The following is a 57,671-nucleotide window of genomic DNA, read 5'->3' on the forward strand; positions in this document are numbered from 1 at the left end:
CTGTTGGACCAATTTGTCAATGGTATCTCTTCTTAGTGGAAATATAGATGAATATCCATTTTTTACTGCCATAAATAGATGATAACCGGCGTTTTTGCATGTTGATCCATTGATGTGTTGATTTTTGGTTTAACCAATTTGAGGTTGATGCGTTGCTTTTGGCTTTACAAATTGTGACGACAATGCCATATTCCCAACATCTAAATATAATTCCCAATATGTGGTATTTAGTAAGGTGAACAAAACAGTTCTAGGGATAGCGTCGAGAAATGAGGGGATCACTCAATATTTAAGTGAATAAGCATCTGAAGAGTTTGAAAGGGCGGGGAAGTTGCACAGCCTTTTACACACTTTGAAAGCTTGCTCTCACTCATCTCGGTCAAAGCAAATAAGAACTAAAGGCAATTTAAGTTGCTGAATAAGTTTAAAAAAATGGAGGAGGACACTTATGAAAAATCAAAGCAAATCGGTGAGTCATTATAGGCGAATACTTCGCAACTCATTGTTTGGAAGCAGTGCTATTTTAGCAGCGAGCATGTGTTTAGGAAGTGTGGCAGTTGCTCAAGATGTTCAAGAAGAAGAAGCTGAAGGTCAGCAAGTTCTTGATGTTATTACGGTAACAGGTTCTCGCCTTGCCGATCGGGGATATGACGCGCCTACACCTGTGACAATTTTGGGTGAAGAAGAATTCGTTCTGTCAGGTACGCAGAATGTTGAGAGCCTCCTTCTAGATACTCCGCAATTTAGTGGAAACCAAACTGAAGGTCCTAAAGCCAACACTGTACAAGCGGGTTCACCGGTTGGTGTATCGACGCTGAACCTTCGCAATTTTGGCGCGACACGTAACCTTGTCCTCGTGAATGGTCGTCGCTTTGCGATTACTGGTCCAGCGATGACGACGGACATCAATACAATTCCCGCTGCGTTGATCAAACAGACTGAAGTGGTGACGGGTGGATCGTCTGCCGTTTATGGTTCTGATGCGATAACAGGGGTTGTAAACTTCCTGCTCAAAGATGATTTTGAAGGTGTTGAAATAAACGCTCAATCTGCCTGGGATTCTCCGACCAGCACACCGACATATAGTGTCGACCTAACGCTTGGTGGTAATTTTGACAATGACCGCGGTAATTTGACTGCATCCATCGGATATTTAAATCGCGGGGGCATGACTTTAGCCGAGCGAGGTGATTGGGCAGCTCAAGGCCTAAGTGATGGATGTGTGACTGCTGCTTCTTATAGTGACAGCGGCGCTGGTACGGCTTTAAGTGTTCCTTCTGGACAAACGTGTGAAGAAGCAGGTGGACGCCTTGGTTTCGTGACGGGTGGTTCTAGTGCAGTACCAAATGGTCGTATTGGTGGATTGCCAACATTTGGGTCTGCTGGCTCTGACGCGACGTTTGACGCCGCTTTGGCTGCGGCCGGTCTTCAGGACATGACATCACTTGGTGCTATTTTTGACCAAACAGGCACAAGCGTTCGTCCATTTTTAGATCCAGATGACCGTTTTGATTTGTCACCGAACTCGTATCTTGTGACACCACAAGAACGTTGGATGGGAAATGTCTTTGGGCATTATGATTTCAACGAAAAAGCAACTGGTTATATGGAGTTGCACTATAGCAGCAACATTTCGGACGTGCAGATTGCACCGACAAATGCGACTGGGAATTTCCTTGTTGAGACAGATAACCCATATTTAAGCACAGAGATGCAAAACATTCTGACTTTGCTTGATGCGCGTGAAACTGGAACGACGACAATCAATCGCGGTACGTTCAGCATGGACACGACTGCAAATGATGGTTTGGCAATTTTAAACTACAACCGTCGTTTCAACGACTTGCCGACACGTTCCGCGAATGCTGATCATTCTGTATTCCGCACAGCGATTGGTTTGCGTGGTGAGCTGGGGGATGTGTCTGATTCTTTCTTGAGAGAACTTAGCTATGATACATATTTTAGCTTTGCCAGAACATCTGAAACGATTGTTCAAAGAGGGTCTGTCTCTTTAAGTCGTATTCAAGGTGCCATGCTTTCAAACGGCGGAAATGCGCCATTGCTGAACCCGTTTGGCCAAAATATTTCTGCCGCTGCAGCTGAAGAAATTGGTGTGACTTCAATCTCCAAGATTGATGCAGAACAGGAAGTCTTTGTGGCGAATCTGACAGGTGTTGCATTTGATATGCCTGCTGGACCAGTGGACTTTGCACTTGGGTTTGAAACACGCGACGCGACATCAGCTTATACACCAGACCGCTTTTTGAGTTCTGGCGATGTGTCAGGTTGGAATGCGGCAGAAGCCACGAGTGGTGGTCAATCTGTAAAAGAGATCTTCGGTGAGGTTCGCGTTCCCATTATTGCAGATCAACCCGGATTTGAGCGGTTGAACCTGAACGGTGCTTTCCGTGTGTCAGATTATGACTCGCCCGGAATTGAAGATGCAGTCTGGACATATTCCACTGGTGTGGAATGGGCCGTTACAACAGACTTGTCTTTCCGTGGTCAGTTCCAGCATGCAATTAGAGCACCTAATGTGGGTGAATTGTATGGCGGACAAGGTACAGATGGCCCAAGTGCTGTTGATCCATGTTCTTCATTGCAACCAGCCGCAGATCAGACCGACGCTGTTCGCGCAGTGTGTGAAGCAACGGGTGTTCCAACAAACCTCGTCTTTGATGCATCTGTTCAACCATCACCATTCCTAACTCAGGTGAGAGGCGGAAATGAAAATCTAAGCCCTGAAGAATCTGATACTGTAACTTTAGGTATGATCTATGAACCAAGCTGGTTTGAAGGTTTTGTACTAAGTGTTGATTACTTCGATATCGAATTGGAAGATGCGATTGCTCCACTTGGTGGTGGCGGAATTCAGAACGTGTTGAACCTCTGTTATAATGTTCTGCAAGATGCCAATAGTGTTTATTGTCAGGCCGTGAACAGAGACACACAAACAGGTGAAATTACCGGTCCAGATAATGTTCTTACAACGAATGCGAACATTGGTGGTATTAAGACGTCTGGTCTGGATGTTCAGGCTAGATATCGCTTCGATACAGATTGGGGTCTGTTTGACGGTGGTAGTTCTTGGGAGATTAACACAGCATGGACTTACACTGATGAGTTCACTGTTACTCCTATTCAGGAATTGCCAGAACTTACCAATGAATGTGTGGCCACATGGGGTGGTACTTGTGGACAACCATTGCCTGAATTCAAAGGGAATGCGCGTCTAACTTGGAGCTCAGGTCCTGCGCTTGTGTCTCTGCGTGGACGTTATATCGGCGAGTTAACACATGATTCCATTGCGGTGCCGCGTGCACGTGGTGAAAGTTTCACTGATCCAAGCACTGTCGTCACTCCAACAATCGACCCGATCCTTTATTGGGATTTAACGGGTGGATATGAATTTGGTGAGAACACCAAATTTACAGCAGGTGTTCGTAACCTGCTGGATGAAGACCCACCTGTTCTTGGTTCGTATGCTCTAGGAGGTGGTAACACAATCCCAGCAACATATGATGTCCAAGGGCGTGTGCTATTCGTCAGCGTTAATCAGCGTTTCTAGAAAAGAAACGAGTTCTATTTTTTCCCACGAACTAGGTGCGATCTATCAAGGTCGCACCTTTTTTCTTATAACTATGTTGAGATGACCTTGGAGAAAGATGAAATGCTAAATTCAATTTCCAGACGATCCTTTATGTATGCCAGCGCATTTTGCGGCGTCAGTGCTTGTCAGACTAATCTCCCACGGGCTTTTGCTGATCCTGTTTGGGAAAAAGCAGAACAAATTCGGCAAAAAATAACACCGCCTTCTATACCTAAAGCGCAGTTTCTTCTGACTGATTTCGATGCGCGAGGCGATGGAATATTTGATAATACTGCTGCATTTAAAGCGGCAATTGACGCCTGTCGGAAGGCAGGAGGTGGACAAATCAGAGTGCCGGACGGTCATTATTTGACTGGCGCTATTCAATTGCATTCTAATATAGAACTTAATGTGAGTGCCGGTGCAAGATTGATCTTTAGCACTGATCCAATGGATTACCCTGTCGTTCTAACACGATATGAAGGGGTAGAAGTTATGAATTATTCCCCCTTGATTTACGCAAGAGATGCTAAAAATGTCGCGATCACGGGTGAAGGGGTTCTCGATGGTCAGGCCAGCAATGAACACTGGTGGCCATGGTGCGGCGCAGAGCGGTTCGGTTGGCGAGAAGGTGTTGGCCATCAAACTCCTGATCGCCAAGCGCTTTTTGAGATGGCAGAGTCTGGTATTCCGGTTGAACAACGTCGTTTTGGCCCAGGACATTATTTACGCCCATCTTTTGTTGAGTTTTACAATTGTGAAAATGTGCTGGTTGAGAACATTCATTTAAAGGATGCACCGTTTTGGAATATTCACCCTGTTTTGAGTCGCAATGTTATTGTGCGAGGGGTGGAAGTGGTTGGGCATGGGCCCAATAATGACGGTTGCAACCCTGAATCTGTAGATCATATGCTGATCGAGAATTGTTACTTTGATACGGGTGATGATTGTATTGCTATAAAATCAGGGCGCAATGCAGATGGCCGGCGTGTGGCTGTTCCGAGTGAGAATATACTTATTCGAAATTGTCAGATGAAAGCAGGACATGGCGGCGTGGTTATTGGCAGTGAAATCTCGGGTGATGTTTTCAATGTGTATGCAGAGGGCTGTGCAATGGATAGCCCCGATTTATGGTATATGTTGCGGATAAAGAATAATGCGATGCGCGGCGGTGTGGTTGAAAATATTCACCTTCGCAATATTGAAGTCGGTCAGGTTGCACGCGCTGTTATGATTTGTGATTTCAATTATGAAGAGGGAATAAATGGTCCATTTACGCCTGTATTACGCAATGTCTCAATGCAGAGTATTGCGGTAAAAAAAGCTGTTCGGGTTCTTGATAGCCAAGGTTTCGCTAAAGCTGAGATAGAAAATATCTCATTGAAAGACTGTATCTTTAACGGTGTTTCTAGCCCAAGCCTAATTGCGCATACAAAGGGTGTGGCATTGAAAAATATCTATGTAAACGATGCGCTTGTGAGTGCACTTTAGGGAAAGGAGGGGACAAATTTAATGTCCCCTCACTAGATATTAAAAAATCTCAGAATCGGCTTTAGCTATCATTGTGTCAGCAATGTCAGTGCTACCAAAACTTCTAAAGTCTGATACATTGTTGAGGTGGAAAGCCGGTGCATTTGAAGGAATTTGCATACGGAAGAAATCTGCCCCTTCGACATCGCGAAGCCAGAAGGCTGCTCTTGGGTCTGCCTTTTCGACAGCGATTTCTATATTGCTCATTTCAACATTACGCGCATCTCTGATGTAGAAGCCAGTCGCTGGCAAATCACCAAACATATTGGGTTCAGGATAACCAAGCTCTTCCAAAGGTGGAACTCTTGAGGCTAGTTCTTCGGGAGCTCCGCCTATCTGGTGGAAATAACAGTCTGCAATTTTGACATCTTCAACAGGGTGTCCAGGTATCCCAGCTATAATTGAAGGCAAAATAGCAGCGCTAGAGCTGGTAATATTCGTAATTGAAATACGACGTAACTTGGCAATGGGCACACCCTCAGGGCCGCGCATCCGGCGTCCTAGTCTTAGGAAAATAGGGGAGGAATAATTGCCGCGCATTGTGCAATTGGAAATGGTGACATCTTCAAGGTCTCCACCATCTACAGTTTCTAATGCAAAACCCTGACTGTCTTCGAAGGTGCAATTATTGATGGTAATGTTTTTATATCCGCCATTGGATTCGGTTCCAAATTTTATGCGGCCATGCACTTGGGGAGCAAATGAAGCGGGCATTTTTTTCCATGTGCCATCCAACACAGATCCGATTTCATAATTACCAGTTACAAAACAATTGGTTATTGAAACATTCTCTGTGGCGCGAGCATAACCCAGCGCATAGCTGCTTTTCAGGCAGATGCCATCATCCCATGGTGAATTGACGGTACAATTGCTGACACGCACACTGCGGCAACAATCAATATCAAAACCATCGCGTGTGGTGTCAACAATGAGGTTGTCGATCGTCAAATTATCAACGCCCGTCGCAAGCAAGGCAAACCAACCACCTTCAAGCATTTTAAAATCACGCAGCAGCACATTGCGGCAATTTTTCAGAGCAATGGCTTTATTGCCGGTGCCGGGGTAATGGGGGTCGTCCATATAGTTATAGCTGCCATCACCTCGGCTGAGGTTTTTGCCCCAGATTAATCCATCACCAATGATGGAGACATTTTCAAGATTTTCACCCCAGATAAGGCTGTTTTGAAAATGGGAGTGGCCAAAATCTTGATAGTCTTTAATAGCTGGATCAATAGGTTCTGGCAGATCGTATCCTGGAGAACCTTCTTCAGGGTTGGGTGCAGCTTTGATGATGGCCCCATTGTCGAGGTAAAGCGTGATATTGCTTTTCAATCGGATCGTGAAACAACTGTAAGTTCCAGCAGGGAAAAAAACCATGCCTCCGCCCATGCTGGCGGCATGATCAATTGCGCGGTTGATCGCATGGGAATCTATTGTTGACCCATCACCTTTGGTTCCAAAATCACGGATATTGACGATGCCTGCGCCTGTCATGGCATTGGGAACAAGGGCTGCGCCATTGCAGGCAGTTAGAATGGAGGTTGCAGCTAGTCCGGCGCTTCCCGCCAATAAAATTTTTCGTCTGTTATACATGGTCTTTATTCCTAACTGAAATTGATATCATGTGGGTTAGCTGATGGAATTTCCGTAACCGATAATCGCTGTGGAACCGACGAGTGTGGCGATACCTAGCCAGACCAACCGTTTGGTTTTTATGCTGGAGGTTTTCCATTCTCCAAGAGAGAAGCCCCACAACGTTGAGAAGATGATGATGCTGGCCATATGGAGCGTCCAAGATGAAAAGCCAAAGCGCCCCATCTGACTTTCACCCATCGTGTAGAAAAAGAATTGAAGGTACCAAAGTGTACCTGCGAGTGCGCAGAGCGCATAATTCAGGACGAGAGAGGACGATGATGCTGTCTTAGCGCCTGCTGATGAGTCTGTAGAGGCGTCTGGTAAAATGTCAGCATTGGTTGCGTGTCCAAACCATTGCTTGGCTGACTTATTCTTGTAAATCAGAATGCTGCACCAGATAAAGTTTGTTGCAAATCCACCTGCGAGAATAACGCATAGTACCGGTAGGCCTTGCCAAAGTACGCCTGTGCCAGCGGCAAGAGACAGGTCGCGAATAGGTTGCCCAGCTGCGAGGCCATAGGCAAAACAACTGGACATAATCCCTGAGAAAATCGCGACCAGTATGCCTTTTTTGAAGTTGAATTCATCGGCGGTTTTCGGCTGGTCTGTTTGTGCTGTTTCTTTCTCTTTGGAATGTCCCGCAAGCGCGACGACTGCAATGCCAATAAGGGTTAGTACGATACCTCCTAGGATGAAAAGGCCTCCTGCATTGGAGAGGAGTGTTTGCGCAAATTCACCCGCAAAAATTGGTGGAACAAGCGTTCCAAAGGCAGTGGTGAGGCCCAATGCGACAGCCATTCCGAGGGAGACCCCTAAATAGCGCATTGTGAGACCAAAAGTCAGTCCACCAAGTCCCCATAGCGTTCCAAAAAAGAAACACCATTGAAGGGCGGATGTCGGTGAATTTGTGAGAACACCTATAACATCCTTTGTGCCCAATAGAGCGAACATCCAAGGTGCAACGATCCAAGAAAATATGCCGCCTGTTAGCCAGAATATCTCCCAAGACCAAACTCTAACTTTTTTATAAGGTACATAAAAGCTGGCAGATGATAGCCCGCCAAGCCAATGAAAAAATACACCTAAGATTGGATTTTCACTCATGGTAGACCCCCTTAAATATTATTATTGTTGTTTACGAGAATAGACTGATTGATTTGTTCAGGACGTGTCACACCGGTGAGAGTCATTGCGACCTTCATTTCTGCAGCGAACAGATCTAGCATTTTGGAAACGCCGTGTTTGCCTTCAGCCGCTAAGGCGTATATCCAGCTACGTCCTAAAAGGACGCCGTTTGCACCAAGGGCCATCATTCTTACGATATCCAGACCATTTCGGACGCCGCCATCAGCCAAAATTGTGACGCGCGACCCAACAGCTTCAGCAATGGCTGGCAAAGCATGGCAAGAGGCGGGTACACCATCGAGTTGTCGGCCACCATGATTTGAGACGATGAGGCCATCTGCTCCAAAATCGGCTGCGCGGATTGCATCATCTTTGTCGAGAATGCCCTTGATAATAAGTGGGCCTTTCCAGATACTTCTAATAAAATCAATATCTTCCCAAGTGACTGATGGATCAAAATTATTCCGCATCCATGCAAAAAAATCTTCAAGCCCTGTCTGATTTCCTAAAACGGGGGCAACATTTCCCAATTGGTGTGGGCGACCGCACACGCCTACATCCCAAGCCCATTGGGGGTGTTGAATGGCCTGAAAAATGCGTCGCATATCTCCTAAAACACCAGCACTGCCTGCTAAACCTGAATGATAATCGCGGTAACGTGCTCCCGGAACGGGCATATCTGTTGTGAAGACAAGGGCGTTGCATTCTGCTTCCATCGCCTGTTGCAATAGATCTTTCATGAATGCACGGTCGCGGATCATGTAAAGTTGAAACCAGAAAGGCCTTTTAGTTTTTGAGGCGACTTCTTTTAATGGACATGCAGATACTGTGGATAGGGTGAAAGGTATGCCAAATTCTTCAGCGGCTTGAGCGGCCTGTACTTCGCCGCGTCGCGCATACATGCCGGCTAATCCAACAGGTGCTAGAATTGCGGGCAGTGCCATTTTCTGACCAAATAATGTGGTAGATAAGTCGATATCAGACACATCACATAAAACGCGCTGGCGTAGCGCAATTTTTTGCAATGCCTCTACATTTTGATGAAGTGTGACCTCATCATACGAGCCGCCATCGACATATTCAAACAGGAAGCGAGGAAGTTTGGCTTTCGCTTTGCGACGAAAATCATGCGTTGATGCAATTTTCATATTGCTATCCAAACCTTATTGCTGATGTCATATTGGCAAACCCAATCGATATAATTTGTTGGCGTTTCTTCCCCACATATTTCGCTTTTCGTCATTGCTGAAACCTTGGATAATTTCAGCATAGGCGCTTAGGCATGTGTCAAAGTCGGCATAAAGTTTGTCAGTTGGAAAATCACTGGCGAACATGACCCTATCTGGAGAGAATAAGTCTATTAATTCAGTGATATATGGTTGTATGGAGTTTTTATTCCAATTGTGGTCAGTAATACCAAAACCGGATATTTTAACAGAACATTGAGGCAAAGAAGCTAGAGCTTTCATGCCTTTTTGCCAGTCTTCATATTCATCATGAAATGGCATGCCTGCGTGATTTATCATGACGGGAATCGCGTCATGTTCTGCAAAGAATTTTGAGAGTGCTGGAAATTGAGACCCGTAGGCTTGTAGATCAAAGCTTAACCCATAATTCGCGAGTTGTGCGAAACCGCTTTTCCAGGCGTCATTGAGCGTTAGGTCTGTAGGTGTATATGTTCGATAAGGGTTAGGGTGATAGTTTACGATTTGCCGAATGCCACGAAATGCTGAGCTTTGAGAATGGGCGTCCAGCACTTCATGAAGGTTGGGGTCCATCAGATTGGCAAAACCGATTATCCCTGAAGGGGCATTATGCTGGGATATTAGCTCATCTAGCCAACGTGTTTCATTGGTTGCATATTCGGGTGCAGCACCTGCATCAATATGTACAAGCCCAGCAATATTCCAATTTCTTGCATCTTTTGCGTATTCTATGGGGCTATAATTGGAAGCAATAGCTTCTACGGACCCCATTAGCCCATCAGAAGCAAAAGGAGGGGTTAGCCACGGATATTCCGTGGCTTTTAGATCCCAAAAATGTACATGTGCATCGACAAAAGGTGTGTTGCGCATTGATTGCTTCCTCCACGGGGGGGCGATCTTTTATTCTGAGCCGCTTTCTCCCCTTAAGTTTAGTAAGTCGTTCGACCTCCAGATGTGTCAAAAGTGGCTGCGGTTGTGAAAGAACATTCTTCGCTCACAGCAAAGCAAACCATGCTCGCACTTTCCTCGGCTATTCCAAGGCGTCCCATCGGGATTTTGGATCGCATGTAATCGACCTGACTTTGAGGAAGTTGATCCAGAATGGGGCTTTCAAATGTTGCTGGTGTTAGGCTGTTGGCAATGATACCTGATTGAGCAAGTTCCTTACCTAGACTTTTGGTAAATCCAATAACGCCTGCTTTGGAAGCTGAATAAGCCGATGCATTCGGGTTGCCTTCTTTACCGGCGACTGATGCGATATTTATGATGCGTCCATAGGCATTTTTAAGCATAAAAGGAATAACTGCGCGGCATGTGAAAAACACACCGTCAAGGTTGATTGACATCACCTTACGCCAGCTTTCAATTGAGAAATCTTGGATTGGTGCAGTTTCACCTGTAATGCCCGCGCTATTGATTAGAATATCAATGCGTCCCATAGCATCAAATGCTTCTTTGACAGCGCTTTCAATTTCGTCAGGATTAGTGATGTTGATCAATCTAGTATGAATAGAGGGGTGCGCTTGTTTTGCCTTTTGTAGCCCAACTTCGTCCATATCCCAGATAGTGACGCGGCCACCTTCTGCAATGATGCGCTGTGCGCATGCTAATCCAAGTCCAGACGCTCCACCCGTAATGATAGCAGTTCTTCCGGCAAATCTATCGTTGTAGGTCATGACTAGCCTCTACTTTTCAGATTTTTTGAATGCCACGCGGTGACGGTTTGAGTTTGGGTGCCTAATTGTTCTATTCCTAGCTCCATGACATCCCCAGCTTTTAGGAATTGAGGATTGGGTTTTTGGCCTTCACCAACACCAGGTGGAGTACCAGTAATGATCAAGTCACCGGGCATCAGCGTTACATATCTGCTAATGTATGAAATGGCTTCTTTAACCGAGAAAATCATCGTCTTGGTATTTCCGGTTTGCTTGCGTTCCTTATTTACATCCAGATACATATTCAAAGACTGGGGATCGCTAATTTCATCTGGTGTGACGAGCCATGGGCCGACAGGACAAAACGTGTCATGTCCTTTTCCCTTGCTCCATTGAGAGCCGCGTTCTTTTTGATTGAAGCGCTCTGACACGTCATTTGCTAGAACATATCCTGCCACATGGGAAAGAGCATCGTCTTCAGAGACATAGGATGCCTGCTGTCCGATTATAACGCCAAGTTCAACTTCCCAATCTGAATGCTCAGAGTTTTGAGGAAGCATGACATCATCATTAGGGCCGTTCAGACTAGAAACAGCTTTCATGAACAAAATTGGCTCTGTTGGAATTGGCAAATTCGACTCTTTAGCGTGGTCAGCATAGTTGAGGCCAACGGCTATAATTTTCGAGATTCCATTTACAGGTACGCCATAGCGAGCATTTTCAGGAACGAGAGGAAGAGACGATGTCGAAATTTCCGACAGGGTTTTCATCATTTCTGGTGTTAGTGTGGATGGCGTGAGGTCTTTTATATACGCTGACAGGTCACGAATGCGGCCATCATCATCAACTATTCCAGGTTTTTCGTTGTCTTGCTGACCGTATCGGCAAAGTCTCATGGAAATTCTCTTTAATCTTTATAGGGGCGATGAAGGTTAAGCGTCCGGTCGAGTTCGACACCGAAGCCGGGTTTATCTAACTCGCTGATAGATAGGCGGCCGTTTTTCGGAACGGGTTCCCCGATCAGTTGCGGGGAGAACATCGGAACAACTTTATCTGAATTTGGAGCCATCATTAGAAATTCAGCGAATGGGCTATTGTGACGTGTTGCGACGAAATGATAACTGTAGACAGATGAACCGTGTGGAATGACGAGCTTTCCATGAGCATCCGCAAGCGAAGATATTTTGAGGAGTTCAGTTAGGCCGCCACACCAACCAACATCAGGCTGAATAATGTCACAACATTCCATTTCTAAAAGCATTCTGAAGCCCCAGCGCGTGGCTTCATGTTCACCCGTTGTAACGAGCATGCCTGAAGGAACAGCCTTTTTGAGGGCTTGATATCCCCAATAATCATCGGGGCTGAGCGCCTCTTCAATCCACTTTAATTTGTGTTCATGAGCGGCGATGGCTAGGCGGGTTGCATAATCAAGATCAAGGGCCATCCAGCAATCGAGCATGAGCCAGAAATCATCGCCTACACGGCTACGCATTTCACCGATATCATCAACGGCTTTTTGCATTCCCGCATTGCCTTCAATAGGGGCGTAGCGAAGAGGCATTTTTCCACCGATAAACCCCATTTCCTTTGCAAGGTCAGGGCGGGAACCTGTTGCATAGAAGCTGAGTTCGTCGCGTACAGCGCCGCCAATCATGGCGTGAACGGGTTCTTGGCGTAGACGCCCAAGTAAATCCCAAAGAGCAAGATCAACGCCTGAAATAGCGTTGATAACTAATCCTTTGCGCCCATAATATTGGGACGCAAAATACATTTGATCCCACATAATTTCTATGTCTGCTGGGTTTTGGCCTTTTATGAAGCGAGAAAGATGTTTCTCAACAATATAAGCAGCTGGTTCGCCGCCAGTTGTGACGGCAAATCCTATCGTTCCGTCAGCGGCTTCGACTTCAACAACAAGTGTGCCTAATGCATTTATACCGAAGCTGCGTCGACTTTCCCTATAATTGGGATATTTTGACATAGGGGTTGCGATATTATCATCAATCCAGTGACCGCTGGACTGATCGTGGTAATCGGCTCCCCCACCTCGAAGAACGTAGGCGCGAACATCAATAATTTTTGGGAATGTCATGCTAAATTAAACCTCCCAGTTTGATTTTGAGTATTTTGATTTGCTATTATGTGGGACTGTGTCTTATAATATAAGAAATTTGGTGTCAACTCAAGATAAACCGAATGAATATCAATGTGGGAGAACTTAAAAATGCTGCTCAAAGGTAAGACTGTTGTGGTAACAGGGGGCTCATCAGGGATAGGTCAAGCTATTGCAATGGGTGCCGCCCGCGAGGGAGCTGATGTGGCATTTTCTTATTGGGGCAGCGACGAAGGTGCATTGAAAACAAAAGAGGCAATACTAGAAACTGGACAAAAAGCTCTAGCTATATCTGGTGATGTTGCGCTGCCTGAGTCTGCAATATCTTTTGTTCAAGAGACTGTAGAAGTGTTGGGCAAAGTGGATGTATTTGTTAGCAATGCTGGAATTTGCCCATTCCATAGTTTTCTTGACATGCCTGCAGAGGTATTTGAACGCACAATGCGGGTGAACCTGCATGGTGCTTATTATATGGTGCAAGCAGCAGCGAACCAAATGGTTGCGCAGAAAACAGGTGGATCTATCATTGCAATCAGTTCTATTTCTGCTTTGGTCGGCGGTGAGTATCAGACTCACTATACGCCGACAAAAGCAGGTCTTTTATCACTAATGCAATCGACAGCCATTGCGCTTGGAAAGCATAATATTCGTTGCAATGCGATTTTGCCGGGCACAATAGAAACTGAGATAAACAGAGATGATCTGGCTGATGCTTCAAAGCGTTCATACATGGAAGCGCGAACACCGCTTGGGCGATTAGGCAAGCCTGAAGATCTTGTCGGTCCAGCTGTGTTTTTGGCTTCTGATATGTCTCAATATGTGACGGGCGCATCTTTGCTGGTAGATGGTGGGATGTTCGTCAACCTACAATAATAGGGGAAGTCTGCATAATATTTGAGGCAAATTCCCACATTGCAGGATGATGTTTTTCTTTGTATTCAGAATCCGAACATTTCTGGAGGTTTCGAATCATGGCGAAAATTGAAAAAAAGACAAAGCAATCGGATGCTGCGCCCCCAGAGAAGACAACCAGCGGTGCACAAACGCTAATGCGTGGTTTGGATGTTCTTGAGGCGGTCCGAGATGGAGAGGTGACGCTTAAAGAGCTATCTGAACGGTTGGGCCTCACTCGAAGTACAGCGCACCGCCTCGCCACTGCGTTGGTGGAGCGACGTTTTCTATCGTTTACGCCTCGTGGGGGATATAGTTTAGGGTCCGTTATTCTGGCTTTGGGTAGTTATGCACGGGATCAAATTGAATTTGCGCATGTTGCACGACCTATTCTAGAAAACCTTGCCAAAGAGACCGAAGACACGGTCCATTTCGGCGTGTTTGATGGAAAAAGCGTGCTGTATCTAGAGAAAGTTCCCGGGCGAAGACGGGTTGTCATCAGCTCTCACGTTGGTGAGCGTCAGCCTATTACAACGACAGGGCTTGGGAAGGCGCTCATTTTGGAAGAAACCGAAGAGGCTTGGGAAGAAATGTACGCGTCAGAAAATGATGAATACAGTAGTACACTTCCTGTGTGGCTGGAGCGGATGCGCAATTATTCTAAAGGGGATTATGCGTTTGACCTTGAAGAAAATGAAGACCGCGTGAGATGTGTTTCTGCGCCTGTTCGAGATGTGGAAAATAAAATTGTCGCGGCTGTGAGTGTATCTAGTGCCGCTCAATATATGGATGATGAGCGAATGCAGTCGCTTATTCCAGTTGTTCAAGAAGCAACACGTCAAATTAGTCGTGAGCTAGGGTGGCGAGATCCTGTTAACTAATTGAACATATACAAATTTCTTTCAGTTGCCGTGCTTAATTTACAGATTGTCTTATGTGCTGTCTTGTATTTTAAAGTATCCTCATCAGCCGCTGCAGCTAAGTGTATAATTATTAAAATCCTACATTGTGAAGTTCTATGTTGAAATATGGAACTTTAAGTGTTAGCGATATCGCAATAATTATTAAAAGATGATCTGGGGAGGTCAGTCTGTGCTTAGTCATTGTGTTGAAGTTTGTCGCAATTTAAAGAATTTGTATCGCGGGATATCGGTGCTTTGTTTGATTGCTGTACTGGGTGCTTGCGATAGCGCGGAAATAAAAACAGAAGCTCCAACAGTTGAAGCAGCATTGGCCCCGATTGAACGTCAGGCACTTGTTTCCAGACACAATTTGGCATTTGATTCTGTAGATCCAAAAGCTCCACTGATGCTAGGAAATGGTTCCTTTGCTATGGCGATTGATATCACGGGATTACAGTCATTTCGTGATCAATATAGTGCGCATTCGCCTTTGATCACGCAGGCGCAATGGGCATGGCACAGCTTCCCAAACCCTGAAGGCTATAAGCTAGAAGATACATATCGTCCAATCACCGTCGGAGATGAAACCTATGAGTATCCATATTTCCTTGATTGGGCTGAAATAGATAAAAACCCTGCGATTAGCTATATGCGTGAAAACCCACACCGTTATTCACTCGGACAGATTTCATTTGTTGCTAAGAATGGTGAGGACTACGCGCCCATAAAGTTTGATGAGGTCAGCGAAACAGCTCAAAATCTTGATTTGTGGAAGGGTATTGCTTCAAGTACATTTGCTTTCAAGGGTAAAGCTGTAGACGTTGAGACAAGTGTGCACCCCGATCGGGATATGGTGATTACGTCTATTAATTCTGAGTTGGTTTCTTCTCAAGACTTAAGTGTTCAGGTTGCTTTTCCGTATGTGAATTCAAAGCTCAATCCAGATCCTGCAGAATGGCAGAAATCAGATCAGCATAAGACTGTGATGGAAGTTCTTGATGATCAGACAACGCTTTTCTATCGTACACTTGATGGTACGACATATGTAACAAAAGCCAAATTATCAGGGCAGGGGCATTTTGAAGAAGTACGGCCTCACACATTTGTTTTGCGTGTAGGCAATAATGCGGAGCAAATTCAATTAACATTGGAATATGCTGTTTCCCAAGAAGAGATTGCTCCAGAAATTGAGTTTGAACAGGCGGCGTTAGCAGTTTCAGAAGGTTGGCAAAATTATTGGCAGACAGGTGGAATTGTCGATTTTACGGGAAGCACTGATCCACGTGCCTCTGAGCTGGAACGCCGAATAATATTATCGCAATATCTAGCGGCGGTGAATACTGGTGGAGCTTTCATTCCACAAGAAGAAGGCTTGTATTCCAATAGCTGGAATGGAAAATTTCATCATGAAATGCATGTTTGGCACGTCGCGCATTTTCTATTGTGGAACAGATCAGAGCAAATTTTAGACAGCCTTGATTGGTACAATAAGACATTGGATACAGCCAAAGCTAGAGCTGCTCATTATAAAAGAGCGGGGGCTTGGTGGCCTAAAATGACGGGCGATAATGCGATTGAAAGTCCAAGTGCCATAAACCCGTTTATTATGTGGCAACAGCCTCACCCTATCTATCTAGCTGAACTTGCTTATCGCAATGAGCCGACTCTTGAGACGATTGAGCGCTATAAAGAAGTGGTTTTAGAAACAGCAGACTTGCTCGCGACTTATCCTAAATGGAATGATGATCTTGGAGAGTATGTCATAGGCGCGCCGATTGTGCCTGTGCAAGAAGTCTACGACATTCACAAGACTGAGAACCCGACTTTTGAAGTAGCCTACTTCGCTTGGGGTTTGGACATGGCTCAAACTTGGCGAGAGCGACTTGGTTTAGAACGCAATGAGCAATGGGATGATGTGCTGTCAAAAATGTCGCCCTTGCCAGCTTCTGAAGGCGTGTATTTGCCGACGTCTGACCTTCCTGATTTTTGGAAGAGTGTTGACCGTCCTAGTTGTGCTGGTGGGCAAGGTATAGAAGGTGGTTTGGAAGCGGCCGGTGAGGCACCTGATATGTCGTGTCTTAATCGCGATCATCCTTCATTTTTGATGGCAACGGGTCTGATTCCTGGTGACAAAGTGGATGATGATATGATGCGCCAAACTTTGAAAAAAGTAGATGCACTATGGGATTTTCGTCAAACTTGGGGATGGGATTTTCCAATGATGGCCATGACTGCAACGCGTCTTGGTTTGCCTGATAAAGCCCTTGATTATCTTATGATGGACGCAGCTAACAATCAATTTGGTATCACAGGTATGACTCCGCGATATCATTTGGGTAGCCATGGCTACTCGAAAAATGCTGACACGTATTTCCCCTCAAATGGTTCTTTGCTTACGGCTGTAGCGCTTATGGTTGCAGGTTGGGATGGCGCTTCGGGTGTTACACCTGGCTTTCCTGATGATGGCAGTTGGAAGATACGTTTTGAGGATATTCAACCCTTGCCGTAAGAGCAAGGAAATTACATAAATTTGGAGGAAGAAGCCTATGAAATATCTATTGGTTTTAGTTGCACTCGCACTGACTTCGTGCAGTGCAGGCCCCGCGCAAAATGTTGAAGGAAAAGATGATGTTTTGTTGTTTTCTTCTTTTAGAAATGACGGTGAGACAGGGCTTCACTTTGCTTATAGCGAAGATGGGCTGAGCTGGACTGCATTAAATGATGACAAGTCTTTTTTAGAGCCTCAAATTGGTGGTAAATTGATGCGTGATCCATGCATCATACAGGGGCCGGATGGAAGTTATCATATGGTCTGGACAACAGGGTGGTGGGAAAACAATATCGGGATTGCTCATTCAGATGATCTTATAAATTGGAGCGAGCAAACTATTTTGCCAGTGATGGCCCACGAGCCAGATGTTTTAAATAGCTGGGCACCTGAAATTTTTTATGATGACGAGACAGAAGAATACATTATCTTTTGGTCGTCTGCTGTGCCGGGTAAGTTTCTGGAAACAGAAGATCGAGGAGATATTCGTTCTACGCTTGGGGTTGGTATAAATCACAGAGTCTATTTTACGAAGACCAAAGATTTTGAAACCTATTCGGATACGTCGCTTTTTTATGATGGTGGGTTCGTATCAATTGATGGATCGCTTCTTAAAGATGGTGACCGCTATGTGATGTTTATCAAGGATGAAACAAAACGACCGGAGCCAATGAAAAATATCCGTATCGCAACAGCGTCACATGCACAGGGGCCATATAGTGAGGCGTCCGCGCCATTTTCACCGGAGGGTGTCTGGGTTGAGGGGCCAACAGCCATCAAAATTGATGACATGGTCTATGTTTATTACGATGCTTATATGGAGCACAAAATGATTGGTGCACGTTCAAAGGATCTCGTAAATTGGGAAGATCTCAGCGATCAAATAAACTTCCCTGAAGGCACAAGACACGGTACTGTTTTTAAAGTGGATAGAGAAACTTTCGAAAAGCTAAAACAGGTGAAATAACGCCTTTTTATTGCCGGAAGTTCAAAGTTTAACATGTTAAAATAAAGCTCCCCGCAATTGTGTGATGACTGGGGGAGCTTTTTATTATTGAAATGTATTCGAATATCTATTCGGAACTTGCCCATCCACCTAAAGCTCTAAAAACTGAGACAGCATTCAAAGCTTTATCAGTTTGGCTAGAGATAAGTGATTGTTGGGCGGCATAGTCATTTCTTTGTGCATCTAGTACAGATAGATAACTATCTATTCCTGTAGAAAAACGGGCATTGGATAATTCCAATGTTAAGTGGTTAGCTTCTACCAGTTTTTCCAAAGCATCCAGACGCTCATCAATTGTATCAGCTAACGCAAGTGCATCAGCTGTTTCTTTGAAGGCTGACTGGATAGCAGATTCATATCCTGCCAATGCAGCTTCTTGTTGAGCTTTGCTTACCTTTAAAGCACTACTGCGTCTGCCGCCATCGAAAATGGGGAGAGATATGCTTGGGCCAATACTCCAGCCGCCTGAAGTCGCTTTCACTAGATCGCTCAAATCTCCGCTAAGATAGCCTACAGATCCTGTCAGAGAAATGGATGGGAAGAAAGCGGCACGTGCTGCTCCAATATTGGCATTTGCAGCTAGAAGTGAGTGTTCCGCTGCCATGATATCTGGGCGACCGAGCAAAACAGAAGAAGACTGAGCAAAAGGTAGGTTTTCGGTCGTTGGAGCAGCAGAAAGGTCTGCTTTTTCAACGACATCTTCTGGTAAAGGTGCACCAACTAATAGGCGAAGTGCGTTTACGTTTTGCCGCACAACGGCTTTTAGCCGCGCAGCTTCAGCCCGCGCTGTGTATACACTAGAAGCAGCGCGCTGCACATCAAGTTCATTAGCAACACCAGAATTGAATCTGCGTTGTGTGAGCTCTAGGGATTCTAGCTGACTGTTCGCTGTTTCCTGTGCGAGGTTTAATAGGCGCTGATTGGATGCAAGCGATATCCAACTTTCAGCTACAGAAGCGACTAGAAGGATTTTGGCGCTACGTTCACCTTCCGCACTTGAAAGCCAAGTCTGCAATGCAGCTTCACTTAGATTTCCAACTCGATTGAAAAAATCGAGTTCATAACTAGAAACACCTACAGTGAGTGAATTGCTATCGGAGAAGCTTGATTGTGCAATTGTAGAAGCGTCATTTTCGAATGTATCGCCTTCAGTCACGCTGCCGGCTGCTGTTAAAGAGGGCCATCTTGCTGAGCTTGAAATACCATATTGTGCCCGAGATGCCCGCACATTTGCTGCGACCACGCGTAAATCACGATTTTCCACTAACGCAATGTCGATAAGTTCTTTTAGTTGGGGGGCAGTGAATACTTTTTCCCATTCTAATAGTTGCGCAGTGTCTTCTTTTTGCTCAATTTCGTGCAAAGCCGTTGGGATGGGCGGGGTGCTTGGATCATATGTTGGAGCCAAGCTCGCACATCCACCAAGAAGGCTAGTACCTGTAACGGCAAGCATTAAGGAGTTTTGTTTGCTCATACTGTTTGACCTTCTGAAGAGAGGGATTTTCCGCCAGTAAGCTTACGAATAACAACATAAAAGAGCGGAGCGAAGAAGATCGCAAACACTGTTGAAGCTATTAGCCCGCCTAGAACGGTCACACCAATAGCGATACGTGCACCGGCACCTGCGCCGGTTGCCAAAGCTAGTGGTAAAACACCAAATCCAAATGCAAGAGATGTCATCAAAATTGGACGCAATCTCATTTTAACGGCTTCCAAAGTTGCTTGGACCAATTCTTTACCCTGTTCTTCAAGGGATTTCGCAAACTCGATAATCAAAATAGCGTTCTTAGAAGCAAGACCAACTGTCGTTAGAATTCCCACTTGGAAGAAAACATCATTCGCAAGACCCGTTAGATGAGCAGCAGCCACGGCACCGGTAATACCAAGTGGAGCAACAAGCAGAACAGCAATAGGAACTGTCCAACTTTCATAAAGAGCAGCAAGACACAGGAAGATGAACAAGACTGACAATATGTAGAGAGAAGTCGCTTGATTGCCAGACTGTTTTTCCTGAGCACTCAAGCCTGACCATGCTATTCCTAAATTTCCAGGAAGTTGCTCGACAAGACTTTCCATAGTGTTGAGTGCATCTCCAGAGCTTGTCCCCGGGGTTGCAGCCCCTTGGATATTCAAGGCTGGTAGGCCGTTAAAGCGTTTAAGCTGTGGTGAACCAAAAGCCCATTCTGTTGAGATGATTTCTTCAATAGGAGTTAGCTCGCCCGATGCGTTACGAACGCGCCACTCTCCAAAGTCATCGGGTTGCATACGGTAGGCGGCATCACCTTGCACATAAACGCGCTTAATACGTCCACGGTCGAGGAAGTCATTGACATAAGTTCCACCAAACCCAACTGACATAACATTGGTGACATCGGAGAGCTGAACACCCAGAGATGCTGCTTTCTGATAGTCAATTCCAACATTAAATTGTGGGCTATCTGAGATACCATTTGGTCTCACGCCCATAAGAGTTGGTTCTTGTGCTGCCATGCCCAAAAGTTGCATTTGAGCATTTGTGAGATCAGAACCACCAATACCGGATTTATCTTGAAGATACATATCAAATCCGCTGGCATTACCTAGTTCTCGGATAGGAGGAGGGGTGATGGCAAAGATCATGGCCTCAACGTCGCCAGCGAACGCTTGACTTGCCCGACCAGCAATACTCTGCGCGCTGTTTGCCGGACCGTGGCGTTCTTCCCAATCTTTTAGAGGAAGGAAAGACATTCCCATGTTTTGTCCAGCTCCTGCAAAGCTGAAACCTGCAACAGTAAAGACACCTTTTAAGTTGTCTCCCTCTTTTTCCATGTAGTATTTTCCGAGGCGGTCCATCACTGCTCTAGTGCGCTCTTGACTGGCGTCAACAGGCAGTTGAGCTAGTGTCATAACCATTCCCTGATCTTCATCTGGAAGAAATGAAGTTGGCAAACTCTTGAAGTTTATCCCTGCAATCGCACTGATAACTATGAATATACCTACAAAGATCCAACGGCGACGGATAACCCGATCAACCATGTGAGTGTATCCGTTTTCCAGTTTGCGGAAACCGGTATTGAACATATCACCTGGTTTGTTGATCCAGTGTTTTGATTTGTTGCCGTGAGTGTTTTTCAGGATTGTTGCACAAAGAGCTGGGGAAAGAACAATCGCAACAATAACAGAAAGTGTCATAGCAGAGACAATCGTAACCGAGAATTGACGGTATATGACGCCAACCGATCCTGGAAAGAAAGCCATGGGGATGAATACGGAAGAAAGTACAACCGCAATACCAATAAGCGCACCAGTGATTTGCTTCATGGATTTACGTGTAGCTTCAATGGGCGATAGGCCATCTTCCTCCATGACGCGCTCTACATTTTCTACGACAACAATCGCATCATCGACCAAAAGGCCGATGGCTAGCACCATGGCAAACATGGTCAGCACGTTTATTGAATACCCAAACAGCGCGAGAACTGCAAAAGTTCCCAAAAGAACCACCGGAACAGCGATCATAGGTATGAAAGATGCTCTTAGCGATTGTAAGAAGACAAAGATCACTAAGAAAACCAGTACAATGGCCTCAAGCAGGGTGTGTTCAACTGCACTGATAGATTCTTTGATGAAGGGCGTGGCATCGTAGGGAAATACAATTTCGATATCACTTGGGAAGTTTTCACTTAATTCTAGCACGCGTGCACGAACGAGTTCGGCGGTGTCTAAAGCGTTAGCTCCTGTGGCGAGTGAGACAGCAAATCCAGCGGCAGGCGCTCTGTTAAAGCGTGCTTCAAAAGAATATGTTTCAGCGCCTTTTTCTACACGCGCGACATCTTCTAGGTAAATAGGTGTACCTTCGGTACTCGATCTGATGAGGAGTTTCTTAAAATCATCTGCTGTTGTGAGAAGTGATTGAAGCGTAATTGTTGCTGTGATTTCCTGTCCTTCAACTGAAGGCGATCCACCAATCGAACCAGATGATATTTGCGAGTTTTGCGCTTGAATTGCAGCGATAACATCGCTTGGCATTAATTTGAATTTGTTGAGTTTGTGTGGATCTAGCCAAATGCGCATAGCATATTGAGATCCAAATAATTGTATACTACCAACACCATCTAGTCGGCTAACATCATCAATCAATTGAGTTTTAGCGAAATCACCAAGATCCACAGTGTCGTATGTGCTTTCAGGTGAAGTCAGACCAACAACAAGCAAAAATCCAGATGCAGCTTTATTTACCGTTACACCCTGACGCTGCACTGCATTGGGTAGGAGTGGGGTGGCAAGTGCGAGTTTGTTTTGCACCTGCACTTGAGCAGTGTCAGGGTCTGTTCCTGTTTTGAAGGTAAGCGTGATCGAGCTCGTCCCGGAAGAGCTAGATGTCGACGTCATATAATCAAGGCCATCCAAACCTGTCATCTGTTGCTCAATGGTTTGAGTGACAGAATCTTCAATAGATTTGGCGGATGCCCCCGGGTATGTGGCATTAATAGTGATTGTTGTTGGGGCAATATCTGGATATTGGGCAATAGGGAGGCTGTTTAGCGATAGGGCACCTGCAAGCATGATGACAATCGCTATTACCCACGCAAATACGGGGCGGTCGATAAAGTAACTGGCCATTTTGAAATGTGAGCCTGTGTTTTATTGTTCTTTTAAGGGGGAATTAGATTCGGCGGAGGCAATGGCATTGTTGTCTGGGTTGACCGCTTGAACAGGCATGCCTGATCTAAGCATTAGCAGACCATCAACAATTAAGTTGTCGCCACTATCCAATCCACTTTCAATAATCCAATTGTTTCCAGAAGCGCCTGCAAGGGTAAGCATTCTTGTTTCTGCAAGACCGTTATCATCAACAACCATTGCATAAGGCTCGCCGCGTGGTGTGCGTGACACTGCTGATTGGGGAACTAGAATGACATTATCGCGTTGTCCGGCAGATACTCTGGCTTTAACATACATGCCGGGCATTAGCAGATTATCTGGGTTTGGCACGATCGCACGAAGAATAACTGTTCCTGATGTTTCATCTACACTGATTTCAGAAAATTTCAGTTCACCCGGTGATGAGTGGACGTCACCATTTTCATATACGATGCTTACAGGAATAGCTTTGTTTGCATTTGTTTGAATGCGCCCTGCTTGGACATCTTGTTTGTATTTCAAAACTTCAGAACTAGATGTCGCGAGGTCTACATAAATTGGATCAAGTTGGAGAACGCGGGCCAAAGAAGTGGTTTGGTTTTGAGTTACCAGCGCACCTGCTGTCACACTTGATCGTCCAATACGTCCATTGATTGGAGATACAACCTTGGTACGTTTTAGATCTATTTGAGCCTGTGTGAGTGCAGAACGTTTGGCTGCCAAGTCAGCTTCGGCTTGCTTGCGAATAGAAACAACTTCGTCATATTCTTGTTGGCTGACGGCGTTGCTTTTAATAAGTTCCGTGTAGCGGGCCTCATTTTGTTTAGCAATATCAATCGTGGCTTCTGAACGACTTAATTCTGCTTTGGCACTATCGACTCTAGCTACATATTCAGTGTCTTCAATCTGATATAAGGCTTGGCCTTCTTTGACATTAGCACCTTCTTCAAACAGACGCTTTTTTATCAATCCTGTTACTTGTGGACGAATTTCAGCCTCTGCAAAGGCGTGTGTGCGAGCTGGCATTTCTGTTTGGTCTTCAATTGTTTGAGAAGTTACAGAAATTGTTTTTACAGGTTTTGCAGATTGTGCTGGTGTTGGTGCTGCTTCTGCTGTGGAATTATGACTTTCCTGTCCGCAGCTAGCTACAGCTAGACTGCCCAACGCTAATACCAACACACTGCTAAGTGTCGTTATACGCTTAATAGGAAAAAAATGTTTCTTAACCATAGGGGAGGGAGCCTTGACTGGTCTGAATTTTATAACATATTGCTCAAATAGTTTGAACGTTCATTCTATTTATGGGAGCTTATATCTCATTACAATGTTAATAAGTCAAAAATAGTCAAAAAAAATATGAATTTTAATTCTCACTCAGAAGATTGTGGCATTTCTAAGCAAGATCAGCGCAAGGATCAGATCCTTGATGCTGCAAGCGCATGCTTTGTCGAGAGCGGCTTTCACAATGCGGGAATGGCTGCAATTGCTAAAAGAGCAGAAATGAGCCCGGGGCACATTTATCATTACTTTGCAAATAAAAGTGATATCATTGCATCCATAGTGGAACGTGAGTTCGTGGCTCGGGAAGAGAAATTTGGAACTTTATTTGATGTTGATGGCGAGCATTTGATTGAAAATTTACTGAGCAAAGTAAATGAAGGTGTGTGTCATAAAACGGACCCGTTTCAATCTATGTTGTCACGTGAAATTTTTGCTGAGACACAACGTAATCCAGATATTGCTATAATCGTACAAGAATATGAACAGCGATCACGCGAGAGATTCATTGATAACATAGAAACTAAACTGGGTGTGAAGAATGCAGCGGCAAAAGTCGAGTGTATTTTCGCGTTGTTTAGTGGACTAGCAATGCGAGTGCCCAGCGATCCCCCAATGGATAGAGAAGCAGTTGTTGAAGTCATGAAAAGTGCAATCAAATTTTTATTATCAGACAAGTAAAACCCTATAGTGGCTTAGTGCTGAACCCATAAAAAAGCCTCACTTGTTTAACGGTGAGGCTTTTTCATTTAAGTTATATTTGATTTTGCAAGTTTATTTTAGAAGTTGTAGTTTGCACCAAATGTAATCCGACGGTCTGTAAGGCCTTGGTAGCAAAGTAGGGCACCTTCATTCACACATGATTGTGAAACTTCAGATTCAGTAAGGTTTACAGCTTCAATACCAATGTTCAGCTTTTCGGTGACATCGTAATTTATGCTTGCGTTAAGTTGACCTCTAGCCTCTTGAATAACAGGGAAGCCCCAAGGGTAGCTTGATGTGCTACCGAAGTCTTCTGAACGGTACGCATCACGCCAAGTGTAACGTGCTCTTGCTGATAGGCCGTATTTTTCATAATAGAGGGTCGCGTTGTAAGCATTTTCTGACAGGTCGATTTCAGATACTGAAAGCTCAACATTAGTTGCCCCATTTGATGCAAATACTGTTTCAGCACGAGAAGTTGGTTCCCACACTTCTTCACCACCGGAGAATTCTTGGTGTGTGAAGTTGGCGAGAACACCAAAGCCAGATGCCCAACCGATTGTGTCTTCAAAACTGGACAGGTCGTATTGGAATGCTAGTTCAATACCTGACAGTGTGTTTTCTCCAGCGCCATTGATTTTTTGCGATGAAGGAACACACACACCCCGACCTACAGGTCCAAATACGTTGATATCTGCAATTGGGTTGAAGATACCCCCTTGCTCACAATCAGGGCCAATAATGTCGCGGAAGCCAGTTACAGGGTCTTCATATGGTGACTCATTTTGGTCAACAAATAGGCCAGTACGAGTTTTGTGGAAGTAGCCTACGCTCAAGACGGCAGAGGGGGCAAAATACCATTCTGCAGCAATGTCGAATGATTCAACCTCTTCAGGTACCAAGTTGGGGTTACCAAGATTAACCGCAGGGTTTGGGCTTGTGCTAAATGTGTAAGATGTTGAAAGGTCGTCAAAGTCTGGGCGTCTGATATCTTTACCGTATCCAGCACGAATGATGAAGTTTTCAGCGACATTGGCTGCCATGTTTACTCTTGGTAGGACGAACTGATAATCACCTTTGGTTGTTGTAGGGGTTGCGACGCCGTCTAGAATTGCGTTCCCTTTGGATATCACTTCGGTTTCTAGATAACGTAGACCGGCATTACCGCGGAAAATCCCGTGCTCAAAATTTACTTGTCCATAAATTGAGTGAGTTTTTTCTTCAATATCAAAGAAAGCACTCTGGCTTGAGGTTGGTGAACTGATTGGAGCACGAGTTGCGCCCGTAATTGCATTGTTTGCTACGATTGCAGCATTCAAAGCATCAAGGACTGCTTGTGGATCAGATCCGGCGAGCTCTGGGTCGACCTGAAGGAAGTCACCAACGAAGAATTCACGCCCATCAGCAGCATTAAAGTTATCGGGTCCTGGTACTAGAATATCCGCAAACAGATCACCTGTTGGGCTTTCGGCAAGTGTTCTTAGGCCAACACTTGCTGTGATTTCGTCTCTCAGGCTGGTTGTTTGGTTGTAGCGATATCCAGCATCAACAGAGGTAATGAAGATATTGTTTTCGCTCATATCATAAGAGAAATCAGCACGGAACGCGTCCTCTGAGTTCTCGGCTTTGTTTTGTGAAATGTTCACGTCACGCAATACAATGTTTGCTGGATCGAGCAATTGGGCCGTTGTTGGTCCGCCTGCTGCATCTTGGGCGATACGCCATGTTAGAGCGCCACCTGTTAAGTCATACTCAAACGGAGTGCCATTTTCGTTAGATGAGTTGGTGGGCGCATTCGGGTTGATAAAGTTTAGCGTTGTGCTGAAGTCTGGGCTTGTTGTATCTGAGTTTGAAGTTGCGATTTCAACGCGACCTGAGAGGTTGCCGCGGTTCCAATCGGTTCCTAATCTAAATATTTGGCTTTCTGTTAGGCGAGACCCTGTGTCTCCAGAGAAGCGTAAGTTACCATCACTACCATCGGATTGTATTGGAATAACACCTTTTAGCGCCGCTTCAACACTACCTAAATTTTGACCGTTCAAGGATCCAAAATCAACAGTTTCAAATTCAGATGGAACAGACACGCCCGCTAGGTCTGATATACCCGACGCTTGAATACGTGAGCTTTCTTGTCTGCGTTCTTGGTCATTGAGAATTGAATCAAAGTAGAATTTCAAATTGTCATTAGGTGCATACTCAAACGCCCCTGCAAAGTTGGTCGTTTGTGATTCATAATTGTCATAATCTTGAATCAAAAACTGAATTGGTAAAAAGTCGAATGCTTGCGCATTGGCAGTTCCGCCGTCTGATGCCACCAGATTATCGCGGTCAACTCTCGGGCGGAAAGCTGTCGCATCTTGTTCAGCATAGCTTAAGCTAACAACTGCACCAAAATCACCGACAGATGTTGACCAATTGTCTCCATAAGTTCCCGATACGCGAGGTGTAATACCGTCCGTCGTTAGGCTGCTGTCTTCACCTTGAATGCGAATGCTGGCTACACGATCGTTCAGGTCGAGAGGACGGATTGTGCGGAGGTTGATTGTACCCCCCACAGAGCCTTCAATGGTTTTTGCTTCTGATGACTTGGTTACTTCAACAGCGGCGATCATGGCGGCTGGGACGTCTTCGAAACTAATACCGCTACGGCCTGAACCTGAGCCTACGGTAGAAACACCATTAATTTCTGTACGGTTTGCGTTTGTACCACGGATCTGAACCCCCGTACCAACACCAGCAGTACGCGTAATTTGTACACCTGTGACGTTTTCTAGAACTTCAGCAAGGTTTTGATCTGGAAGTTTACCAATGTCTTCTGCGTTGATGACTTCGATTAAACTGTCAGCGGTGCGTTTTTCTTCCAGAGCTGTCGCAAGTGACTGGCGGATACCTGTCACAACGATTGTGTCTAGTCTATTAGTGTCGTCTGCAGCAGCTTCTGCGGGGGCTTCTGTACTTTCTTGCGCGATGGTGGGTGATGCGAAAGAAAAGGCGGCGCTGGCAAGTAGTGCTGCGCGCCAGAAATGGCGTGGCCTTGTAGAATTAGATTCATCTTGTCTGTGTATAGGCATTCTATTTTCCCTCCCAGGAACTGATTAGTGGCGTCGTCTTATGCGAGGCGCTCTCTAAGGTGTTATCTTCATCTCGAAGTAAGAAAAAGTCAACCAATTAAAAGGATCAATACACCTATATTGGTAGGACCAATTGGTAAAAAGTTGAGGTATGTGTCGAAAAAGACACAAATGTACAATGCTGGTTTATTTTCTGTGGGAGGGGGTGACGCTTTATATATAAATTGGTTTTCAAATAGGTAGTATCTTTTGGTTGGGTTTGTATGTGTAGTGTATTGGGCGTTTGGTGTTGTGGATTGAATGGAAAGTAGGACTGATAATTTTAAAGAAAAATGATCGCAACACAGGTGCGGTAGTGTGGAGCAGTGGTGCGGTAGTGTGTGTGCAGTGTTAAACGAGTGTCGAGGTAATGCGTAAATAGTGTGGATAGGGTACAGCATTCATTGCGCCCGCGCTTATGAGGCGGGTGAGTGGTACTTGTTTGTAAATTAAATCTGCATCCGGGAGCGGCTAGGGCGTCGTTTCAAGCAATTCCTGTAACGACTGGGCCTCTATCTCCTCATCGTTTAATCTTTGAGCGAGAAGTACAAATTGCTGGGATGCAAAGTTTGCCATAGTTACCCGAGCTTGAGAAAACTCTTTCTTATAGCCGATGAAGGGTGTCATGCCTTCAATCGATGCTGATATGAAGAGGCTTAGTAATTGGCAGCTTTTTTTTGAAAGATTTGGATTTATTTTTTCAATAAGCCGAGCAATTAAACTGCGGGCTCTAGAATATATTCGGTCCATGTTTTCGGCGACATAAGCATCATGATTGGAGAGCGCCCATATTTCGGGAAAAAACAGTGTTGTTTCTTTTTCTCCCAAATCAAGAATGAGCTGTTCCAACACTTTTTGCATTTTATCTTCGTCGGTAAGGCTTTCATCTGTAATAATCTTGTCGAGGGCACCTTGATATGCCTCGGAAACGGCATCCATCATGTCGTGAAGGATCGCTTCTTTGGTTTTATAATAATATGTGATGTTGCCGAGGGAGATACCTGCTTGTTTTGCGATATTGCGCATTGTGAAGCCGGAATACCCTTTTTCAGTGAGTGTATGCAAGGCAGCTTCAAGGATGGCAACAATGCGGTCTGCACCCTTTTTTGAGTTTGCTTTGACGTGCCGTGCCTGTGGATTGATTTGGTACACGGTTTGGCTGGCCTTTCTGCTAAGAACGCATCTGATTTTGCAGAGCTGAATTAGTTGTCCGAACAGAAGCAGAAGTGCGCTAAGATTAGAGGTGAAGACCTCAAGCGCGCTTCAATGTGCGGCAGCCCACCCGCATACACAATGAATTATACTACAGTGCGTATGCGGATTTGTCGGCAGGTAAAAGTGAAGTTTTGTAAATTTTTAATTTAAAGGGAGGCTGTTTGGACGCCTGACGGAGCGTGACGTGCCGTTAATTGCGTGTTGTCGATAGCCTTAACTGTTTCATTCACGAGTGAAGATATGCAGTCTGCGTGTTTGGCGCGAGCTTTGTTTTTTGTCAAAACTTCACCGCGATCCATGCATGAGTTCAGCGCTTTGTCGGAAATTTCTTGATAAACTTCGTCAACTTTTGCTGCGCTAGATAGGTCGGCTTTGTTGATGTTGATGGTCAAAATTGCTTCTGATGTTGTTTTGGGTTGAAACAAGCCATCGGCAAAAGCGGGGGTGCTAAAGATCGTTCCGCAGGCGACAAGCGCGCCGAACAAAGCGGGAGAAAATGTATTTTTCATGAGCGTTTCCTCGTTGTTATATTTGAGAGCATGATCTCAGCAAAAAGTAGAAATATCAAGCAAAATCATTGATTTTGCGCGCTCCGCGGGCATTTTATAGGACAAATGTCTAATTTTTATGCGTTTTAATTGAATAATTTATGGGAGGTGGGGTGGATTTTATGTGGTTTTGAGGTTGGGCAAATGAAAAATGGTTGCCATCCGCCTGCCAAGAAATGGTCGCGTAATTCGGCTTTATCGAGGAGGGGTGAGAAATTTTACACATATTGAGAATGTGAGGAGGAGTGATTTTGTGCGGATTTAAATGAAAAGAATGACACCAGCCATGTGCGGGGTGAACTATGAGATTACTGACAGGAGCGGGATTGCTAATCGCCAAACAGAAAAGGCGCGAACATCCGTTTGAAACAGGTGTTCGCGCCTCTTATTGTTATCTAGCTTAGATGAGTTTCAATTAGAGCTTTAGAAGAACCCCAATTTGTTTGGATTATAGCTGACCAGCATATTTTTGGTCTGCTGATAATGATCGAGCATCATTTTGTGGTTTTCGCGACCAATTCCAGACTGTTTGTATCCGCCAAATGCCGCATGAGCAGGGTAGGCGTGATAATTATTGACCCAAACACGTCCAGCTTGAATTGCGCGACCAAAGCGATAACAAGTGTTCATATCGCGAGACCAAACGCCTGCACCCAAGCCATACATGGTGTCGTTTGCCAGTGCTAAAGCTTCTTCAGATGTTTTGAAAGTTGTCACTGAAACGACAGGTCCAAAGATTTCTTCTTGGAAGACACGCATTTTGTTGTGTCCCTTTAACACGGTTGGCTGAATATAATATCCGCTTGCCAGTTCGCCGTCCATTTGTGCGGCTGCTCCACCAGCAAGCACTTGAGCACCTTCTTCGACGCCAATCTTGAGATAAGAAAGAATTTTCTCCTGTTGTTCGGCGCTTGCTTGTGCACCGACCATTGTTGACATGTCGCGTGGGTCGCCTTGCTTGATTGCCTTTACGCGTTGAATGGCGCGTTCAATGAATGCCTCATAAATATCTTCATGGATGAGTGCGCGGCTAGGAGATGTACATACTTCTCCCTGATTGAATGCGAACAACACAAAACCTTCTATCGCTTTATCAAGAAAAGCGTCGTCTTTACGCATCACATCTGGAAAGAAGATATTTGGGGACTTGCCGCCAAGTTCTAAAGTCACCGGAATAAGATTTTCGGTGGCATATTGCATAATCATTTTACCGGTTTGGGTTGAGCCGGTGAAAGCAATCTTTGCAATTCTAGGGGATTTGGCGAGGGGAGCACCAACTTCGGCTCCATATCCATTAACGACGTTTAAAACACCGGCGGGTAATAAGTCTGCGATAATTTCAACCAACACCATTATTGCGGCGGGTGTTTGTTCGGCGGGTTTTATGACAACGCAGTTTCCAGCGGCAAGTGCGGGAGCAAGTTTCCACGCTGCCATAAGAATAGAAAAATTCCAGGGAATGATTTGACCAACGACGCCAAGTGGTTCGTGATAATGATAGGCGATTGTATCCTTGTCGATTTCGGACATATTGCCCTCTTGTCCGCGCAAGACACCTGCGAAATATCGAAAATGGTCTGCTGACAAAGGAATATCTGCAGCTGTCGTTTCGCGAATTGGTTTCCCATTATCCCATGTTTCTGCTTTGGCGATGAGGGCGAGATTTTCCTCAATACGATCGGCAATTTTTAGAAGAATGTTTGAGCGGTCCGTTGGTGATGTTGCGCCCCATCCGTGCTTTGCCTTGTGCGCAGCGTTAAGCGCTAATTCTACATCGGCACCATCTGAGCGCGCAATTTGGCACACGACTTGTCCTGTAATGGGCGTCACATTGTCGAAATATCGACCATTTACAGGTGGCGTGAATTGGCCGCCAATATAGTTTTCATATTTTGTTTTGAAGGGTGAAGTTGTGTCGATTGCTTGTATTTCTGCTGTGTCAGCCATGGTGTTTCCTCAACTATTTTTCCGCCCAGTTTTCGGTGCGGTTTGAGGGGTATATTTATGGATAAAGCAAAGAATGTCGTGGCTGAAAAATAGATTGAGACACCAGAGTGTCTCTATATCGAGACGCTTTTGGAAGCTATTTGCATTTTAGGCCAAGTTTGGTGGCGCGTCTGTATATTGTGGCCCGGCTGACCCCCAATTCGCGCGCAGCAGCCGTCATATTTCCATTCACTTTTGCTAGAACTCGGCGCAGCTCGCGCCGTTCTGCACTTTCAAATCCAGTTCCGCGAGATTCCATGTCGCCAACGATCTCTGCCGCAGAGATAGGAGAAATGTCTCCTGCGGGAGATAAGCCGTATTGGCGGCGTGCGGCACGCGTTGCGCCGACCACTATGTCATACGCATCAACAGCCAGAAGGCTGGCAGGGTTTGCTTGGTCTGAGTGTCCGCGAATAATGCGCGCATCAGCAAATTCATCACAAAAATAGCTGAGTTCGATTTGGGTTGTCGCTTCGGATAGGGCTTGTGATATTAGCGCATTTAGTCCGGCGTCTATTTCATCTCGGCAGGATGTTACATCCAGTACGCCAAGTAACTCACCCTTAGAAGCAAATACGGGCGCGCCAAAACAGCTTAGGCCTATATGATTGGTCTTGTAGTGCTGATCTTTTAGGATTGTCGTTGATGTTTTTTCAGCGAGGCAAGTTCCAATTCCATTTGTACCTTGATATTGCTCGGACCAATCGGCACCTATCGAAAAGCCTGATTTTTCAAAACTTTCTTCATCTGTCGGGCATTGTCGTTGCTGTAAGATAACGCCATTAGAATCGCATAAGACTGTGCTGAATCCAGATAATTTAACGGTTGAGAATAGGCGGTCCAATATAGGCTCTGCGACCTTCATCATGCGCCCTGAGCGCTCTGTTGCGTTTGCAAACTCTATTGAATCGCAGATTCGGCTTGTTTGATGAGAATCAGGAGCCAGATGAAAAGTTTTGTATGAGCGCACCCAAGAGGCAGCGAGCACTGATTTTGCGGCAGCGCTATCTGTGGAGACTATCTCCAGCACACGGTCAGAGTGCTCTTTCTTTGTTTGGTCAAAGCTCAACACCATGTTTCTTATTATCATGCTTTGAGCAGGACGTCACTTTGGAGGAAAGTAGAATAGCCTCGTTGTGTGGGGTGTTTGAATTGGGCCTATTTCAGCGTTTCAAGATAGGCGATTAGGTCGGCTCTTTTTTCTTCTGACTTTTGGCCAACAAATGCCATGCTCGTGCGTGGTACAGCTTTGCGGGGCGATGCTAGGAATTCATCCAGAGTTTGTGCATCCCATGTGAGGCCTGCTTCTTTCATAGCGGGTGAGTAGCGAAAGCCTTCTGAGCTAGCTGATTTGCTGCCGACAATACCAAAAAGAGATGGGCCCATTTTTGTCTTGGCGGGTTCTACATAATGGCAGACAGCACATTGGAGTTTGAACAGCTTCTCACCTTTTTCTACATCGGCGTGTGCGACAGAAAGGGTGGGAGCAAATGTTGCTAATGTGCATGTTGCTAAAACGAAGCTGATTTTGGGCAGAGTGGGGATTCTCATAATATGTCTCTAATATTGTGGCCGAATGTTTGGGCGGTTTTGTGTCTATATCTGTGGTATTTTAATTCCTCTTCTTGTTGAAGGTGGTGAGCAAAAACGCGTTTGTTTCTGGCTGTAATTGCTTTAAATTTAATCATGCTTCAAATATTATAGTACAATCGTACGATATTTGTGGGGTAAAATACGTATTGCTATCTTGAGTGCCTTTAGAGGCGCGGATTAATTAGGCGGATTTTTCAACCTGAAGCATACGTTTTAACCATATTGATGTACCGGCTTCAGTATTTGGTCTGTTTTATGGGCAGATTTTGAGCGTTTCTATGGCGCTCGAATAACTTTTGAGCAGAGAAATTTAATTTTTAGTACGATTGTCAAAATATATTGAAATTGCCGTCTTAAACAAATTGTACTTGATGGGGAGACCTGAAAATACAATCTTGTTCAGAGTAGATTACATTATTTTGTAAGTATTCATAAAACTCAATTCCATGTGAATTGAGACCGGGGAAGATTTGTTCAAGTTATCGTTTTTAGTAAAGCGGATGTGTATTCGCTCTAATATTTGTCAAAAGACGGGGATACTGGATAATGTCATTGAAATCGTGCGCACTGGGTGCTTTAATATTTCTAGCTTCGCCTGTCGGGTTTGCGCAGGAACCTATCGCGCCTGAAGAGCTAACAGTTGAAAAAGAGATTCCAGACGGCGAAAATGTATACGTATTGTCGAGTTCATGGGCTGGTGCCTCATCAGTCTTAGTGCTTTCTGCGGATGACCTTTCTTATAAAGGGAATATCCCTGCTGGCTTAACGCCACAAGTTGCAATGCTTCCAGGAAATGAAGAGGGATACATCGTATCCGCATTTGCTGAACGCATGATGTATGGACCTGTGTCGGCATATTTACAGAAGTTTGACGTTAAAACACTGGCATTCGAGCAAGAAGTCGAAATGCTTCCTCGCATGGCTCAAGTGGCTGCGCAGGTGACTGTTTTGGCTTTGTCTTCTGATGGAAAATGGGCGTTTGTACAGAATGCAACACCGGCAACATCTGTTAGTGTTGTTAAATTGAGTTCTGGCGAAGTCGTTGATGAAATTCCCAACCCTGGTTGCTGGGGTATCTATCCATCTACAAGCGGCAGCAAATATTCAACACTTTGTGGTGACGGCGCAATGGTCACTTATGTGATCGGTTCTGACGGAAAATTCCTAAGACAAAAAGCAAGTGAGCCCATCTTTGATGTGGAAACAAAACCGTTATTTTCGAATGCGCAACGCGATGGCATCAATCTTATGTTCATTTCCTATGATGGGTCAGTTGTCACTGTCTCTGATGAGGGGACGGAAGCTGTTCTGCGCGATGAGTGGAAATTCAATGAAGGTATAGAGGGAAACTGGGCACCGGGTGGTTATGAGCTATCTGCCTTTAACGAACCCAATGGCATTTTGTTCGTCTTGATGCATTCAGATGCCAAGGACGGAAGTCACAAAAATGGCGCTGAGGAAATGTGGGCTTTGGACATCAAGAACAAGAAAGTTCTTTATCGTTCCGCTGTTGAGCACATTGTTAATATCAGCGTGAACCAAGCGAAAGATAAGCCATTGGTTTTCGGAACAGACTCTCATGATAGTGGTCTGTATAAATACGAAGTTGATCCTGGAGCCAAATTTGCTGCCAAACTTACTGCCGAATTCGACTTAAAAGGTGTGGGTTATCTGGTAGCTGAGAAGTAATCGAGATGACTGAGTTTGTTCGATATTCAATTGCTTTGGCGGTCGGTTTTACAAGTTTGCTATTTTTGCATGCTGCCTACGTTAAATTCGCCGAAGCAGGACGGTTTGAAGGAGTGTTGGCAGCTTACCGCCTAATTCCTGAGACGTTTCAGAGACCAATGTCCATCGCGATACCATGGGCGGAATTAGTGACCGCAGGTTTATTGATTTTGCCTTGGACGCAGAATGTAGGCGGCGTGTTTGCATTTGGTTTGCTGTCTATCTATGCGGCTGCAATTGCAATCAATCTCATTCGCCAAAATGTCGTTATTGATTGTGGCTGTGGCGACGAACCAGAACCTTTAAGTTGGGCTTTGGTCGTTAGAAATAGCGTGTTGTGCTTGCTTATGGTTGGTGCGGCGCTGGGAATGGGACAGTTGAACGGGGCTGTCGAAATGACTGTCATCGGGACGTTATCCCTTCTCGTGGCAGTGTTCTTTTTCATGTCCCAGAAGGCTTTTGCCAACGTTAATCGTATGCGCAACACGCTGTCTTCGGGGACGCAAGCAACTATAGGGGGCATGTCATGAGTCTTACTCTTTTCGCTATTTTGACTCTTTGGGTGGTCGTGTTGGCTATTGTGGTCATGATGTGGGTTATGTTGCGTCAAATCGGCGTGCTGTATGAGCGTGTCTCTCCTGTTGGGGCCCTTATGGATAGTTCTGGTCCTGAAGTTGGGGCACCCAGTCCACTATTCTCTATTCAGAACCTAAATGGACCTGACAATGTAATGATTGGTGCTGAGGGCGACAAAGCTAAGCTCGTTTTCTTTTTGTCTCCAACATGTCCGGTGTGTAAGCAGCTTCTACCAGTATTGGCGGGTATTCGTTCTGAAGAAGGTGATCGCGTTGATGTGGTTTTTGCCAGTGATGGGGATGCCAATAAGCATCGTGAATTTATCGCTAAAAACAGGCTCAAGGATTATCCATACGTGTTGTCGGCTGATCTAGGTATGGGCTACCGCGTTCAACGTCTTCCATTCGCTGTTGTCATTGATGCTGAAGGTATCGTTCGGGCGAAAGGTCTCGTCAATAATCGCGAGCAATTAGAGAGTCTTTTCAATGCCTTGGAACGAGGAGTGCCATCCGTTCAGGAATTGGTGGCGATCCGTGAAATGGAGGCTGTTGGATGAAGGTGACAATGGTTTTGGTGCCGCATGCGCCAGAAAGTAATCGTTATGCCCTTGGGCAATTTTCGATGAGACGAATTCAAGAGTGTTTTGGCAATGTGCCGAATTGGCGGGAGAGTGAAGTATGCTGACTATATTTGATAAAATCGGGCGTCTGCTCGACAGTTCGGTAGAACAAAGTGCGCGTAGTAGTGCGCGTTTGCATGGCCGTCGTAGTGCGTTGGCCAAAATTGGTGGCTTTGTAGCAGGTGGTTTAGTTATCAGCGTATTGCCTTTTGACCGAGCATGGGGAAGCCCGACACCGGTTGAAAAAGAAGGTGATGACGACGACACATCATGTGATTACTGGCGCTATTGTGCCCTTGATGGAAACCTCTGTACGACAATGGGTGGTTCGACAACAAGTTGTCCTGTTGGGGCTGAGGCGTCAGAAGTTTCTTGGGTAGGAACTTGTCATAATCCGGGTGATGAACGCGACTATCTCGTCTCTTACTATGATTGTTGTGGGAAAACGGGCTATTCTGAAGCTCAATTCTGTCTTCGCAGTGAAGGTGAACGTCCCGCATATTCTATGGGACTACACAATGACATTAATTGGTGCATGGCGAACGCGAACAAAGGCTATCACTGTACAGTGGCGCTTATTGTTGGGGTTGCTGAGTAGATATGCGTAGATCGTTTCTTGCTATTCTTGGTGCGTGTGCAGGGTTGAGTGTGTCATCTCTCCCTGCATTCGCTGAAGAAGCCAATAGTGCTTATGTGCAGTCTGAAAACAAAGTGGTTGCAGAAATGAAATCACCACGGTCGCTATTTTTATTGCGATGTTCAGGGTGTCATCAGGCCAGTGGTGGAGGGTCGCTGGGCGGGGGCGTACCTCAATTTCAAGGATATCTTGGACCGATGGCCAATGATCCTGAAGGTCGGGTTTATATTGCGCATGTGCCGGGTGTGGTTTCGGCCCGTCTGAATGATGGGCAATTGGTCGATGTATTAAATTATCTGATCGATGAGTGGGGTGAGGATACTCAAGGAGATCGCCCCCCGCATTTTACCGTTGAAGAATTGCAAGCTTTGAAAGCTGTGCCGGTGAATAACATCGTTGAATATCGCAGAGCAGTTGTGGCGCGCCTTGCTGAGCAAGGTCACCCCGTTGCTGATTATCCTTGGCCCTAATTGCAAGGGTTGAGCTGTTTTGAAGTGTAGAGTGAAGAAAAACATATGAAATCAACAATGAATTGGTTTCTACCTCGATATGAGGTCTTCAATTATAACATCAAGTTTTACTTTGGTTGGTTTTAACTGACGATCGAATTTTGAGTGGGGATTTTAGGGAGTTTGTAGGTCTCGTTTCGCGTGAGTCGAGATAATTTTTGTCGTTAGGGGAGATCTGAACGATGTACAAAATTAACAAAACCATATCCAGAAATTCTGTATTCAAGCGGTTGCGTCAAAGCGCTGCGATCGTTCCTTTTGCAATATTGTGTGCATTACAGCCGGCTTCGTTTGCTCAAGAAGCTGGAGAGCCAGTTGCAGAAGCCAAAAAAGATAGTTCATTACTGTTTGATAAAGTGGTGGTGACTGCTCAAAAAAGAGAGCAAAATCAACAAGACGTTGGTATTGCTATTACCGCGTTGAATGGCGACCAAATGGAAGCGCTTGGTTTTACAAACGCACAAGATGTGGCGGCGTTTTCGCCCGGTGTCGTAGCTGTTCAACCAAATGGTGAAGGCAGCTATTCATTTGCGGTGCGTGGGGTTTCAAACAATGACCTAACGACCAATGTGGAAAGCCCAGTCGCTGTGTATGTGGATGAAGTCTACATATCACAAATGTCGGCAACTGGTTTCTTGCTTTTTGATATCGATATGGTGGAGGTTTTGCGTGGACCTCAGGGGACACTATTTGGTCGAAATGCAACGGGTGGATTGGTCCAGTATACGACCGTAAAACCAACCGATGTTTATGAGGGGTTTGGTAAATTTTCATATGGTGATTATGGCGATCTAGAGATGAAAGGTGCGGTCAATATTCCTTTGAATGATTGGTTGTCCGCGCGTTTATCTGCTGCTGTTCATACTTCTGATGGATATGTCACTAATCGTGAGCACCCTGAGCAAAAGCTCAACAATAACAATGATAGCGGATTTCGTTTTCAACTACTTGCTGAGCCAACCGATGATCTGAGCATTTTGCTAAACTATCGTAAGGGTGGTCAGGATATTCGCACGGGTTTCTTTGAATATGTCTCAGCGGTGAATGGCGGCGGTGTAGAAACACCTGGTGTCGCAAACCCTATGTTGGGTGATTATCCTGATGACTTGGATGGCGATATCTACGCAGGTGATTATGACACTGTAGGTTTCAACATATCTGAGACAGAAGGCTATACCGCGACGATTAAGTGGGATGTCGGGAATTTCGAAATCACATCCATTACCGACTATCAGACAAATTTCCGCGATTATATCGAGGATACTGATGCAACACCTGTCAGAGCGTATGAGTATTATCAAACCAATGATGCGGAGCAGTTTTCGCAAGAATTGCGTGTTGCTACAACGATTGGCGACCTAAATCTTGTCGGTGGTCTCTATTATATGGACCTCTCCAGTGATGACTCAACAGGTGGTATTTCACCGTATCTCTATGCACTGTATTCAGAAGGTCTATATACTGAAGAAGATGTTCTCACTGATATAACGCTGGCAAATGGTGATAGAACACCGTCCAGCTCATCAACAACATCTGCGTCTATTTTTGGACAAGCAGAATACACGCTCGACAAATTCACATTCATTGCAGGTCTGCGTTATATTGAAGAGTCAAAAGATTTTGAATCACTTCGAGAAGATGTGCACTTTGATGAAAATGCAACAAGTGGATTAGATCCAAGAACAATCGTGATTGATACGCTTTCTGGCTTTGATCCAGATGAGCGTGACTTCTCTATGGAAGCATGGAGCCTTCAAGCTCAGTATCGTCCAATGGATGGGTTGCTAACCTATGCAGGGTATAATCGCGGTGTGAAATCAGGTGGTTTCAGTCAGCCACCATTTGACCCAACATCAGCGCTTTTGGTTGATCCTGAGTTCCTTACTTATGAGCCTGAGCAATTGGATTCATATGAAGTTGGTGCGAAGTGGGATGTTATTCCGGGTGCTTTGCGTGTGAATACAGCGGTTTATTACTATGATTATGGTAACTACCAAGCGTACACCAATTTTCCAGGCGGTCTTGGAAGTGCAACGATAAACGCGCAAGCGGTCAACAAGGGTGCGGAACTTGAAATTCAAGCCATGCCATTTGAGGGCTTAACCATCCAAGGTGGTGTGGCGTATGCGGATATTAAAGTTACTGATGTTGTTGGATTTCCTGACCAAACGCTGACTTCTTCAAACTCACCAGAATGGAATGCGAATGGACTTATTCGTTATGAACATTCGCTTGGTGATTGGGGGGATATCGCTTTCCAAGTTGATGGACAATATCAATCCGAGCACTATTTCGGTTTGGATGTGACACCAGCTACGACTGAAGATGGATATACTCTTGTAAATGCATCAATTTCTTTGGCACCAGCGGACGCAAACTGGGATTTCCGTCTCTCAGTTGAGAACCTTGGTGAAGAAGAATATCGTGTGCAAACTTTCGATCTGTCTGACTGGATTGGTATGATTGAGGAATATCACGGTAAGCCACGTTGGGTACGTGCAGAAATTGGCTGGAAATTCTAATCTAGAAATTTTGCCAGATTAAAATAGAGAACAGGCTTTGGTCTTTTGACTGAAGCCTGTTTTTTTGTTTGGGCGCTGCGTACGAAATTATGAAAGTGACAAATTACGCAGCAAAAAGTGCAATTACATGTGCATTTTTGAGCAAAGCAGCAATTTAAGTTTTCAATATGAGCATTGTTTTGCTCTTTTACATGCAAACACCCATCCTCAAAATCTGTTAGCGTTTTGAGGTTTGGTTATGGATATGTATGCGATTGAGAATGCGCCAAAGACCCAAATGCAGAGATCTCATAGTCGTGGTCAGCTTGTGGTAGACGCGCCAAATGGTCGAACGCAATTGCAGCGTTTATATCAAAAAGATGCGTTGAAATTACGCTTTCCTAAAAATCATATCGGGCAAGACCTTGAAGGCATTTTGGTCAACACGTCAGGCGGTCTCGCGGGTGGTGATAGTATGTCTATTCAGGTGAGTGTCCAAAAGGATGCGGACCTCACGCTGACGAGTCAGGCCTGTGACCGCGTTTACAAATCATTGGGGCAAGATGCTGTTATCAATCTGGATTTTACAGTTGAGGACAATGCAAGTCTCGTTTGGGCTCCCCAAGAAACTATCTTGTTTAATAATGCCCGTTTAAACCGGAAGCTAAATGTGAATTTAGAAGAGAGTTCGCGTTTTTTAGCCATTGAAGCAGTCGTTTGGGGACGCGAATTGATGGGGGAGACGATGCAGGAGGGGGCGCTGCAAGATAGTTGGCGTGTGCACGTTGAAGGCCAGTTGATACATGCAGAAAATTTGCGGTTAAAGGGTGATGTTCATGCACAATTGCAAACTCCTGTGGTGGCCAATGGTGGCACCGCTACAGCGACGCTTTTAATGGTGGAAAAGGGGTGCGAACGTCATTTGGAAGCATGCCGTGAAATCTGTGAAGCAGCACAAGGCGTCACCGGTGGCGTGTCTTTCTGGCAAGTTGGTCCATACGCTAAATTACTTATACGGCTGGTTGGGCAGACGGGATACGACTTGAGAAAGTGCGTAGTTCAACTGGTCATGCAGCTGTCCTCGAATGGAGTTACGCCGCGTGTGTGGTCCATGTGAATTGTGTTGTGTTGAGGAAAAACAATGATCTTGACCCCGCGTGAAAAAGACAAATTGCTGATTGCTATGGCGGCCAATGTTGCACGCCGCAGGCTTGAGCGGGGAGTTGTTCTTAATCACCCTGAAAGCGTTGCTTTAATTACAGATTTTATTGTCGAAGGTGCGCGGGATGGGCGAAGTGTCGCTGATCTTATGGAGGCGGGCGCACATGTCTTGCGCCGTGATCAGGTGATGGAAGGCATTTCAGAAATGATCCCAGACATTCAGGTTGAAGCAACTTTCCCTGATGGCACGAAACTCGTCACAGTGCACAATCCTATACGATCGGTGGAGACTTAAAATGAAACATGCGTCTAGATGGTTTGCGCTGTCCCTGTTTACTTTGGCCCCAGTTGCCTTTGCCCATCCGGGACATACACATACTGAGCCAGCGACATTTGTGTCTTTGAGTGATGTGATGACAGGTTTGCTGCATCCGTTTTCAGGCTTTGATCATTTGCTTTCTATTCTTGCAATTAGTTTGGTTTGCGTTGGGGTGAAGCAGGCAACAGGGCGTTCAACTCTGGAGACTTTAGTTCTGAGTTCTTTGGTATTTGCTAGTGGCCTTTTGATATCTAGCGCAACTTCCATCTTAAATGCTCAATGGGTTGAATATGCTTATATTGCGGTATTTGCCGTGCTTATCGGGTTGAATTCGCGTCTGCCAAACTGGGTTGGTTTTGTGGCCATTTTTGCATTCGGATGTTCACATAGTTACGGGGTTGGTCAAACCTTGTGGGTCGAAAATGGTGAGTTCCTCGCGAGTTTGTGGGTATCTTCTGTTGCTTTGATGGCGATTTGCGTTGCGGCCCTAGCAAAAATGTTCTCGAGCCTCAGCATCGATAAAAACGGCGCGCTTGTTTCTCGTTTAGGACAAAGTGTTTTTTTGAGTGCGGCGCTTGTCGCACTTGTGCAATAGGAGGATATTATGCTTCCTGGTGAGATCATTCTTAGCGCAGAAGACATTGAGATAAATGTTGGCCAAGAGACAGTCAGTCTCAAAGTGGCGAACACGGGAGATCGACCAGTTCAGATTGGATCTCACTATCATTTCTATGAAGCTAATCCATTCCTAACATTCGATCGGGAAAAGGCGCGGGGAATGCGGCTGGATATCATGGCAGGAACGGCTGTGCGTTTTGAACCGGGCCAAGCGCGTGATGTGACTTTGACACCTTTATTGGGATTGAAAAAAGTCTTCGGGTTTCGCCAGCAAATTATGGGCGATTTATAATGTCTGTAAAAGTGCCTCGCTCGGTTTATGTGTCCATGTTTGGTCCCACGGTGGGGGACAAAGTGCGGCTTGCTGATACAGAGCTTTTTATCGAAGTTGAAAAAGATTTCGCCATTCCGGGAGAAGAAGTTAAATTTGGTGGTGGGAAAGTTTTGCGTGATGGCATGGGGCAGTCTCAGGTCAGCCGCGAAAACGGCGCTGTTGATACAGTTATTACCAATGCATTGGTCGTTGATTATACCGGCATATACAAAGCAGATATTGGTTTAAAGTCTGGTCGTATTTCTCATATAGGCAAAGCAGGTAACCCAGACACGCAACCCAATATAGATATTATCGTTGGGCCAGGAACGGAAGTGATTGCTGGTGAAGGCAAAATCCTGACGGCAGGCGGCATTGACTCGCACATTCATTTTATTTGTCCCCAACAGATTGAAGAAGCCTTGATGAGCGGCGTCACAACGATGGTAGGCGGTGGAACAGGGCCAGCGCACGGTACTTTAGCAACAACGTGTACACCCGGACCATGGCATATTGGCCGGATGATCCAAGCGGCTGACGCTTTTCCTATGAATTTGGCCTTTTCAGGCAAGGGCAATGCATCTCAACCCGCAGCATTGGAAGAGATGATACGCGGCGGCGCAGCTGCCTTGAAACTGCATGAAGATTGGGGAACGACACCTGGGGCGATTGATTGTTGTTTAGGTGTGGCTGATGAATTTGATGTGCAGGTGATGATCCACACCGATACGCTAAATGAGTCTGGCTTTGTTGAATCGACGATTGACGCAATTAAGGGGCGTACCATTCACGCGTTTCACACAGAGGGGGCGGGTGGTGGACATGCGCCTGATATTATCCGTGTGTGTGGGCTTGAGAATGTCATTCCATCATCCACCAATCCGACGCGACCCTATACCCGCAATACAGTGGAAGAGCATTTGGATATGCTGATGGTATGTCACCATCTTGATCCGAGCATAGCTGAAGATATTGCGTTTGCTGAAAGCCGTATCCGCAAGGAAACAATTGCAGCTGAAGATATCCTGCATGATATGGGCGCTTTTTCTATCATTGCCTCTGATAGTCAGGCAATGGGGCGGGTTGGAGAGGTTTTGATCCGTACATGGCAGTCTGCGGACAAAATGAAGCGTCAGCGCGGGGCATTGCCCGAAGAAAAAGGCGATAATGATAATGAACGTGTGAAGCGCTATATTGCCAAATATACTATTAACCCCGCCATCGCGCAGGGGCTGGACCGTGAGATTGGTTCAATAGAAATTGGTAAGCGCGCAGATCTTGTTTTGTGGTCTCCAGCCTTTTTTGGCGTGAAGCCGGATATTATTCTTATTGGTGGATCTATTGCGGCTGCGCCAATGGGTGACCCCAATGCGTCTATTCCCACGCCACAACCTGTTCATATGCGCCCAATGTTTGGTGCATTTGGAAAAATGCGAATGCAATCTTCAGTCACCTTCGTGTCTCAGGCTGCAATACATGATGGTTTGGCGAAAAAGCTAGGCGTCGAGAAGGATCTGGTCGCCGTCAAAAATACACGAGGAGGCATTGGGAAATCTGCGATGAAGCTAAATTCCTACAAGCCGCACATTGAAGTTGATCCTGAAACTTATGAAGTGCGCGCCGATGGTGATTTGCTAACCTGTGAGCCAGCAAGTGAATTGCCAATGGCTCAGCGATATTTCCTGTTTTAAATATGCAAGCATCCACAATTATACGAGATTTCGGTGAGTTTTCCGATACGATCACACTCGATGAAACCGAGCGATTTCGCCGTCGTGTCCGCATGGTGTCTGATGGCGGTATAGCGTTTTATCTGAATTTACAGACTGCGCGTTTGTTGCGGCATGGTGATGGCTTGGTTTTGGAAGATGGCCGGATCATTCAGGTTCAGGCGACCAAAGAAGATCTATATGAAATAACCGGAACTGACCCCAAACACCTTTTGTTTTTGGCGTGGCATATCGGCAATCGTCATTTGGCGGCGCAAATAGAAATTGAACGCATATTTATTCGTCAGGACCATGTGATCAAGGATATGATTGAGGGACTTGGCGGTTTTGTGAAGGAAGTCGAATACCCTTTTGATCCAGTGGGCGGGGCTTATGATGGCAAAGATGAGCAAACTGGCGAACATGCAATGACAGGCCATCATCATCACCATGCGCATCACCATCACCATCACCATCACACGGATGAGATAAATAAATGAACGCTTTTTCTTATAATGATGAAAGTGTGATTGCTTTAAACCCGCATGCATTTGTGCGCTTACAAGCATGGCTGTCACCAGCTTTCCCAACAGGTGGGTTTGCCTATAGTCACGGCCTTGAGCAAGCCTATGAATGTGGACGGATAAATTCAGTCGATGGCCTGACACAATGGCTCGAAGGTATTTTGCATAATGGCGCGGGGAGAAGTGATGCAATCATCTGTGCGCATAGCTGGAAGGCTCACAACGATCATTTCCAATTGTCAGAAATAGCAAGTTTATGTGAGGCGATGGCGAGTTCTTCTGAGCGCTATTTGGAGACAATGGCCCAAGGTGATGCATTTCTGCAAGCTGTTCAGGTTTGGGATAAAAGCATTGATTTAAATGGTGGTTTTCAAAAACCTCTTTCAGTGGCCGTTGGTGCGATTGGTGCGCGTATAGATTCACCGATCATCGCGACCGTAACAGCCTTCTTGCAAGCCTTTATGAGTGCATTGATACAAGCGGCGCAGCGTCTGGGGCAGATTGGACAAAAAGCTGGCGTGCAAATTCTGTCTACGCTTGAATCAGATATAATTCAGACTGCAAACATTGCCGCTAGCACGCCGCTCAGCGAAGTGGGAGGGAATGTATTTATGTCTGATATTATGTCTATGCAGCACGAAACGCAGCATTCAAGGATTTTCCGCTCATGAGTGAACCTTTTAAAGGCCCTTTAAGAGTTGGGATTGGTGGACCTGTAGGAACAGGTAAAACAACACTCACGGCTAGTTTGTGTAAGGCTTTATCATCTCAGATGTCTGTGGGGGTTGTCACCAATGACATTTACACAAAGGAAGATGCCGAAGCTTTGATGCGTATGCAGGCTTTGCCTTTAAGCCGTATCGAAGGTGTAGAGACAGGTGGCTGTCCGCATACAGCTATTCGTGAGGATGCGTCGATAAATCTGCGCGCGATTGATACATTGATGGGCCGACATCCTGATCTGGATGTGATCTTTATTGAATCAGGCGGCGATAATCTAGCGGCAACGTTTTCACCGGAATTGGCTGACATAACGCTGTATGTAATTTCTGTGTGTCAGGGAGACGATATCCCGCGCAAGGGCGGGCCGGCAATCACGCGCTCGGATCTGCTTATTATCAATAAAACAGACCTTGCTGATGCTGTTGGGGCTGACCTTGAGCGCATGATTGAAGATACTAAAAAAGTAAGAGGTGTGCGTCCATTTGAGCTGACCAATTTGAAGCGAGCGGATGGTAGCGGCGCTGTTGTGCAGTTTTTGCGCGAAGCTGGGGGAATTTAGAGCGCGTTATGAAGCTGTCACTGTTTTCTCTTTTTCCATTGATGATGGCTGTTGTGAATGGGCCGGTTCATGCTGAAGCGGTGAAAGCACAATCATGCCGTATGGCGCTCTCTTTTTCAGGTAAGGACATTGGTGAACATCACATTGTGAATTTTGGCGTTGAGCCTGCAATGGCGTGTGAGCAGGCTAAAGCGTCTTGTGAAACGGCCATGACTACGCATAGCTTTATCTATGGAGAGCTTACGCCTAGCTATAATGATAGATCAATCACATTGGGAATTACGCTGGAAATTTTGGTAGAAGATACGGGGCATATTAAAGTTGATGACCCGGCGCTTTCTGGCGTTTTTTCTGTGGATACGGCGGATATTGGTATTGGTCTACGGGACCATAAATTCATTCGAAGCACGCTGGATAATGAGTCTGATATTTCCATTGGTTTTGTGAAGCTAGACGAGAATGATACCTTGGTGTCATCTTCGTTTACACGGCCTTTTAAAATAGAACGCATGGCGTTGCCGACAGCAGTGTTTTCGTATTCGCATTTAAATAAATTTGAGATGGAAGATGAAACTATGATGCAGCATACAATTGCTACATCACCGCCGTTTCGTACTTTTATTAGGTTTGAAAATAACGCGGGAAAATTTACTGATTTTGGACCCGTAGATGCGGATATCGACGCATTATTGAGTATGCATTTTGATGAGCATAACGTCGCCCTTGAGCGTGTTTTAGAAGGTCAATGCAACCTTTGAATTGTGTAATTTAGAGGTTGGTCTGGACTGTAATTTCTTATGCTACGTCATTTGACCCATAGCGGAAAAGTGTACGGCTTCTATGTTTTGTTTTTAAGAGTTTTATTTTTGGGAGCATGAATTATGGGTTTGAAAAAAGTCCTTCTAGGCGGTGCGTTTATGGCAATGGCTGTGTCTTTGACGCCAGCCTTTATTTCAGTAAATGCGCAGTCTGCACCAGCGGAGGCTGTTGAGGCAGAGGCTGAAGAAACGCCGACTCCCGAATGGTTGGAAAAAAAGATCAAAAAGCTTCCAGACGAAAAGAAAGAATTCTTACTTTCCGATAAGTCTCTTCGTTTTGTGGGCGGAACCAAAGAAAAACTTTACCAGAGATTGGAAAAGAAGACTGGTAAAGAAATCGAGGCCATGGTCGATGCAATGCAGTATGTCATTGAAGAAGGAAAGTTTGATCCAGAAACGGACCTTGCCGCAATTCCAATGAACACTGAAGCCACAAACTATAATGGCTGGAAGGTGATGAAGCCCAAAGAGCTCAACCCTAAGCGTGAGCCCGGTCCATTTACAGTTAGCAGATATGCCAATAGTCGCGGTGGGATTGCCACATTTGCAGGCGCACCTATCGCAATGTACCCTGATGATTTGATCGCAGGTAATGTTGATGTTGCCATTGTCGGTGCTCCACTTGATATGGGGTCGTATTATCGTGGTCAGAAATTTGGTCCGATGGCGATGCGTAATTCATATGCGACGGGTGCACGCATTGATATGAATACAATGGTGAACCCGTCCAAAGAGCTCAACATTGTTGATTATGGTGATATCGCTATTGATAATATGAGCACGGAATTGTCTGTGCTACACGTGCGTGAGCGTATCAAAGAGATTGCTGAAACCGGTACTATTCCGTTTATTGTGGGTGGGGATCACAGCCTTGAATATCCTGACATTGCTGGACTGGCCGATGTACACGGAAAAGCAAGTTTTGGTGTCGTTCACTTCGACTCACACTTTGATGCCGGGAAGGATAGCCCACACTTTCTTTCACACGGACAGCCAGTTTATCGTGCTGTAAAAGAAGGTCACGTACTCGGCGAAAACTATATTCAAGTCGGGTTGCGCGGCGGTTGGCCGGGTCCTGAAGGTTTTGAATGGATGCGCAATAATGGTGTTAGATATCACACTATGCCTGAAGTTGAGAAAAAGGGCTGGGACGCTGTTATGAAACAGGCGCTCGCCGAGGCTAGAGAAGATGGTAAAAAACTATTCATCTCGTTTGACGTCGATGTTCTTGATCCAGCGTTTATTCCGGGCACGGGTACACCTGTTCCGGGTGGTTTGACCATGCGTGAAGCTATTCCTATCGTACGTGGTCTGTGTGCTGAAAACGACATGGTTGGGTTTGAGCTTGTGGAGCTAGCACCAGAGCAAGACCCTACCTATCGTTCAGCATTGAATGCGAACTTTATCATGCAGGCCTGTCTCACAGGTATCGCAATGCGTAAAAAGGGCATTACAGATGGATCATATCTATCTGAGCTGACGACAGAGCACATGCAGCCTGAAGCTGGTATTAAAGCCAAAGCTGAAGGGTTGAATGAAGAAATTGACCCTAATTATGGACAAATGCGTTAGTAAGAATTGATTGGAAAACGCGGTTGAGCATTTACGCTTAGCCGCGTTTTTTTGGTCATTAAAAATAACGCCTATAATCCCAAGGCAGTTTGTTCATGCATTTTTATGTCAGAAGTTGAAATGCTGGTGTGATGTTGAGCATGTCCTTCAAGATTTAGCCTGACATTGTGTCAATTTATAGCAGATTGTTGCTCTGCGTCATTTCCTGCATTTCAGATCTCTCACTGACGATTTTAAGCTGTTCCCTATGGGGGGACATTCACGATTTTAACTGTTTGAATCAGTTTGGAAACAATCGATTGCTTATGTGCCGGTTCTCTTATGCTATGATATCACGACGTGAATTTCTGTGAAAAATAGCGAATATATCGTCCGCGAAAAGCGCCTGTATAATAAATGGGTAGCTAGCCAAAGCATGGAAGATTTTGCGCTGCGTTATACGGCTGACCGTGCGCGTAAATGGACAGCAGGGCGCGTTGCAAACACAGCGATTGGTGCATCTGCATTTCTAGCATGTGAAGCAATCGGCGCAAGTATCACGTTGAGTTTCGGGTTCCAAAACAGCGTGGCTGCTATCTGTTCAGCCGTTGTCCTTATGTTTATGATCGGGCTGCCTATCGCATATTATGCGGCCAAAGAAGGTTTGGATGTTGATCTGCTTACGCGCGGCGCTGGGTTTGGATATCTTGGATCAACGATCACATCTCTCATCTATGCGTCTTTTACATTTTTACTGTTTGCAGTTGAAGCGAGCATTATGTCTGTTGCCATTCAGGCAATGCTTGGCATTCATTTAAGTCTTGCACACATTATAAGTACATTATTGGTCATTCCGATTGCCTTGTTCGGCATGAGCTCGATCACGCGCTTTCAGGTCTGGACCCAACCGATCTGGATTATTCTTCAGATAGCACCCATTGCTTTCATTCTATGGAAAGGCGGGGACGCTCTGGATCAATGGCAAAATTTTGGTGGCCTCACGAATGAAGGTGGAATGAACCTCTATTTGTTTGGTCTGGCATTTTCAACTTTATTATCCCTTTTGCCGCAAATAGGTGAGCAAGCTGACTATTTGCGATTTATGCCGAACCATAAAAAAGAGAACCGTTTGAAATGGTGGGCGGGGCTGTTGATCAGTGGTCCTGGCTGGACAATTGTAGGCGGGATCAAATTGCTTTTGGGCTCTTGCCTAGCTGTTTATGTATTGCAAGATGGCGGTAGCGTACAAGATGCGTCTAGTCCAACAGCAATGTTCCGTACTATTTTTACAGACATGTTCACCAGTGCCGAATTTGCACTAATTGTGACTGGCATTTTTGTGATTGTTTGTCAGTTGAAAATCAATGTGACGAACGCATATGCGGGCTCCATAGCTTGGTCGAATTTCTTTTCTCGGCTAACCCATTCTCACCCCGGGCGAGTTGTATGGCTTGTCTTCAATGTCCTTTTGGCATTGCTTCTGATGGAAATTGGAATTTTCGCTGCGATTGACCGTGTTTTGGTTCTTTATGCGAACCTTGCCGCTGGGTGGATTGGAGCGCTTGTCGCTGATCTCGTAATTTCAAAGCCTTTGGGCTTGTCTCCAAAAGGCATAGAATTTAAGCGCGGTCATCTATACGATATCAACCCTGTTGGCGTCGGCGCAATGGGGTTGTCTGTATTGATGTCGGGCCTTGCCTATATGGGCTTTGCAGGCGAGATCGCTCAAGCTTTTTCACCTTTTATTGGACTGCTTGTTGCATTTATAGCGGCACCAATAATTGCGATTGCGACCAAAGGAAAATTCTATCTCGCACGTGAACCAAGTTTGCCTGAAAATCAGGGAAGAGTGAAATGTACAATTTGCGAAAATACATTTCAATCCAATGACATGGTGCATTGCTCAATGTTTCATGCACCCATTTGTTCATTGTGTTGCACTTTGGAAGTGCGATGCCAAGACATGTGTAAAAAAGACAGTCGATTAGATCAGCAAGTAACAGGGTTTTTTGAGAAATATCTTCCGATACATTGGGTAAAATATCTCAATTCAACAATCGGCCAATTTGTAATGTTGATGTGTCTGACAATGCTGGCATTGGCAGGGGTATTGTATTTGATTTACTGGTTTAACGGCGGATGGAACCAGTCAATGCCTAGTCAGTCTCAGGGGCTTATACGTTCGGTATTTATTGTATTTTCCTTGATTGCGGGAGTCACTGTTTGGATTGTTATATTAGCGCATAAAAGTCGACAGTCTGCATTTCGTGAAACTGAGTTTCACATGTCAAAATTGCTCGAAGAAATTGAAGCCCACAATGAAACGGATGGGTTGCTTCAAAAAGCAAAAGTAGAAGCGGAAGCCGCGAACAATGCGAAAAGTCGTTTTCTGGTCAGTGTTAGTCATGAGATACGGTCGCCGTTAAATTCTATATATGGATATTCTCAACTGCTTGAGAGAGGCGGTGTAAAATCAGCCAAATCAGCAGGAAGCTACATTCGGCGTAGTTCTGAGCATTTGACAGACCTTGTGGACGGGTTGATGGAAATTTCTCAAATCGAAGGGGGGGTGATCAAGCTTGAACGCGAGTTAATTCGTTTCCCCGGATTTTTGGATGATATTGTCGCTATGTTGCGTCCAAGTGCTGTGTCTAAGGGATTAAAATTCAATTTTAATACACACGGTATGATGCCGGAATTTGTTCGTTCTGATCCCAAGCGTCTGCGTCAGATACTGATCAATGTACTGTCTAATGCGATCAAGTTCACGCCTGACGGTGAAGTTAATTTTGACGTGCATTATCGCAATCAGATAGCGCGATTTGAAATTTCCGATAGCGGCGTAGGTATTGATCCAAAGGATTATGAGCGCATCTTCGAGCCTTTTGAGCGTGTTGATACTGCCAATCCAGGAATAGGCTTAGGGTTGGCGATTATTCGTGCGCTTACGCATGTGATGGGCGGCGATATTTCAATAGAAAGTAAGCTTGGAAAAGGTGCGAAATTTACCATCAAATTGATGTTGTCGCAGCCAATGCAAGAAGAGATAGACCGCACCAAAACCATATCATTTGAAAGTCAGATGGGAGCTGGTCAGAAAATTCTCATTATTGATGATGATAGCAATCAACTGACTATTCTAAAAAGCTTTTTAGAGCCAATGGGTTATGATATTGTTACGTGTCAAAATGTGGATGAAGGAATTGCGATTGCGCCATCCTATTCGCCTGATTTTGCGCTGCTAGATGTAAATATGCCGGGCCGTTCAGGATGGGATGCGGCTTCAGCGCTGCGTGACATGTTTGGCCAACGCATATTTATTGCGATGATTTCAGCGGATGCTTCAAGCGCGAAAACGCATGATCCACAACATGTTTTGCATGAAATTTTCTTGCCCAAGCCTTTCAATTTTGACTCGCTTTTATTGGCACTGAATAAACGTAAAAACGTTCAAGCAGATGTTCATCCACAGACTAAAACTGAGGAAAGCATCCCCCCAATTGGAAACGACGTTGAGGTCGCTTTGAGTGCGGCTTCGCTTTTGGTGGTGGAAGATATTCTGATTGCTGCACGTTCAGGACATATAAGCGGCGTTCGCAAAGGGATTGAACATCTAGAAGCGGATAAATTTTGTGATCCGGAATGGGTTAGACATTTAAAACAATGTCTGAGCCATTTTGATTTGTCGGAAATAGTAAACAGTGTGGAGGCGAAGAAGAAATCAAATGGTTGATGCTTTTTCCAATGAAAAAATTCTCATCGTGGAGGATAATATCGAGTCTCTACAATTTCTCACCGATACCTTAGAGGGCGTTCAACTGAGTGTGCATATAGCCACTTCAGGGGAGAGAGCCTTGGAAATGTTGGAGAATTTCGTTCCAGATTTGATACTTATGGATGCGGTTATGCCGGGAATGGGCGGATTTGAAGCGACACGTCAATTAAAGCGTAGATCTTCTCTCTCCACTGTGCCTGTTATTTTTATGACGGGTTTATTAGAGAGTGAATATGTTGTTGACGCACTGGAATCTGGCGGCGTTGATTACGTACGAAAGCCTGTTGTAATTGACGAATTACTTGCGCGGATAAAAGTGCATTTGTTAAATGCAAGACAGTCTCAATCTAGTCGCGGTGCACTTGATGCGATTGGTCGTTATATGATGGCGATTGATAGCAATGGTAAGATTTTGTGGACGACACCAGAAGCTGAAAAGCTGATACTGGAACTGGATAAGAGTTGGACTCTTCAAGAGACATATGCACCTGAAGTTCTTAGGAAAATTGTAGTTCAAAAAGGGTTGGCACCGGGTAATTCACGGCAAATTGAAACGCAAACAGGTATTATAGAAGTGTTGACCGTAAGCCTAGGAACGACTGATGAAATAATCTTGCGTTTAAAGGAAGTGAGAGAGGGGGCGGAAGCCGAGAGGTTGAGCCAGCAATTCAATTTAACGCAGAGAGAAGCTGAAGTTCTTCTATGGGTAAGCTTTGGAAAACCCAACCGTGTGATTAGTGATATTCTGGGAATTAGCCCGCGTACCATCAATAAACATCTTGAACATGTCTTTGAAAAAATGGGTGTAGAAACACGCGCAGCAGCAACCGCCTGTGCCGTGCGTGCGTTGGATGGTTAAAAATAGTGTCGAGGGAGTCGCGCGTTAGTGTTTAAATTCTAACGATGTTGGAGGCATCTTCTGCGGACATATTCGCGATATCGTCTTGAAGTATTATCTTGCCTTCCTGCATGGCCGTAAATTGATCAGCAATATTCCAGACAACTTCAATACGCTGCTCGACCATGAGTACCGAAACTTTCAATTCAGTTTTAATGGTATGAATGGCAGCTTCAATTTGTTGAACGACATTAGGTTGAATTCCTTCTGTGGGTTCATCTAGCAAAAGCAATTTGGGAGATCCGGCGAGGGCACGGCCAATGGCTAATTGTTGTTGCTCGCCGCCCGATAGAAAGCCACCATTGCGAGATCTTACATCTTTGAGTTTTGGGAATAGATCAAAGATGTATTCAGGAAGCTTTCCATTGCCTCTGTCGCCACGCGCTGAAAGCCCAGTTTCAAGGTTTTCTAGGACAGTTAGATGAGGGAAAATATGACGACCTTGCGGGACGATGGCGATACCGGCTCGTGCACGTAAATGCGCCGGCAAACTCGTCACGTCATTTCCATCGAAAATGACAGTACCGCCATGCACTTTGTGTGTACCCATAATGGTTTGCAACAGCGTGCTTTTGCCAACACCATTGCGGCCAATCAGACCCATCGCCTGATTTGGTAATAGGTTAAGGTCAATGTCCCATAAAACCTGACTTTGCCCATAAGCGGCGGATAGGTTTTGTAATTGAAGAATTGGGTTTTGAGACATCACGCTGATTTCCCTAAATAGACAGCAGCGACGTTTTCATCTTGTCGGACAGCTTCAATATCACCTTGAAATAGGAATTTCCCCTGATGCATGACCGTGACGCTGGCATTTAATTGCTCAACGAAACTCATATCGTGATCAATGACTAGCACTGTCTGGCTGTCGCCTAGACTTTTGATTAATTCGGCTGTGCGGCGGGTTTCTGCTGGTCCCATGCCTGCGGTTGGTTCATCTAGTAGAAGAAGCTTGGCACCGGTGGCGATAACCATCCCGATTTCCAGCCATTGTTTTTCGCCATGGGATAAAAGACCTGCTGGTTCATTTTTGCGATGGGTAAGCTCAATACGTTCAAGCATGTCTTCAACAATTGTACGTGTTTCTGCTGAGACACCTTGGCGAAGACTTTTCCACCATTGATATTTGCGTTGTGCGGCAAGCTCTAGATTTTGTGACACTGTTAGTTCTGGTAAAACGCCTGGGGCTTGAAATTTTCGACAAATACCTTGGCGCACAATGTCTTGTTCGGCCATTTTGGTGATTTCGACATCTTCAAAATAGATGTGGCCTTCAGCGGGACGAACACGGCCAATTATCGTGTCGCAGAGTGTCGATTTTCCAGCGCCATTTGGACCAATCACAACACGGGTTTCACCTGAATTGAGGATGAAGCTAAAGCTATTGAGCGCTTTAAATCCGTCAAAATCAACAGTGACACCATCGACACTTAAGAGAGGGCGGTTGGTCATGATGCATCCCTCTCTTTCGTTGTTAGTTTTTCAAATAAACCTGCCAAACCTTTGGGCAAAAAAGTCACTGACAGAACGAAAAGAGCACCAATAAAATAGAGCCATAATTCAGGAAAGGCGCTGGAAATGCGATCTCTTGAGACATTGATTAATATCGTTCCAGCTATGGCACCAATAAGACTAAATCGTCCGCCTAAGGCGACCCATATGATCATCTCAATAGATGGAATTACGCCTACAGCAGCAGGCGAGATATTGCCAGCATGTAGAGTGAATAACGCCCCAGACATACCTGCAAGCATTGCGGCAATGCTAAAGGCGAATACTTTGATAGGGGTGGGATTATATCCTAGAAATCGTACACGGTTTTCGCCGTCACGGCTGGCACGTAGCATTACTCCAAATTGGGATGATAAAAGCCATTTCAGGCCTAAGAAACACAGGCATAAAATGATTAGCGTTGCCCAGTAAATTGCATAATTCATAGATGCAGCAGATAGGGGCTGGCCAAGAAGTGTGGAGAAATTTGTAAGCCCGTTAAAACCGCCTGTCCAATCCTGACGGCTGACCAAAAGCGTTGCAAAAGCAAGTGCGAGCGCCTGACTGATGAGTGCAAAATAGGTTCCGCTGACACGGCGATTGAAGACAAGCCATGAAAAGAGCGCCGCAAATATGCCTGGAACCAAAATGATAGCAAACAATGTGAAAATAGGATTTTGAAAGGGTTGCCAGAGGAGGGGGAGTGTTTCAATGCCGCTCCATACCATGAAATCGGGAAGTTCACCTGATGCAAGGTCGGCTAGTTTTAGGTGCATTGCAATTGCATAGCCTCCCAAACCAAAGAAGACACCCTGACCTAAACTGAGGATCCCGCCATGTCCCCATATCAAAACCAAGCCAAGTGCGAGGATTGAGAGGGAAAGAAAACGGCCGAGCAGGTTGAGGTCGTAATCTGACAATAGAAAGGGCGCGATAGCCGCTAGTAGAATGATGGCGGGTAATATGTAAGGCGCATATTTCACAAGTGTTTGAATATGCGGGTTTTGGTTCATTATCTTAGAGAAACGCGCAATGCGGGCTCTGGCATTGTCATCAATAGTTTTAAACATCGAGCGCTCTGGATTTCTGGGCGATGACACCCTGTGGTCTAAATTGGATGAAGACGATCACGAAGACGAGCAAAAGGACTTGAGCCATGGATACATCGACATAAATTTGAGCGAGTGCTGAAAATAGACCTAACATTAAAGCGGCTATTGTTGTCCCGGCTATTGAGCCTAAACCACCCATAACCACGACGAGGAAGGCAGGGACGATATAGCTTTGTCCGACGCTTGGTGTGACAGGGCCAAGGATGGCTAGAACGACGCCGGCCAGTCCGGCTATCCCTGATCCAAGGCAGAAAATAATCAAATCAGCACGTTTAACTTCAATGCCGGTGGCTGCTGCCATCATGCGGTCTTGATTAACGGCGCGAATGAGCAATCCGATACGCGTATGGCGGAAAATAAGGGTTAGTCCGATAAGGACGAGGATTGCGACTGCGATTATGAAAAGACGGGTTGCTGGAAGAGATACACCAGCAAATATACCTTCGGTAATTTGAATACCGCCATCTAACCAAGTTGGAGCTTGGACTTCAACACCGATCGCGCCGAATATGTCACGTGAGGCTTGTTGGAGGATTAAACTGACGCCCCATGTCGCCAGCAAAGTATCTAGTGGACGTTTTGCGAGCCGAGAGATGAGGGTGGTTTGTAACAGTCCGCCTGTTGCAGCTGCCCCGATAAAGGCAACAGGGAGGGCAACGAGCAGTCCCATTCCACCGGGAATGATCTGCATCGTTAGAAAGGCGAAATAGCCTCCTAGCATCAACATCTCACCATGCGCCATGTTGATAACACGCATGAGGCCAAAACTAAGCGCCAAGCCCAGCGCTGCTAATAGAAAGATAGAAGCAACGCTAAACCCGTTGAAAATTTGGTTTGATATCAGTGCAAAGGAGTCCATCAGGCCTGTTCCAATTTGATGATGAAACTAAAGTTCACAAACCTTGCCGGGGAATGTCAGTGCATCATATGGTTCAGGGGAGATGACATCTCCTGAATCTGCAATGATTTCAAATTGACCGCTGGCATCAAGCTTACCAATGAGCGCTTTTTGAACGAGGCTCTGGTTGTCTGCAAAGGAAACCATGCCCATTGGTGTGCTGAAGGCTTCTAGGTCAACAACGGCTTTACGCACTGCATCAACGTCAAATGTCCCCGCTTTTTCCGCAGCAGCCTTCCAAGCATATACATTGAGATATCCGTGAACCATAGGGTCGGTGATCGCAGCATCAGCTCCAAATTTAGCTTTGTAAGCATCTACAAATGAGCTGTTCTCAGCTGTTTCTAACGATTGGAAATAATTCCAAGTTGCGTAACTGCCTTCTACGAGGGAAGGGCCCATGGCTTGCGCTTCTTGCTCTCCGATGGAGAAAGACATGATGGGTGTTTCGGCTGAAGATATCCCAGCTGCTTTTAGCTGTTTGAAGAATGCGACATTGCTATCGCCATTTAGCGTGTTGAAAATAATGTCTGGCTTAGCGGCTTGTACTTTTGCGATAACACCAGAGAAATCTGTGCCGCCCAATGGAACATATGCTTCACCAGCGAGTGATAGTTCTTTGTCTTCAATATGTTTCTTAACGATCAAATTCGCTGTGCGGGGGAAGACATAATCAGATCCGATGAGGAAATAGTTTTCATATCCAGCTTCGACGGCCCATTCAAAAGCAGGCAGGATTTGCTGGTTTGGTTGAGCGCCTGAATACATGATGTTTGGTGAACATTCATTGCCTTCAAACTGAACAGGATACCAAAGAAGATTGTTTGTGCGTTCGAAGACAGGCAACATGGCTTTGCGGCTGGCGGATGTCCATCCACCAAAGACTGTCACAACGTTTGAATTTTCAATAAGTTTGGATGCTTTTTGCGCGAAAGAAGCTGGGTCTGATGCGCCATCTTCTACAATTGCTGTGATTTGCGTGCCTAAGACGCCACCGGCTGCGTTGATTTCTTCGATTGCGAGCATCTCAGCATTTTTGACGGTGATTTCACTAATCGCCATTGTGCCTGAGAGTGATTGCAGGATGCCAACTGAAACTGTGCTTGCATCTGTGGCAGCGGGTGATTCAGATGTGCTCGGTGCTTCACCTGAACACGCAGAGAGCAATAATGCACTTATGGCTGTTGCCGACAAAAACCGACCAAAACTAGACGTGCGCATATTATTTCCTTCTGTTTTACAATGCGAAAGGCATAAAACCTTTTATTCCTGCAAAATCTCGATCAGATCTCACGTCTAAACACTAACCAATGCACCTCACGAAAAGTTATGCGTCATTTAACGTAGGTTTCGAAATGGATGAAATAGACTAACTTTC

Annotated in this window: 46 protein-coding genes; 25 read left to right on the plus strand and 21 right to left on the minus strand. The window is 45.4% G+C overall.

Annotation, left to right across the window (positions count from 1 at the left end; translation table 11 throughout):
- Positions 1-448 precede the first annotated feature (448 nt).
- Both AC5EF3_RS05420 and AC5EF3_RS05425 read left to right on the plus strand, forming a co-directional pair.
- Positions 449-3,568, plus strand: coding sequence for a TonB-dependent receptor plug domain-containing protein (locus AC5EF3_RS05420; RefSeq protein ID WP_493547308.1), 3,120 nt, complete (start codon positions 449-451; stop codon positions 3,566-3,568).
- 102 nt (positions 3,569-3,670) lie between these two features.
- Positions 3,671-5,080, plus strand: coding sequence for a glycoside hydrolase family 28 protein (locus AC5EF3_RS05425; RefSeq protein ID WP_493547309.1), 1,410 nt, complete (start codon positions 3,671-3,673; stop codon positions 5,078-5,080).
- A gap of 39 nt (positions 5,081-5,119) precedes the next feature.
- Here the strand turns inward: AC5EF3_RS05425 and AC5EF3_RS05430 are convergent, their stop codons facing one another.
- Genes AC5EF3_RS05430 through rhmD form a run of 7 tightly spaced genes read right to left on the minus strand, consistent with a single transcriptional unit; the run spans position 5,120 to position 12,831 of the window.
- Entirely contained in the window at positions 5,120-6,712 is a 1,593-nt protein-coding gene (locus AC5EF3_RS05430; protein WP_493547310.1) for a rhamnogalacturonidase, read from the minus strand.
- A 36-nt stretch (positions 6,713-6,748) separates the two neighbouring features.
- Positions 6,749-7,858, minus strand: coding sequence for an L-rhamnose/proton symporter RhaT (rhaT, locus tag AC5EF3_RS05435; RefSeq protein ID WP_493547311.1), 1,110 nt, complete (start codon positions 7,856-7,858; stop codon positions 6,749-6,751).
- 11 nt (positions 7,859-7,869) lie between these two features.
- On the minus strand, positions 7,870-9,027 hold the full coding sequence (lldD, locus tag AC5EF3_RS05440; RefSeq protein WP_493547312.1) for an FMN-dependent L-lactate dehydrogenase LldD: 1,158 nt from the start codon (positions 9,025-9,027) through the stop codon (positions 7,870-7,872).
- Positions 9,028-9,054: 27 nt separating this feature from the next.
- Entirely contained in the window at positions 9,055-9,954 is a 900-nt protein-coding gene (locus tag AC5EF3_RS05445) for an amidohydrolase family protein (protein ID WP_493547313.1), read from the minus strand.
- A gap of 59 nt (positions 9,955-10,013) precedes the next feature.
- The gene (locus AC5EF3_RS05450) at positions 10,014-10,760 is read right to left on the minus strand and encodes an SDR family NAD(P)-dependent oxidoreductase (protein ID WP_015828581.1); all 747 of its coding nucleotides are present in this window, start codon (positions 10,758-10,760) and stop codon (positions 10,014-10,016) included.
- 2 nt (positions 10,761-10,762) lie between these two features.
- Positions 10,763-11,635, minus strand: a complete 873-nt coding sequence (locus AC5EF3_RS05455) for a 2,4-didehydro-3-deoxy-L-rhamnonate hydrolase (RefSeq protein WP_493547314.1) — start codon at positions 11,633-11,635, stop codon at positions 10,763-10,765.
- Positions 11,636-11,646: 11 nt separating this feature from the next.
- Positions 11,647-12,831 (minus strand): L-rhamnonate dehydratase, encoded by a 1,185-nt coding sequence (gene rhmD, locus AC5EF3_RS05460; RefSeq protein WP_493547315.1) that lies wholly within the window; start codon positions 12,829-12,831, stop codon positions 11,647-11,649.
- Between the two features lie 132 nt (positions 12,832-12,963).
- Between rhmD and lra1 the strand changes: the two genes are divergently transcribed.
- The 4 genes from lra1 to AC5EF3_RS05480 all read left to right on the plus strand — a co-directional run bounded on the left by lra1 (position 12,964) and on the right by AC5EF3_RS05480 (position 18,160).
- On the plus strand, positions 12,964-13,725 hold the full coding sequence (gene lra1 / locus AC5EF3_RS05465) for an L-rhamnose 1-dehydrogenase Lra1 (RefSeq protein ID WP_493547316.1): 762 nt from the start codon (positions 12,964-12,966) through the stop codon (positions 13,723-13,725).
- A gap of 98 nt (positions 13,726-13,823) precedes the next feature.
- Complete coding sequence (locus AC5EF3_RS05470; protein ID WP_015828577.1) at positions 13,824-14,624, plus strand: IclR family transcriptional regulator; 801 nt, start codon at positions 13,824-13,826, stop codon at positions 14,622-14,624.
- A 211-nt stretch (positions 14,625-14,835) separates the two neighbouring features.
- Positions 14,836-17,154: a hypothetical protein gene (locus AC5EF3_RS05475; RefSeq protein ID WP_493547317.1), complete on the plus strand. Its 2,319-nt coding sequence runs from the start codon at positions 14,836-14,838 to the stop codon at positions 17,152-17,154.
- Positions 17,155-17,191: 37 nt separating this feature from the next.
- Entirely contained in the window at positions 17,192-18,160 is a 969-nt protein-coding gene (locus AC5EF3_RS05480; RefSeq protein WP_493547318.1) for a glycoside hydrolase family 43 protein, read from the plus strand.
- A gap of 106 nt (positions 18,161-18,266) precedes the next feature.
- On the opposite strand, the gene AC5EF3_RS05485 is transcribed toward AC5EF3_RS05480, so the two are convergent.
- The 3 genes from AC5EF3_RS05485 to AC5EF3_RS05495 are packed head-to-tail and all read right to left on the minus strand — an operon-like array spanning position 18,267 to position 24,052.
- The gene (locus AC5EF3_RS05485; RefSeq protein ID WP_493547319.1) at positions 18,267-19,673 is read right to left on the minus strand and encodes an efflux transporter outer membrane subunit; all 1,407 of its coding nucleotides are present in this window, start codon (positions 19,671-19,673) and stop codon (positions 18,267-18,269) included.
- Complete coding sequence (locus tag AC5EF3_RS05490; RefSeq protein WP_493547320.1) at positions 19,670-22,801, minus strand: efflux RND transporter permease subunit; 3,132 nt, start codon at positions 22,799-22,801, stop codon at positions 19,670-19,672. The genes AC5EF3_RS05485 and AC5EF3_RS05490 overlap by 4 nt, the downstream gene beginning before the upstream one ends.
- A gap of 21 nt (positions 22,802-22,822) precedes the next feature.
- Positions 22,823-24,052, minus strand: coding sequence for an efflux RND transporter periplasmic adaptor subunit (locus tag AC5EF3_RS05495; protein ID WP_493547321.1), 1,230 nt, complete (start codon positions 24,050-24,052; stop codon positions 22,823-22,825).
- 126 nt (positions 24,053-24,178) lie between these two features.
- Between AC5EF3_RS05495 and AC5EF3_RS05500 the strand changes: the two genes are divergently transcribed.
- Positions 24,179-24,781, plus strand: coding sequence for a TetR/AcrR family transcriptional regulator (locus AC5EF3_RS05500; protein WP_493547322.1), 603 nt, complete (start codon positions 24,179-24,181; stop codon positions 24,779-24,781).
- A gap of 98 nt (positions 24,782-24,879) precedes the next feature.
- Here the strand turns inward: AC5EF3_RS05500 and AC5EF3_RS05505 are convergent, their stop codons facing one another.
- The 6 genes from AC5EF3_RS05505 to AC5EF3_RS05530 all read right to left on the minus strand — a co-directional run bounded on the left by AC5EF3_RS05505 (position 24,880) and on the right by AC5EF3_RS05530 (position 33,212).
- Positions 24,880-27,873, minus strand: coding sequence for a TonB-dependent receptor (locus tag AC5EF3_RS05505; protein WP_493547323.1), 2,994 nt, complete (start codon positions 27,871-27,873; stop codon positions 24,880-24,882).
- 510 nt (positions 27,874-28,383) lie between these two features.
- Positions 28,384-29,064 carry a TetR/AcrR family transcriptional regulator gene (locus tag AC5EF3_RS05510; protein WP_493547324.1) on the minus strand — a complete coding sequence of 227 codons (681 nt, stop codon included), beginning with the start codon at positions 29,062-29,064 and terminating at the stop codon, positions 28,384-28,386.
- Between the two features lie 209 nt (positions 29,065-29,273).
- Complete coding sequence (locus AC5EF3_RS05515) at positions 29,274-29,636, minus strand: UrcA family protein (protein ID WP_493547325.1); 363 nt, start codon at positions 29,634-29,636, stop codon at positions 29,274-29,276.
- 462 nt (positions 29,637-30,098) lie between these two features.
- Positions 30,099-31,622 carry an acetaldehyde dehydrogenase ExaC gene (exaC, locus tag AC5EF3_RS05520; protein ID WP_015828567.1) on the minus strand — a complete coding sequence of 508 codons (1,524 nt, stop codon included), beginning with the start codon at positions 31,620-31,622 and terminating at the stop codon, positions 30,099-30,101.
- Positions 31,623-31,758: 136 nt separating this feature from the next.
- Entirely contained in the window at positions 31,759-32,730 is a 972-nt protein-coding gene (locus tag AC5EF3_RS05525) for a GAF domain-containing protein (RefSeq protein ID WP_493547326.1), read from the minus strand.
- A gap of 89 nt (positions 32,731-32,819) precedes the next feature.
- Positions 32,820-33,212 carry a c-type cytochrome gene (locus AC5EF3_RS05530; RefSeq protein ID WP_015828565.1) on the minus strand — a complete coding sequence of 131 codons (393 nt, stop codon included), beginning with the start codon at positions 33,210-33,212 and terminating at the stop codon, positions 32,820-32,822.
- Positions 33,213-33,800: 588 nt separating this feature from the next.
- On the opposite strand from AC5EF3_RS05530, the gene AC5EF3_RS05535 reads away from it, so the two are divergent.
- From AC5EF3_RS05535 to AC5EF3_RS05620, 18 genes are all read left to right on the plus strand, one after another.
- A complete protein-coding gene (locus AC5EF3_RS05535) occupies positions 33,801-34,943 on the plus strand; it encodes an amine dehydrogenase large subunit (protein WP_493547327.1) in 1,143 nt (380 codons plus the stop codon).
- Between the two features lie 5 nt (positions 34,944-34,948).
- Positions 34,949-35,512 (plus strand): MauE/DoxX family redox-associated membrane protein, encoded by a 564-nt coding sequence (locus AC5EF3_RS05540; protein WP_493547328.1) that lies wholly within the window; start codon positions 34,949-34,951, stop codon positions 35,510-35,512.
- Positions 35,509-36,114, plus strand: a complete 606-nt coding sequence (locus tag AC5EF3_RS05545; protein WP_015828562.1) for a redoxin family protein — start codon at positions 35,509-35,511, stop codon at positions 36,112-36,114. The genes AC5EF3_RS05540 and AC5EF3_RS05545 overlap by 4 nt, the downstream gene beginning before the upstream one ends.
- A 121-nt stretch (positions 36,115-36,235) precedes the next feature.
- Complete coding sequence (locus AC5EF3_RS05550; protein ID WP_493547329.1) at positions 36,236-36,775, plus strand: methylamine dehydrogenase light chain; 540 nt, start codon at positions 36,236-36,238, stop codon at positions 36,773-36,775.
- A gap of 2 nt (positions 36,776-36,777) precedes the next feature.
- Positions 36,778-37,284, plus strand: a complete 507-nt coding sequence (locus AC5EF3_RS05555) for a hypothetical protein (RefSeq protein ID WP_493547330.1) — start codon at positions 36,778-36,780, stop codon at positions 37,282-37,284.
- A 221-nt stretch (positions 37,285-37,505) separates the two neighbouring features.
- Positions 37,506-39,845, plus strand: a complete 2,340-nt coding sequence (locus AC5EF3_RS05560; RefSeq protein WP_493547331.1) for a TonB-dependent receptor — start codon at positions 37,506-37,508, stop codon at positions 39,843-39,845.
- 238 nt (positions 39,846-40,083) lie between these two features.
- Positions 40,084-40,941, plus strand: a complete 858-nt coding sequence (locus tag AC5EF3_RS05565) for an urease accessory protein UreD (protein WP_493547332.1) — start codon at positions 40,084-40,086, stop codon at positions 40,939-40,941.
- Positions 40,942-40,965: 24 nt separating this feature from the next.
- Entirely contained in the window at positions 40,966-41,280 is a 315-nt protein-coding gene (locus AC5EF3_RS05570; protein ID WP_015828556.1) for an urease subunit gamma, read from the plus strand.
- Between the two features lies 1 nt (position 41,281).
- On the plus strand, positions 41,282-41,899 hold the full coding sequence (locus tag AC5EF3_RS05575; protein WP_493547333.1) for a HupE/UreJ family protein: 618 nt from the start codon (positions 41,282-41,284) through the stop codon (positions 41,897-41,899).
- 9 nt (positions 41,900-41,908) lie between these two features.
- Positions 41,909-42,214 (plus strand): urease subunit beta, encoded by a 306-nt coding sequence (locus AC5EF3_RS05580; RefSeq protein WP_015828554.1) that lies wholly within the window; start codon positions 41,909-41,911, stop codon positions 42,212-42,214.
- Entirely contained in the window at positions 42,214-43,926 is a 1,713-nt protein-coding gene (ureC, locus tag AC5EF3_RS05585; RefSeq protein WP_493547334.1) for an urease subunit alpha, read from the plus strand. The genes AC5EF3_RS05580 and ureC overlap by 1 nt, the downstream gene beginning before the upstream one ends.
- Positions 43,927-43,928: 2 nt before the next feature.
- A complete protein-coding gene (locus tag AC5EF3_RS05590) occupies positions 43,929-44,444 on the plus strand; it encodes an urease accessory protein UreE (protein WP_493547335.1) in 516 nt (171 codons plus the stop codon).
- Entirely contained in the window at positions 44,441-45,139 is a 699-nt protein-coding gene (locus tag AC5EF3_RS05595) for an urease accessory protein UreF (protein WP_493547336.1), read from the plus strand. Before AC5EF3_RS05590 ends, AC5EF3_RS05595 begins: the two co-directional genes overlap by 4 nt.
- The gene (ureG, locus tag AC5EF3_RS05600) at positions 45,136-45,750 is read left to right on the plus strand and encodes an urease accessory protein UreG (RefSeq protein WP_493547337.1); all 615 of its coding nucleotides are present in this window, start codon (positions 45,136-45,138) and stop codon (positions 45,748-45,750) included. Before AC5EF3_RS05595 ends, ureG begins: the two co-directional genes overlap by 4 nt.
- A gap of 8 nt (positions 45,751-45,758) precedes the next feature.
- Entirely contained in the window at positions 45,759-46,508 is a 750-nt protein-coding gene (locus AC5EF3_RS05605; protein WP_493547338.1) for a hypothetical protein, read from the plus strand.
- A gap of 123 nt (positions 46,509-46,631) precedes the next feature.
- The gene (locus AC5EF3_RS05610; RefSeq protein ID WP_015828548.1) at positions 46,632-48,140 is read left to right on the plus strand and encodes an agmatinase family protein; all 1,509 of its coding nucleotides are present in this window, start codon (positions 46,632-46,634) and stop codon (positions 48,138-48,140) included.
- Positions 48,141-48,489: 349 nt separating this feature from the next.
- Positions 48,490-51,852 (plus strand): hybrid sensor histidine kinase/response regulator, encoded by a 3,363-nt coding sequence (locus AC5EF3_RS05615; protein WP_493547339.1) that lies wholly within the window; start codon positions 48,490-48,492, stop codon positions 51,850-51,852.
- The gene (locus AC5EF3_RS05620) at positions 51,845-52,753 is read left to right on the plus strand and encodes a response regulator (RefSeq protein WP_493547340.1); all 909 of its coding nucleotides are present in this window, start codon (positions 51,845-51,847) and stop codon (positions 52,751-52,753) included. The genes AC5EF3_RS05615 and AC5EF3_RS05620 overlap by 8 nt, the downstream gene beginning before the upstream one ends.
- A 31-nt stretch (positions 52,754-52,784) precedes the next feature.
- Here AC5EF3_RS05620 and urtE read toward each other — a convergent pair whose 3' ends face one another.
- From urtE to urtA, 5 genes are read right to left on the minus strand one after another with little or no spacing between them, the layout of a single operon-like run.
- A complete protein-coding gene (gene urtE, locus AC5EF3_RS05625) occupies positions 52,785-53,498 on the minus strand; it encodes an urea ABC transporter ATP-binding subunit UrtE (RefSeq protein WP_015828545.1) in 714 nt (237 codons plus the stop codon).
- Entirely contained in the window at positions 53,498-54,244 is a 747-nt protein-coding gene (urtD, locus tag AC5EF3_RS05630; RefSeq protein ID WP_493547341.1) for an urea ABC transporter ATP-binding protein UrtD, read from the minus strand. Before urtD ends, urtE begins: the two co-directional genes overlap by 1 nt.
- The gene (gene urtC, locus AC5EF3_RS05635; protein WP_493547342.1) at positions 54,241-55,353 is read right to left on the minus strand and encodes an urea ABC transporter permease subunit UrtC; all 1,113 of its coding nucleotides are present in this window, start codon (positions 55,351-55,353) and stop codon (positions 54,241-54,243) included. The genes urtD and urtC overlap by 4 nt, the downstream gene beginning before the upstream one ends.
- Positions 55,346-56,254, minus strand: coding sequence for an urea ABC transporter permease subunit UrtB (urtB, locus tag AC5EF3_RS05640; protein WP_493547343.1), 909 nt, complete (start codon positions 56,252-56,254; stop codon positions 55,346-55,348). The genes urtC and urtB overlap by 8 nt, the downstream gene beginning before the upstream one ends.
- A gap of 27 nt (positions 56,255-56,281) precedes the next feature.
- Positions 56,282-57,514: an urea ABC transporter substrate-binding protein gene (gene urtA, locus AC5EF3_RS05645; protein ID WP_493547344.1), complete on the minus strand. Its 1,233-nt coding sequence runs from the start codon at positions 57,512-57,514 to the stop codon at positions 56,282-56,284.
- Between the last annotated feature and the right edge of the window lie 157 nt (positions 57,515-57,671).

This window comes from Hirschia sp. (assembly GCF_058892565.1).

What these genes read in the sequence shown, in the direction of transcription:
- AC5EF3_RS05420 (WP_493547308.1), top strand. Translation starts at nt 449, where the DNA reads ATGAAAAATCAAAGCAAATCGGTGAGTCATTATAGGCGAATACTTCGC.
- AC5EF3_RS05425 (WP_493547309.1), top strand. Translation starts at nt 3,671, where the DNA reads ATGCTAAATTCAATTTCCAGACGATCCTTTATGTATGCCAGCGCATTT.
- AC5EF3_RS05430 (WP_493547310.1), bottom strand. Translation starts at nt 6,712, where the DNA reads ATGTATAACAGACGAAAAATTTTATTGGCGGGAAGCGCCGGACTAGCT.
- rhaT (WP_493547311.1), bottom strand. Translation starts at nt 7,858, where the DNA reads ATGAGTGAAAATCCAATCTTAGGTGTATTTTTTCATTGGCTTGGCGGG.
- lldD (WP_493547312.1), bottom strand. Translation starts at nt 9,027, where the DNA reads ATGAAAATTGCATCAACGCATGATTTTCGTCGCAAAGCGAAAGCCAAA.
- AC5EF3_RS05445 (WP_493547313.1), bottom strand. Translation starts at nt 9,954, where the DNA reads ATGCGCAACACACCTTTTGTCGATGCACATGTACATTTTTGGGATCTA.
- AC5EF3_RS05450 (WP_015828581.1), bottom strand. Translation starts at nt 10,760, where the DNA reads ATGACCTACAACGATAGATTTGCCGGAAGAACTGCTATCATTACGGGT.
- AC5EF3_RS05455 (WP_493547314.1), bottom strand. Translation starts at nt 11,635, where the DNA reads ATGAGACTTTGCCGATACGGTCAGCAAGACAACGAAAAACCTGGAATA.
- rhmD (WP_493547315.1), bottom strand. Translation starts at nt 12,831, where the DNA reads ATGACATTCCCAAAAATTATTGATGTTCGCGCCTACGTTCTTCGAGGT.
- lra1 (WP_493547316.1), top strand. Translation starts at nt 12,964, where the DNA reads ATGCTGCTCAAAGGTAAGACTGTTGTGGTAACAGGGGGCTCATCAGGG.
- AC5EF3_RS05470 (WP_015828577.1), top strand. Translation starts at nt 13,824, where the DNA reads ATGGCGAAAATTGAAAAAAAGACAAAGCAATCGGATGCTGCGCCCCCA.
- AC5EF3_RS05480 (WP_493547318.1), top strand. Translation starts at nt 17,192, where the DNA reads ATGAAATATCTATTGGTTTTAGTTGCACTCGCACTGACTTCGTGCAGT.
- AC5EF3_RS05485 (WP_493547319.1), bottom strand. Translation starts at nt 19,673, where the DNA reads ATGAGCAAACAAAACTCCTTAATGCTTGCCGTTACAGGTACTAGCCTT.
- AC5EF3_RS05490 (WP_493547320.1), bottom strand. Translation starts at nt 22,801, where the DNA reads ATGGCCAGTTACTTTATCGACCGCCCCGTATTTGCGTGGGTAATAGCG.
- AC5EF3_RS05495 (WP_493547321.1), bottom strand. Translation starts at nt 24,052, where the DNA reads ATGGTTAAGAAACATTTTTTTCCTATTAAGCGTATAACGACACTTAGC.
- AC5EF3_RS05500 (WP_493547322.1), top strand. Translation starts at nt 24,179, where the DNA reads ATGAATTTTAATTCTCACTCAGAAGATTGTGGCATTTCTAAGCAAGAT.
- AC5EF3_RS05505 (WP_493547323.1), bottom strand. Translation starts at nt 27,873, where the DNA reads ATGCCTATACACAGACAAGATGAATCTAATTCTACAAGGCCACGCCAT.
- AC5EF3_RS05515 (WP_493547325.1), bottom strand. Translation starts at nt 29,636, where the DNA reads ATGAAAAATACATTTTCTCCCGCTTTGTTCGGCGCGCTTGTCGCCTGC.
- exaC (WP_015828567.1), bottom strand. Translation starts at nt 31,622, where the DNA reads ATGGCTGACACAGCAGAAATACAAGCAATCGACACAACTTCACCCTTC.
- AC5EF3_RS05530 (WP_015828565.1), bottom strand. Translation starts at nt 33,212, where the DNA reads ATGAGAATCCCCACTCTGCCCAAAATCAGCTTCGTTTTAGCAACATGC.
- AC5EF3_RS05535 (WP_493547327.1), top strand. Translation starts at nt 33,801, where the DNA reads ATGTCATTGAAATCGTGCGCACTGGGTGCTTTAATATTTCTAGCTTCG.
- AC5EF3_RS05540 (WP_493547328.1), top strand. Translation starts at nt 34,949, where the DNA reads ATGACTGAGTTTGTTCGATATTCAATTGCTTTGGCGGTCGGTTTTACA.
- AC5EF3_RS05545 (WP_015828562.1), top strand. Translation starts at nt 35,509, where the DNA reads ATGAGTCTTACTCTTTTCGCTATTTTGACTCTTTGGGTGGTCGTGTTG.
- AC5EF3_RS05550 (WP_493547329.1), top strand. Translation starts at nt 36,236, where the DNA reads ATGCTGACTATATTTGATAAAATCGGGCGTCTGCTCGACAGTTCGGTA.
- AC5EF3_RS05555 (WP_493547330.1), top strand. Translation starts at nt 36,778, where the DNA reads ATGCGTAGATCGTTTCTTGCTATTCTTGGTGCGTGTGCAGGGTTGAGT.
- AC5EF3_RS05560 (WP_493547331.1), top strand. Translation starts at nt 37,506, where the DNA reads ATGTACAAAATTAACAAAACCATATCCAGAAATTCTGTATTCAAGCGG.
- AC5EF3_RS05565 (WP_493547332.1), top strand. Translation starts at nt 40,084, where the DNA reads ATGGATATGTATGCGATTGAGAATGCGCCAAAGACCCAAATGCAGAGA.
- AC5EF3_RS05570 (WP_015828556.1), top strand. Translation starts at nt 40,966, where the DNA reads ATGATCTTGACCCCGCGTGAAAAAGACAAATTGCTGATTGCTATGGCG.
- AC5EF3_RS05575 (WP_493547333.1), top strand. Translation starts at nt 41,282, where the DNA reads ATGAAACATGCGTCTAGATGGTTTGCGCTGTCCCTGTTTACTTTGGCC.
- AC5EF3_RS05580 (WP_015828554.1), top strand. Translation starts at nt 41,909, where the DNA reads ATGCTTCCTGGTGAGATCATTCTTAGCGCAGAAGACATTGAGATAAAT.
- ureC (WP_493547334.1), top strand. Translation starts at nt 42,214, where the DNA reads ATGTCTGTAAAAGTGCCTCGCTCGGTTTATGTGTCCATGTTTGGTCCC.
- AC5EF3_RS05590 (WP_493547335.1), top strand. Translation starts at nt 43,929, where the DNA reads ATGCAAGCATCCACAATTATACGAGATTTCGGTGAGTTTTCCGATACG.
- AC5EF3_RS05595 (WP_493547336.1), top strand. Translation starts at nt 44,441, where the DNA reads ATGAACGCTTTTTCTTATAATGATGAAAGTGTGATTGCTTTAAACCCG.
- ureG (WP_493547337.1), top strand. Translation starts at nt 45,136, where the DNA reads ATGAGTGAACCTTTTAAAGGCCCTTTAAGAGTTGGGATTGGTGGACCT.
- AC5EF3_RS05605 (WP_493547338.1), top strand. Translation starts at nt 45,759, where the DNA reads ATGAAGCTGTCACTGTTTTCTCTTTTTCCATTGATGATGGCTGTTGTG.
- AC5EF3_RS05610 (WP_015828548.1), top strand. Translation starts at nt 46,632, where the DNA reads ATGGGTTTGAAAAAAGTCCTTCTAGGCGGTGCGTTTATGGCAATGGCT.
- AC5EF3_RS05620 (WP_493547340.1), top strand. Translation starts at nt 51,845, where the DNA reads ATGGTTGATGCTTTTTCCAATGAAAAAATTCTCATCGTGGAGGATAAT.
- urtE (WP_015828545.1), bottom strand. Translation starts at nt 53,498, where the DNA reads ATGTCTCAAAACCCAATTCTTCAATTACAAAACCTATCCGCCGCTTAT.
- urtD (WP_493547341.1), bottom strand. Translation starts at nt 54,244, where the DNA reads ATGACCAACCGCCCTCTCTTAAGTGTCGATGGTGTCACTGTTGATTTT.
- urtC (WP_493547342.1), bottom strand. Translation starts at nt 55,353, where the DNA reads ATGTTTAAAACTATTGATGACAATGCCAGAGCCCGCATTGCGCGTTTC.
- urtB (WP_493547343.1), bottom strand. Translation starts at nt 56,254, where the DNA reads ATGGACTCCTTTGCACTGATATCAAACCAAATTTTCAACGGGTTTAGC.
- urtA (WP_493547344.1), bottom strand. Translation starts at nt 57,514, where the DNA reads ATGCGCACGTCTAGTTTTGGTCGGTTTTTGTCGGCAACAGCCATAAGT.